General features: G+C 50.3%; 46 protein-coding genes and 1 tRNA gene. 20 read left to right on the top strand and 27 right to left on the bottom strand.

Annotation, left to right across the window (positions count from 1 at the left end; all coding sequences use genetic code 11):
- Positions 1-153: 153 nt before the first annotated feature.
- Positions 154-930, bottom strand: coding sequence for an HNH endonuclease family protein (locus NV375_RS07975; protein ID WP_258807634.1), 777 nt, complete (start codon positions 928-930; stop codon positions 154-156).
- 128 nt (positions 931-1058) lie between these two features.
- Between NV375_RS07975 and NV375_RS07970 the strand changes: the two genes are divergently transcribed.
- Positions 1059-1325 carry a helix-turn-helix transcriptional regulator gene (locus NV375_RS07970; protein ID WP_092836282.1) on the top strand — a complete coding sequence of 89 codons (267 nt, stop codon included), beginning with the start codon at positions 1059-1061 and terminating at the stop codon, positions 1323-1325.
- Positions 1326-1727: 402 nt separating this feature from the next.
- On the opposite strand, the gene NV375_RS07965 is transcribed toward NV375_RS07970, so the two are convergent.
- From NV375_RS07965 to NV375_RS07950, 4 genes are all read right to left on the bottom strand, one after another.
- Entirely contained in the window at positions 1728-2420 is a 693-nt protein-coding gene (locus tag NV375_RS07965) for a hypothetical protein (protein ID WP_258807633.1), read from the bottom strand.
- A gap of 448 nt (positions 2421-2868) precedes the next feature.
- Entirely contained in the window at positions 2869-3198 is a 330-nt protein-coding gene (locus NV375_RS07960; protein WP_258807632.1) for a hypothetical protein, read from the bottom strand.
- Entirely contained in the window at positions 3188-4375 is a 1188-nt protein-coding gene (locus NV375_RS07955; protein ID WP_258807631.1) for a site-specific integrase, read from the bottom strand. Before NV375_RS07955 ends, NV375_RS07960 begins: the two co-directional genes overlap by 11 nt.
- On the bottom strand, positions 4368-4601 hold the full coding sequence (locus NV375_RS07950) for a hypothetical protein (protein ID WP_258807630.1): 234 nt from the start codon (positions 4599-4601) through the stop codon (positions 4368-4370). Before NV375_RS07950 ends, NV375_RS07955 begins: the two co-directional genes overlap by 8 nt.
- Positions 4602-4756: 155 nt before the next feature.
- Here NV375_RS07950 and NV375_RS07945 point away from each other — a divergent pair, with 155 nt between their 5' ends.
- Complete coding sequence (locus tag NV375_RS07945; RefSeq protein WP_258807629.1) at positions 4757-4960, top strand: helix-turn-helix transcriptional regulator; 204 nt, start codon at positions 4757-4759, stop codon at positions 4958-4960.
- Between the two features lie 202 nt (positions 4961-5162).
- Entirely contained in the window at positions 5163-5897 is a 735-nt protein-coding gene (locus NV375_RS07940) for a hypothetical protein (protein WP_258807628.1), read from the top strand.
- Between the two features lie 204 nt (positions 5898-6101).
- Here NV375_RS07940 and NV375_RS07935 read toward each other — a convergent pair.
- The 9 genes from NV375_RS07935 to NV375_RS07895 all read right to left on the bottom strand — a co-directional run bounded on the left by NV375_RS07935 (position 6102) and on the right by NV375_RS07895 (position 15556).
- A tRNA-Arg gene (locus tag NV375_RS07935) sits at positions 6102-6178 on the bottom strand.
- A 105-nt stretch (positions 6179-6283) separates the two neighbouring features.
- Positions 6284-7840 carry a serine hydrolase gene (locus tag NV375_RS07930; protein ID WP_258807627.1) on the bottom strand — a complete coding sequence of 519 codons (1557 nt, stop codon included), beginning with the start codon at positions 7838-7840 and terminating at the stop codon, positions 6284-6286.
- 46 nt (positions 7841-7886) lie between these two features.
- A complete protein-coding gene (locus NV375_RS07925) occupies positions 7887-8960 on the bottom strand; it encodes a hypothetical protein (RefSeq protein WP_258807626.1) in 1074 nt (357 codons plus the stop codon).
- Positions 8961-9150: 190 nt separating this feature from the next.
- Positions 9151-10293: a diguanylate cyclase gene (locus NV375_RS07920; RefSeq protein WP_258807965.1), complete on the bottom strand. Its 1143-nt coding sequence runs from the start codon at positions 10291-10293 to the stop codon at positions 9151-9153.
- A gap of 76 nt (positions 10294-10369) precedes the next feature.
- Complete coding sequence (locus NV375_RS07915) at positions 10370-11194, bottom strand: hypothetical protein (protein WP_258807625.1); 825 nt, start codon at positions 11192-11194, stop codon at positions 10370-10372.
- Between the two features lie 51 nt (positions 11195-11245).
- The gene (locus tag NV375_RS07910) at positions 11246-12523 is read right to left on the bottom strand and encodes a sugar MFS transporter (RefSeq protein ID WP_258807624.1); all 1278 of its coding nucleotides are present in this window, start codon (positions 12521-12523) and stop codon (positions 11246-11248) included.
- A gap of 2 nt (positions 12524-12525) precedes the next feature.
- A complete protein-coding gene (gene nagA / locus NV375_RS07905; RefSeq protein ID WP_258807623.1) occupies positions 12526-13650 on the bottom strand; it encodes an N-acetylglucosamine-6-phosphate deacetylase in 1125 nt (374 codons plus the stop codon).
- The gene (gene nagB-II, locus NV375_RS07900) at positions 13650-14645 is read right to left on the bottom strand and encodes a glucosamine-6-phosphate deaminase NagB-II (RefSeq protein ID WP_258807622.1); all 996 of its coding nucleotides are present in this window, start codon (positions 14643-14645) and stop codon (positions 13650-13652) included. The genes nagA and nagB-II overlap by 1 nt, the downstream gene beginning before the upstream one ends.
- A complete protein-coding gene (locus NV375_RS07895; RefSeq protein ID WP_258807621.1) occupies positions 14642-15556 on the bottom strand; it encodes a BadF/BadG/BcrA/BcrD ATPase family protein in 915 nt (304 codons plus the stop codon). Before NV375_RS07895 ends, nagB-II begins: the two co-directional genes overlap by 4 nt.
- A 112-nt stretch (positions 15557-15668) precedes the next feature.
- Here NV375_RS07895 and NV375_RS07890 point away from each other — a divergent pair, with 112 nt between their 5' ends.
- The 4 genes from NV375_RS07890 (at position 15669) to NV375_RS07875 (ending at position 20775) form a co-directional block, all read left to right on the top strand.
- Positions 15669-16952, top strand: coding sequence for a hypothetical protein (locus NV375_RS07890; RefSeq protein ID WP_258807620.1), 1284 nt, complete (start codon positions 15669-15671; stop codon positions 16950-16952).
- A 122-nt stretch (positions 16953-17074) separates the two neighbouring features.
- On the top strand, positions 17075-18643 hold the full coding sequence (locus NV375_RS07885; protein WP_258807619.1) for a sodium:solute symporter: 1569 nt from the start codon (positions 17075-17077) through the stop codon (positions 18641-18643).
- Between the two features lie 9 nt (positions 18644-18652).
- A complete protein-coding gene (murQ, locus tag NV375_RS07880; RefSeq protein ID WP_258807618.1) occupies positions 18653-19585 on the top strand; it encodes an N-acetylmuramic acid 6-phosphate etherase in 933 nt (310 codons plus the stop codon).
- Positions 19582-20775 carry a DUF1343 domain-containing protein gene (locus tag NV375_RS07875; protein ID WP_258807617.1) on the top strand — a complete coding sequence of 398 codons (1194 nt, stop codon included), beginning with the start codon at positions 19582-19584 and terminating at the stop codon, positions 20773-20775. The genes murQ and NV375_RS07875 overlap by 4 nt, the downstream gene beginning before the upstream one ends.
- On the opposite strand, the gene NV375_RS07870 is transcribed toward NV375_RS07875, so the two are convergent.
- Positions 20772-21620: a MurR/RpiR family transcriptional regulator gene (locus NV375_RS07870; protein ID WP_126771986.1), complete on the bottom strand. Its 849-nt coding sequence runs from the start codon at positions 21618-21620 to the stop codon at positions 20772-20774. The two genes, NV375_RS07875 and NV375_RS07870, sit on opposite strands and share 4 nt — an antisense overlap.
- Positions 21621-21739: 119 nt before the next feature.
- On the opposite strand from NV375_RS07870, the gene NV375_RS07865 reads away from it, so the two are divergent.
- On the top strand, positions 21740-24478 hold the full coding sequence (locus NV375_RS07865; protein WP_258807615.1) for an FAD-binding and (Fe-S)-binding domain-containing protein: 2739 nt from the start codon (positions 21740-21742) through the stop codon (positions 24476-24478).
- On the top strand, positions 24475-25632 hold the full coding sequence (locus NV375_RS07860) for a M14 family zinc carboxypeptidase (RefSeq protein WP_258807614.1): 1158 nt from the start codon (positions 24475-24477) through the stop codon (positions 25630-25632). The genes NV375_RS07865 and NV375_RS07860 overlap by 4 nt, the downstream gene beginning before the upstream one ends.
- On the opposite strand, the gene NV375_RS07855 is transcribed toward NV375_RS07860, so the two are convergent.
- Positions 25619-27442, bottom strand: coding sequence for a glycoside hydrolase family 3 protein (locus tag NV375_RS07855; RefSeq protein ID WP_258807613.1), 1824 nt, complete (start codon positions 27440-27442; stop codon positions 25619-25621). The two genes, NV375_RS07860 and NV375_RS07855, sit on opposite strands and share 14 nt — an antisense overlap.
- 455 nt (positions 27443-27897) lie before the next feature.
- Between NV375_RS07855 and NV375_RS07850 the strand changes: the two genes are divergently transcribed.
- The 3 genes from NV375_RS07850 (at position 27898) to pbp4b (ending at position 34859) form a co-directional block, all read left to right on the top strand.
- On the top strand, positions 27898-30774 hold the full coding sequence (locus NV375_RS07850; RefSeq protein WP_258807612.1) for a TonB-dependent receptor domain-containing protein: 2877 nt from the start codon (positions 27898-27900) through the stop codon (positions 30772-30774).
- A 96-nt stretch (positions 30775-30870) separates the two neighbouring features.
- A complete protein-coding gene (locus NV375_RS07845) occupies positions 30871-32379 on the top strand; it encodes a tryptophan halogenase family protein (RefSeq protein WP_258807611.1) in 1509 nt (502 codons plus the stop codon).
- Complete coding sequence (gene pbp4b, locus NV375_RS07840; RefSeq protein ID WP_258807610.1) at positions 32376-34859, top strand: penicillin binding protein PBP4B; 2484 nt, start codon at positions 32376-32378, stop codon at positions 34857-34859. The genes NV375_RS07845 and pbp4b overlap by 4 nt, the downstream gene beginning before the upstream one ends.
- Here the strand turns inward: pbp4b and NV375_RS07835 are convergent.
- Complete coding sequence (locus NV375_RS07835; RefSeq protein WP_258807609.1) at positions 34849-36204, bottom strand: amidohydrolase family protein; 1356 nt, start codon at positions 36202-36204, stop codon at positions 34849-34851. The two genes, pbp4b and NV375_RS07835, sit on opposite strands and share 11 nt — an antisense overlap.
- Positions 36205-36379: 175 nt before the next feature.
- Between NV375_RS07835 and NV375_RS07830 the strand changes: the two genes are divergently transcribed.
- Both NV375_RS07830 and NV375_RS07825 read left to right on the top strand, forming a co-directional pair.
- A complete protein-coding gene (locus NV375_RS07830; RefSeq protein WP_258807608.1) occupies positions 36380-38116 on the top strand; it encodes a lysophospholipid acyltransferase family protein in 1737 nt (578 codons plus the stop codon).
- Positions 38117-38176: 60 nt separating this feature from the next.
- Positions 38177-38992: a prephenate dehydratase domain-containing protein gene (locus NV375_RS07825; protein WP_258807607.1), complete on the top strand. Its 816-nt coding sequence runs from the start codon at positions 38177-38179 to the stop codon at positions 38990-38992.
- Positions 38993-38998: 6 nt separating this feature from the next.
- Here the strand turns inward: NV375_RS07825 and NV375_RS07820 are convergent, their stop codons facing one another.
- The 4 genes from NV375_RS07820 to NV375_RS07805 all read right to left on the bottom strand — a co-directional run bounded on the left by NV375_RS07820 (position 38999) and on the right by NV375_RS07805 (position 42187).
- Entirely contained in the window at positions 38999-39304 is a 306-nt protein-coding gene (locus NV375_RS07820; RefSeq protein WP_258807606.1) for a HigA family addiction module antitoxin, read from the bottom strand.
- A gap of 2 nt (positions 39305-39306) precedes the next feature.
- On the bottom strand, positions 39307-39594 hold the full coding sequence (locus NV375_RS07815; protein ID WP_258807605.1) for a hypothetical protein: 288 nt from the start codon (positions 39592-39594) through the stop codon (positions 39307-39309).
- Between the two features lie 185 nt (positions 39595-39779).
- Positions 39780-40781, bottom strand: a complete 1002-nt coding sequence (gene cydB / locus NV375_RS07810; protein ID WP_258807604.1) for a cytochrome d ubiquinol oxidase subunit II — start codon at positions 40779-40781, stop codon at positions 39780-39782.
- 2 nt (positions 40782-40783) lie between these two features.
- On the bottom strand, positions 40784-42187 hold the full coding sequence (locus NV375_RS07805) for a cytochrome ubiquinol oxidase subunit I (protein WP_258807603.1): 1404 nt from the start codon (positions 42185-42187) through the stop codon (positions 40784-40786).
- 210 nt (positions 42188-42397) lie between these two features.
- Here NV375_RS07805 and NV375_RS07800 point away from each other — a divergent pair, with 210 nt between their 5' ends.
- From NV375_RS07800 to NV375_RS07790, 3 genes are all read left to right on the top strand, one after another.
- On the top strand, positions 42398-42898 hold the full coding sequence (locus NV375_RS07800; protein ID WP_126771966.1) for a TIGR00645 family protein: 501 nt from the start codon (positions 42398-42400) through the stop codon (positions 42896-42898).
- A gap of 114 nt (positions 42899-43012) precedes the next feature.
- Positions 43013-45094, top strand: a complete 2082-nt coding sequence (locus NV375_RS07795) for a S9 family peptidase (protein ID WP_258807602.1) — start codon at positions 43013-43015, stop codon at positions 45092-45094.
- Positions 45095-45103: 9 nt separating this feature from the next.
- Complete coding sequence (locus tag NV375_RS07790; protein WP_258807601.1) at positions 45104-45541, top strand: YqaA family protein; 438 nt, start codon at positions 45104-45106, stop codon at positions 45539-45541.
- On the opposite strand, the gene NV375_RS07785 is transcribed toward NV375_RS07790, so the two are convergent.
- The 5 genes from NV375_RS07785 to NV375_RS07765 form a co-directional block, all read right to left on the bottom strand.
- Positions 45507-46610 carry a dipeptide epimerase gene (locus tag NV375_RS07785; RefSeq protein ID WP_258807600.1) on the bottom strand — a complete coding sequence of 368 codons (1104 nt, stop codon included), beginning with the start codon at positions 46608-46610 and terminating at the stop codon, positions 45507-45509. The genes NV375_RS07790 and NV375_RS07785 overlap by 35 nt on opposite strands.
- 12 nt (positions 46611-46622) lie before the next feature.
- Positions 46623-48065: an SH3 domain-containing protein gene (locus NV375_RS07780; RefSeq protein WP_258807599.1), complete on the bottom strand. Its 1443-nt coding sequence runs from the start codon at positions 48063-48065 to the stop codon at positions 46623-46625.
- Between the two features lie 74 nt (positions 48066-48139).
- Entirely contained in the window at positions 48140-49243 is a 1104-nt protein-coding gene (gene alr / locus NV375_RS07775) for an alanine racemase (RefSeq protein WP_258807598.1), read from the bottom strand.
- 14 nt (positions 49244-49257) lie between these two features.
- Positions 49258-50856 (bottom strand): serine hydrolase, encoded by a 1599-nt coding sequence (locus NV375_RS07770; protein ID WP_258807597.1) that lies wholly within the window; start codon positions 50854-50856, stop codon positions 49258-49260.
- Between the two features lie 15 nt (positions 50857-50871).
- Positions 50872-52248: a Na+/H+ antiporter NhaC family protein gene (locus NV375_RS07765; RefSeq protein WP_258807596.1), complete on the bottom strand. Its 1377-nt coding sequence runs from the start codon at positions 52246-52248 to the stop codon at positions 50872-50874.
- A 119-nt stretch (positions 52249-52367) separates the two neighbouring features.
- Between NV375_RS07765 and NV375_RS07760 the strand changes: the two genes are divergently transcribed.
- From NV375_RS07760 to NV375_RS07750, 3 genes are all read left to right on the top strand, one after another.
- A complete protein-coding gene (locus tag NV375_RS07760) occupies positions 52368-53213 on the top strand; it encodes a MurR/RpiR family transcriptional regulator (protein WP_258807594.1) in 846 nt (281 codons plus the stop codon).
- Positions 53214-53335: 122 nt separating this feature from the next.
- The gene (locus tag NV375_RS07755) at positions 53336-55453 is read left to right on the top strand and encodes a TonB-dependent receptor (protein ID WP_258807593.1); all 2118 of its coding nucleotides are present in this window, start codon (positions 53336-53338) and stop codon (positions 55451-55453) included.
- Entirely contained in the window at positions 55453-56490 is a 1038-nt protein-coding gene (locus tag NV375_RS07750; RefSeq protein ID WP_258807591.1) for a PepSY domain-containing protein, read from the top strand. The genes NV375_RS07755 and NV375_RS07750 overlap by 1 nt, the downstream gene beginning before the upstream one ends.
- Here NV375_RS07750 and dinB read toward each other — a convergent pair.
- The gene (gene dinB / locus NV375_RS07745; RefSeq protein WP_258807590.1) at positions 56487-57569 is read right to left on the bottom strand and encodes a DNA polymerase IV; all 1083 of its coding nucleotides are present in this window, start codon (positions 57567-57569) and stop codon (positions 56487-56489) included. The genes NV375_RS07750 and dinB overlap by 4 nt on opposite strands.
- Positions 57570-57671 lie beyond the last annotated feature (102 nt).

Raw genomic sequence — 57671 nt, 5'->3', positions numbered from 1 at the left:
AAATATGTCTACAGTCCAGATGACGTCACTCGCGGTTTTGATAATTGGGATTGGAATCTTTTACGCGCTTGGGATTTGGGGTATCAAGCGATTGAAGCAGTCGGACAAAGAAACATAGCTCTGCATAAAGTGCAGGCTGAACGACTTAGCACTTCACTCCCTCCCCCCACAGACACGCTTTCGAAGCTCGCGAATGCCATCACGAGCTGATTCATCAAAATCATACTTGAGCATTACGCGTAGATATCGAGTGACGTACTGACAGTGAAATTTTCGATTAGGTGGCAACCAATCGCGAGGGCCTTTTGCGCCTTTCCTCCGATTAAGACTGGCTGCGACTGCAAAAAGATTGATTGAGTCGTTAGCAAACTTTTCTCGCTCTGCATCTGTCCATTTCTCCGCGCCATGCTCCCAAGCCCACGCGAGTGGCACAAGGTGGTCAATATCCATTTTCGATGAGTCAAAAAGTGCGCTCCCCGAGTATGGATCGTTCCAGCGTCCACGAAGCACGCGACAGCCATTTTCTGACATTGTGACTGGTCCAGTCGATAAGTCTTGTAAAAGTTCGTGACGAGTGTTTAAGCAATCACCATCGTCATCTGTCCAGTGTGCAAAAGCGCTCCTTGAGTAGCTTTCTGATGTTGTTGAACTTGCACGCTTAGTAACTGAGCTTTTATTATGTTGGAGATTTCCTTTTGGTAGCCTTCCACCAGCCGCAACGCAGGCTTCGAGTGTTTCGAAAGCAGTGAAGTTTTTCGTTCGCGAGTAATATTGACTTGAGCTGTCGTGACAAATTTTGCTCTTGCTCATTTTGATCTGCTTTGCGAGCAGTTCACCCGAAAACGTCAGTAGGCAACATGACACGAAAATGATGATGGCTGATTTGAGTAAGCGCCCAGTGTACTTCGATTGCATAGCGTTATAGTGCATGTCGTATTCTCGCGTGCGATATCTGATATCTACAGTGTAAGTCATTTCGTAAATCGAGTGTAACGTCTAGTAGCCACCTGAAACATCGCATAACCTAGCTGAAGAGCTTGATATAAGGATGTTTTGACATGACGCCACAGGAAATTAGTAAAGCAATTAACAAGAAGGGTTTTGACCAAGGTGCGATAGCGCACGCACTCAATTGTTCACCAAGCCTGATTTCAAAAATTATTAACAGAAAAGCTATTTCAATGCGAGTTGCCAAGGCAGTAGCTCTTACGATTGAATTACCCTTGCTTGAAGTATTTCCTGAGTATGAGCGTTTAGTACGGCCGGTTTTGACGAGAGAGAAACAGCAAGAATTACTTAAATCTAAGTTGATTGACTTGCTTTAGTAACGCTTTCAAAAGGCGAGACTGATAAGTAATGACCTCCTCAATAAGGTTATTTAGTGTTTTTTATCTGAGTCGTTCTTATCCTTGTTTTGAGCAGATAAAATGATTACCAACCCGATAGCAACGAAGGCTATTGGCGTAATTGTCATGATGATTGCTTGCGTTATAGTCATGCGTCAAGTCCTTTGCGGCTGTGAGTATTACGACCTACGTTTTATCATTAGTATCTTTCTTTCTAGCTACCTAATTTGAGCTATTGTAAGTAACCAAGCAACCGGTTAGAAAGTGAGTAAGAGGAGCAGTAGGGCCCATATTAATGTCATGTTTTGATTCAGTATATCGACTTTTCGAAACAAACCAAATGAACGGCGCTGGCTGATAGGCCAGCACCGTAAACTATTCCTATTTATCTCGCGAGCTAGCTTCACCTTCTTCACTTGCATGTTTTTTATCATGTTCGTAAAGATGTACAAGAATTTCGTCGAAATCCTCACGCATTTTTAGAGTTTTCAGGAAAAAGTGAAAGCTGTTTTTGAGTGCGGCAAGCCCGGTTACTCCGTGCTCTTCCAAAAAATCAAAGAGACGAGGTTGCTCCAGTGTCATTAGTTTATTAATTTCAGAGCTATCCCAATATCCAAGCTTGGCGAGCGGTAACTCAGCGGTTGATGGTATCCCTGTGAGTAGCAATGAGAGTCGAAGGTGCTCGCAGAAATCGATAATATGAAAGCCTGTGGGAGACCAGAACTTGTCCGAGTTGATGCATAGACATTCCCAGCCGAGTTTTCGATGCTCACGTTGGTTAGCGACAAGCTGTGACGTATGTTTTGTCGTATGCATCGATTGACGCAGCGGAGCGCTTTGTATCACTTCGATATAAACACCGCGGTTAATTAGCACAAAATCAACACGCTGCTCTGAGTCGCTAATTGAGTCTCCTACCAGCGCCTGTGTTAAAAATGGAATTTTGTTCAATCGCAAAAAATTAGCGGTGACAAGTTCGCCGATTGAGCTATGACGTTTACCGCTGGCGTCTAAATAATAAGTTGGTATCGCCTGATCTTGTTTTCCATGCTTCCATTCAATCTCGTTAATCATAAGTCTACCTTTAAATAAAAAAATAAAATTCACATCGAATAAACCGGCTCAACTTCACGCTTTAGACGGTTTTCGCAATGCTGCTTTGGTTCGAGCACTTTGTTTTTTTGCCAAATCGTGTGGGGACGCAGGATGGTAAAGCGAAATCATTATGTGCATGAGCTCTGTGAGTTCGAGCATAATCGAGATGATTTCTGATTCGTTTTCTGCGACAGAATTTGTCGCAGGTCTTGTCGATGTCTTTGAAAGTGTCATGACAGAATCGCGACAGATAAGACGTTTATGTCCTGACTTTTTGGAGTGAAGCTGTCCTAAGTGAACTTTGCGTGAGATAGTGCGCTCACATACGTTTGCAAGCGCTGCCGCTTCACGCGTCGTGATAAAGTCCTGACAACCGTCTGGACATGAGTCGTGATACTGTCGAGACATAAGTCCCGACTTGTCTTGATTAGTGCGCATAACGTGTCACCTCCATACGAAGTTGGATGTGATAATCACGCTCAGCCGCTTCTAGAATGCCCTGAAGAATAACCTCTAGCATTTCGAAGTGCTCTTTTGTGAACGGAATCTTCAGAGTATTCGAGATGAAATACACCCATGACTCTAAAGCTTCCAAATTATTACGCTCAAAACCAATTCCGATGATTCTGGTTAGTTGATTGCCCGGCAAAATTTGAAGTTTTGTCATCAAATGACGAGCTGTGAATCCGGCATATTCACGATGCTCTTTCATCACTTGCTCCGCATCATCAGCCATAAACATATCGTTATTCATCATGGCTCACCTCCAACGTCTTCACATCGAAGTTTTGCTTCAACAAACGCTCAAATGCGCTGCCATCCTGGCGGGTCAGGTTTGGCACATAACGCGAGTAGACTCGGAATAACATTTCAGTCGTTGAATGCCCCATCTGCCTAGCGATCCATTCGGGGCTTTCGCCGGAGGCAAGCCAGAGCGTGGCGGCAGTATGTCGAGTCTGATATGCCCGCCGTTTACGCAGCCCCAGATAGCGTAAGAGGGGGTACCAAACACGTTTAGTCACATTGTTATGCGAAAGCGGGGTACCTGCGCGGGTGGTGAAAACGAATTGATTATGACCTGTCGCTTCACGTTGAGACATGAGCGCATCGTATACAAGCTGACTCATATCGATAGCTCGAAAAGAGCCATCCGTTTTTGTGCTCTCGATGCGGCCATTAACGAGGGTGCTGCGGACTAAAACTTGACGCTGTTGAAAGTCCACTGCATCCCACTGTAAGCCATCAATTTCGGCAGTGCGCATGCCAGTGAAAAAACGAACCGTGTAGTAGTTCCTAAAATCAACACGCACATTATCAAGAATGAGCCTCACCTCTTCGAGCGTAAAAGGTTCTACATCCGTACGCGGAACCTTTAACGATTTAATTCCTTGATAGGGTGAGCTAAAATTAAAGCGGTTGGCTGCCTCATTAAGGATCATGTGCAATGGCGTCATGATATGGTTGATCCGCGACGGTGATAGCTGTTTGCCATTTCGAGCTGTAACTTTGGCGAGGGAGGCCCGAAATGACAGGATTTCCGCTTTAGTGATGTGGCCAACTTCCTTTTCTCCAAAATTCGGAATCAAGTACTTATCGATAGTATTCCGAACGGTGTCGCTATGTGATTTACGCCACTGGGTTTCCATTTCACCAAACCATTGCTCAGTAAAGTTGCGGAACGTTGGAGAATTACCGGAACTTTCATTTAAAGCCTGATTTGCAAAAAGCTTGGCTCGGTTGCTGTTTGGAAAATATTTGTGATATTCAAATGAGCCTAGAGTTATTTCGGCTTCTATGCGCTCTAATAGCTGTTGAACCTTTTTCCGATTCCCTTTTGTATTTGATAATGCGGTTTGTTCTCTGCAACGAACATTATTGAACATGAAATCCAAACTAAGTTTGTTACTTTCTTTGCGGACATAAACTCTACCCATGTGCAACACCTCCCCGCGCCATTGGAACGATTAACGATGCAGCGGAAGATTTCCCTATATCTTTCTGAATGGCTTCCCAAAGGTACAAAATTTTCCTTCCCCCAAAAGGGCGAATGTAATGAACACCCTCAATCAGTACTGAGTCTTTTAATTGCTCGCGAATAGTTCGCACATCGTATTTGATCCGAACAGCTAACTCTTCGGTGGTAAGGTATGTATTTTCCATGCTAATCTCCTAGGTATATAGAGGGAGAAAATGACCCTCTAGAGGGACATTAAAGGTGTGAAACGACAGTGTCAAGACTTTTTTGGCCCTAAAGAGGGTCATTGTGGGTTTGATTGGGGTCAAAATGTACCTGTGAAGCCTTATTTGGAGGGGCTATGGTCAAGTGCAATTTTGCAGAGTTACTTGCAACAAAAAAATTAAAAATATCCGATGTGGTGCGCGATACGGGTATTAATCGTAAAACTGCAACACGCTTATTTCATGAAACTAATTCACGAATCGATTACGAAACCCTTGAAAAGGTATGCCGATATTTAGATTGCGAAATTGGCGACTTACTTGTGTTAGAGGATGATTAAATTTACTTTTTAATCGCTTAATATTTGTTCATGTGTAATCAATTGACATAAAAGAGGGATCTCCGATATGGACATCATATTGCTACTATCGAAGATGGTCTTGAACAGCTAGCCAATCAAAAAATAGAGCTAATGGAAAGCTTACTGAATACTTCTAATGATAAGGAAATCACACCAAGTGCGCCGACGTTAAGGACCAGGGATGCCGAAGCAACAGAGTGACAAGTCGAATATCCCCTTTAAGGCTGGGCAATGTGTCGGTCTATTTAAGTTTTTCAGAGAACGTATTCATTTGGAGCAATTTCTCGACGGTTTTCTGTACTGCAATACTCCCGAATATTATCGAAGTAATTCATCAGCAGGAATTGGTGATAGCCAGGAATCGTGCATTCTGAATGTAGATAGTGCTCGGGGGGATCAGCCCATGAATATAGAAATTGATGGGCAAAAGGCAGGAAAAGCGAGCCAAGTCTTTATTAGAATGGGGGAAAAAGACGGATGGTTGCACTGTTGGGCGGCGATAACTTTACCAGCGGATACACAAGAGTTAACGCGACTGCATTCTGATATTACACGTATTCAAAGTGAATTTGGCCCCTTTTATGTTTATATAGAACCAAATCATGTATCAGAGTTTTTACAGAGGATGAAGTCAGTTGATCCGAGAGCTAGATACTCGTTAGTTACTTATTACAAACAGGGGTATGTTGGTCATTCGGTATTTCATAAATCCGTTGAATTTTCCTATCAGCGAGAGTTTAGGTTCTTGTTTGGCGAATGCCCACCTACAGAGATCGAACAAAGAACGTTTCGTGTGCCCCGAGGGTTTCGTGATATCGCGGGAGACTGCTGCGAGATAAGCGTTAAAGCCGCGATTGAATCGACTGGTGAAGATGTGCAATTTAGATTGGTATCATTTCCGACCGTTATTAGATAATCAAAACGATAAAGCTATGCCATTTAAAACACAGTTGAAGATATAAATTTCAGCTTTTTAGTCTGCAATGTGTCGATAATTAGCTAAAGGTCAATTTTAGTATTCTTCTGAAATCAATAACGTAAAACTGACACATAATTGGCACAGATTTGGCACAAAAAAACTCTTGTTAGTGTATATTAACTGTGAGTCGATTGTTATATATGGCGCACCCGACAGGAGTCGAACCTGTGACCTCTGCCTCCGGAGGGCAGCGCTCTATCCAGCTGAGCTACGGGTGCGCATCAGAGTCTTAATGCGGGGGAGCTTGCGAACAAGCAGGCGGGAATTCTAGGGAATATCGCTCTGCTTGTCCAGTTAAAAGCCGTTATCGATGCGGTAGCTGGTTATTCTTTGCGCGTTAAGCGCAGGTTATGAAAGTCAAAGCTGAAGTCAGTAAAGTCGGCCACGGCTTCCATGCGTGCGCCTTGCACGCCGTTGTCGCGGCTCACTTCAAAATCAATAAACGCATCGGCTTCGAGCAATGGCTCGTCCCAGCGTACGACAAAGGTGTCGCCGTTGTAGTGTTCAAGGGTGCCCTTAAGTAACTCGGTGTGAGTAAAGTCCATGCGCAATTCGCCGTCCACCAGCGTCACTTCTATGTCGCCATACCATGGATCGTTGTAGGTGGCGGCATAGCTGGCTAACGACAGTGGGGCGCGCACTTGTTCGGGTGTCTTGAGCACAAATTCAGCTTTGCTGGCCATGAATTCTTGGTGAACAGCTTGCATTTCAGTAAGCCAGTCGCGGTCAGGCAAGTCGAGTAAATCCTCTAAGGCTTCTTCAGTGACCACGGTAAGCGCACCGAAGGCTTGTTGGTTGCTCAACACGACCATGCCAAAGTTGTGCTCTGGAATCAGCGTGGTCAACGAAAGCATGCCCAATATGCCGCCACTGTGTGAAACGTGTTTGACGCCGTAGTAGTCTTTTAAGAACCAACCAAGGCCGACGCCGCGAAATTGGGTAGCGGGATTGCTGTCCGCGGGCAGAGGCGTCGCGACGTTCCACATGGTATTTTGTGTTCCTTGGCTGAACAAACGTTCACCGCTAGGTGCGACGCCGTTGTTCAGCTGAGTAAGTAACCACTTACTTAGTTCGTTGACGCTGCTCGCCATAGCACCAGCAGAGCTGAAGTCTTCCAAATAGTCGAGCGGGAAGCGATGCAAGCCGCCTTCGTACTCGATGGTACCTACGGCAAAGTTGTTGTTCTCGGCTGGAATGTTAGAAAAGCCGACGCGGGTATTGTTCATGCCTAACGGCTCTAAAAAAGTTTGCGTGATGTAGTCGCCGTATGGCATACCGCTTACGCGTGCGATGATTTCACCAGCAGTGACAAACATCAGATTGTTGTAGGCGAATTTCTGGCGCAAACTGCGCTGCACAGGTACATGGGCAAGACCCGCAAAGAGGTCGTCGATGGTTTTGTCGGTATTCGGCCAAATCATCAAGTCGCCCGCGCCCAAACCTAGTCCTGAGCGATGGCTTAACAGGTCGCGAATAGTGAGCTGGCGTGTAATGTCTTCATCGGCCAAACGAAACTCAGGAATGTGGTCGATGACTTTGTCGTCCCACCCCAGCTTACCTTGCTCCACCAGTGTGGCGATGGCTGCGCTGGTAAAAGCCTTGGTGTTCGAGGCAATACCAAACAAGGTGTCAGCGTTAGCGGGCTCATTGGTAGCGATATCGCGCACGCCAAAACCCTCAGCGAGAATGACCTCACCGTCTTTGACCGCGACCACTGCAATGCCGGGTACGTTGAAGGCCTCGAGCACAGCTTCGGCGTTGGCTCGAATGTCTTCGGCACTTTGTGCTTGTGCTGATGGTGTGTAGCCTAGTGAAGTTAGGGTTAATGCAGTGATAACTGCACCGACGGCGAGTTTTGTACGTAAAAAGCTCAGAGTCATGGTAGGTACCTAATCATGAACGAAATTTATCTAAGATTACGGCATTTTAACTGCACTGCAAATCACTTAAGTCCACTGATTTGATGCCATTCTCCCAAAGCCCCAAGTAAAGTTTGGTGGTACCCACTTCATCGACCAACATGAGGCTTTTGACGCCACCACGGCTGGTTGCTTCGCTGAAATCATTGCGGTGCCAAGAAAATCCATTATCGGAGCTGCATTCAACAATAAGATTTTGCGTCGGAGAGCCTTTGTCATAGCCAGCGGTGTAGAGTACCCCAGAATCGGCTAAGACAATGTCGAAGTAAAAGCGATGATTGACGTCACCAAGTGGCAGGGTCCAATTGCCGCCATGGTCTGTGCTGCGAACAATACCGCCTTCACCGCTAAACAGCACGAGTTGCTGATCGGTGGGATGAATTAATCCACCTTTGAATGAAGAAGGGTTCGGCAGTAGGTCGTCCCAGCGCTGCTGCTCTTGGGTGTCTCGGTCGTAGCGCACAAGAAAACCGTTCTCGATTGCGCCTTGGCCGCCATACCAAATGGCATTGCCAATGGGGTCGATGCGGAGCAAATTCAGGCCGGTCGCAAAGGCATCCCAGCGACCAGCCAAGAGTATCCAGTCTTGCGCACTGCGATCGGCCACTGCAAGCGCATCAGCGCCAAGGGCATAAATTTGGTCCGTCGTGCTGTCGTAACGCAAAGCGCGAATAGGGGAAGGCTCTGTACCGCCGAAATTATGGCTCACTGCTTGCCATGTCAGACCTGAATCAGTGGTCACATAGAGCGGTGCAGGCGCTGACTCATCACCGGCAAAGGCGACAAGGTAGTGGCTCTGGCCGATAACGGTGAGGGCGGTTACTGGTTCCGACAAAGGCGAACGCGTTTGCCACTGTTCATCAGCGTCGGCGCGCCATAGTAGGCCCGAAGTTGTCGCCGCCAATTGTGCCTCGCCATCGAATACAAGCGCGTCAACGGTCTGCGAACCGCTAAGCTCGGTGCTGAGTGTAGAACCAACCGGTGGCGGATTACCGCCGTCTGGCGGCGTGTCGTCACTGCCTCCGCCACAGGCAGTTAACGTGAAAATTCCAAGTGCAACGACTATCCATAGGCTTTTCATAAAGGCACTCCTGTTTTTTTTAGCAAGGTGCGCTGATAAAGGGAATTGTGACCATTGAATGAAAAGTTCGAGTTAAGGAGAGCCTCTCGGCTGAGGCTAAGCGTGAGTATAGTAAAGACGCGCGTAAAAATGCTAAGGAAAAAGCGAAAGACGATAATGGTGATAATCGCCGGCAGCGTTATTCATCGTTTTAAGCGAACTTAAATTGGTTCCGGCCGCTGGCTTTAGCCTCGTAGAGCGCGGAGTCAGCGGCATTTAATAGGTCGCTGAGCTCACGTCGGCTTGAAATGCTGAATATACCGCCAATGCTGACGGTGAGCTCGATGGCGTGATCCTCATAAGCGAAGACTTGCTGCGAAATCCGCTGGCACAAGCGATAACTGAGCAATTCAGCTTGATTGCGATCGACGTCACTTAGCGCCAACGCAAATTCCTCGCCGCCAATGCGCGCGGCCACATCGTTATCACGCACACTTTCCCGAATAATTTTAGCCACCTCTTGTAAGCAAGCGTCACCCGCAGCATGACCGAAGTTGTCGTTGATTTCTTTAAAGTGATCTAAGTCGAGCATAAGTACACAGAACGGCCTGCGCAGTACGCGATTTTTTGCGAGTAACATACTCCCCCGTTCGAAGAACGCACGGCGATTGTAGAGTTGTGTAAGCTCGTCAAAGTTAACGATCTCGAGTAGTCTACGTTCGCTCATGGCAAAGGCGAAGACTGGGAATAGCGTTACGGTACCTGTGGTGAGCAGCAGATGAGTGATGAGAATGAGCTTCAGAATCGGCTCCACGGTAACGTATTGAGTGGCGCCTAAGTTTTGAAATAGCATGCCTGCCATACCTAGCATCAATCCGCCATGCAGCAAAAAAAGTAAAAACAAGACATTACGAGAAAGCGCCGGCGCTTGTCGTATAGTGAGCATATAGGCCGCGGCAAACAAGTAAATTGCGGCCGTAATAACCGCAGTTAACGTTTGGGCATGCAAAGGTGACGTGTAAAGGTAGACGAGGGGCAGCGCACTGTAGCTCATCACGAGTGCGACGAGCTTTAATGAAACCGGGCCCTGGATTTGATATTGGCGCAGCCCATGCAAGGCTAACAATGGTGCAAAAATGATACACAAGTCGGCCATAAAGACCGTCAACCAGGGTTGGTCATCAACAATCGCGCGCATACTGGTAAGCATAACCGCGATCGCAAATACAGCGCAGGCTAATGACCATGTCAGAAAGCTCTTTTGCGAACGCCGCACCTGATAAATAATAAACATTACCCCAGCTAACAAGACGTTGAGGGCAATGGTTGTAATAATCAGGGTTGGAAGATGCATTTCCACGGGCGCACGGACTCTTTTTTTACTTCTTATAATGAGCAAGAATAGCCCGAAAGACCCGATTTAACAAAGCCTACCACGGAATAAATTGGTAAAACGCTTGCTCCATTTCTGAAAGGTTTTTGAAGTTGAGTCGTTTGGCAATTTGTTCAGGATCTTCATGTTGGGCCAGCGCAAGCCAATCTTGTAACTGTAAATCTACAGCTAACGTCGTCAAAAATTCAGCAAAATAGGCCGATTGTCGGTAAAAATCTCCGAAGTTATCGTCTTTGATTGTCAGTTTTAAAACCGTTTGATCACCGTTCTTGCCGTTCTGCTTGGCCTTTTGTGCTGCGAGAGCGGCGTTAATTTGGGCTTGCATGCGTTCATAAACGGGGTGCGTCTGGACTAAGTACTTGGCCAGTGGAATGAACTCAAAATCAGTTGCGCGTCGTTGCGTGGCCAGATCCCCTTGTTCACAACGCACGGCGACCAGTTCGTCAAACCAGTCGTTGAATTTGCTGTGGCCATAACTTGGCAGGTAGCCTTGCTTCGTTTGATCAAGTCCTTGCGCTTTGGCTAACTCGATAAGCCACAGATGGCAAGCTTCGTGCGCAACCACTGATGCCATCGTTTCGTTACCACGCTGTTTCTTCGCAAGCAGGTCATCAGCCAAAACTAAATCTGCGGGTCCTTGGTAGGTGTCGCTTTCAGAGCTGCTGCGATTCACGACAATGGTTAACGGTGGTAGTGCCGAAGGTTCGATAGTCAGTAACGTTGCGAGTCGCTGCACCGCAGTTTCCAGTGCTGGGCGGTAATCGTTTTCGCTGGTGCCTTGCAGGACGAATTGAGTTGAGGAAGCATGGGCAGTCAGCGCCATTGTAGCGAAAATTGTTAAGGCGAAAGTACGAAATAGCATGGTGGGTGCTCCGTTTTCTTTTCAAAGACGAGAGCACCCAACAAAAAGTTGTTACCAACTGCGTTTTTTGTGACCTTTGATGCCGTACCAGCCGATGATTAAGTAGCCCACCAGTAATAGGGCGTAGGCACCTTTATTGCCAAGGCCTTCAGCGAGTCCGCCGTAGACGAGCGGTAGAATGGCACCGCCAGCAATACCCATAATGAGAATCGCGGAACCACGCGCGGTGAACTTACCTAAATCGGCTAAAGCTAATGGCCAAATGGCTGGCCATACCATTGCGTTGGCAAAGCCAAGTAGCGCTAAAAATGCGACTGAATCTGGGACCAACGGCACGCCACTCCAACCCCAAAGGACGCTGGCGATGGTGGTGCTGCTATCGGAGCTAATCAGTAGTAAGCCGGTAAAGATCAAGCCTAGCAGCGCTGATCCTGTGAGCGCGCCTTGTTGACTTAGCCAGCGCGGAATCAGCACCAACCCAAGTACATAACCCACCACCATAGCGGTCATTACGTATGAGGTCAGGCTTGAATAGTTAGCGAGACCCAACTTCGACCCGTACATGCCAATCGTGTCGCCGGCAATAACCTCAACGCCAACATAGAAGAACAAAGCGACCGCACCTAAGACCAGTTGTGGATACTTGAGCACCGACTCATGTACCGCTGCGCCAGAGGGTGCTTCTTCTTTAATCTTCGGCAGACGCACCATAAAGAAAGCAACGGCTAACACAAACATGGCCACCGCCATGCCAACGTAAGGTGGAATGATTTTGGCAGCCATGGCACTCACTTGGGTGGCGCGTTCTGCCGCACTGAGTTCGGCAACGCTGGCCGCACTCACGTTAGGGAAGTCGGCCAACACTAACCAAGTGAAAAAGAGTGGAGCAATGACGCCCGCAGCTTTGTTCAAAATACCCATGATCGCAATTCGTGCCGCCGCGGACTCGTGCGGACCAATGCGCACGATGTAAGGGTTCGAGGCCGTTTGTAGAATAGTAAGCCCGGAACCGACAACAAACTGTGCAAGCAAGAAAATGCTGAAGTAATGCGTTTGCGCGGCGGGTACGAATAGTAACAAACCACAACCAATCAGTGCTAAACCAACCACCATGCCATTTTTATAGCCGGTACGGTCGAGTACCCACGACATGGGGAGGGCCATGACCACGTACGCAATGTAAAAACAGAAGGCGATCAGTAGGGCTTGGAATTCATTGAGATCCGAGATGATTTGCAAAAACGGAATCAACGCTCCGTTCAACCAAGTTACGAAGCCGAAAATGAAAAACAGTAAGCCAATCACAAGCATTGGAATAAAAGTGGCCATAGTTAAGCGTCCTGTTGCGTGGGTTCACCGAGCAACCACAGTTGCGCGATGTTTAAGTGTTCGTCGAGTAGCATGAAATTAGCTTGTTGACCTGGTGCAATATGGCCTACTTCATGAGCAATACCGAGCATTTTTGCGGGAGTGCTGCTAGCCATTGCAATTGCGTCAGCGAGAGGTACTCCGCACATGTTCACCGTGTTTCTTACCGCGTCGATCATGGTTAAACAAGAACCTGCAAGGGTGCCATCTGGCGTCGTTAGCTTGTCACCGTCACGCTGAATTTTGGTGTCAAAGAACGGTACTTCGGTAGCGTCAGTGGCGGCTAACGCCATGGCATCGGTGACCAGCATCATTTGTTCCTTACCCTTGGCGCGAAAAGCAACTTGGCAAGCTTGCGGGTCGACGTGATAACCATCAACGATGATGCCTGCATACGCGTCGCGAGCAAGGCACACGCCAACCATGCCTGGAGCACGTGAGTGGAGCTGTGACATCGCGTTGTACAAGTGGGTAAAGCCCACAGCTCCGGCATCGAGTGCTTGGTTGACTTGTTCGGCACTGGCGTCGGAATGACCTAAGAAAACTTTGATCCCTGCTGCAGTTAGCTTTTGAATGACGCTCACCGGAGCCGTTTCTGGGGCTAGCGTTACCATCACTAGGCCAAGTTCTGGGTCGGTGAGAATTTCTAATTCTGCCGCGCTCGGCTCGCGAATATAGTGCTCACTATGCACGCCCTTGCGTTTTACGCTTAACCACGGGCCTTCAAAATGCACCCCGATAATCCCCGGAATGCCTTGCTGTTTGGCATCTTTGATGGCTTGTGCGGCGTCGACCATTGCCTCGATGCTATCGGTAATCAGCGTCGGCAACATGCCCGTCGTGCCATGCTGCAAATGCGCAGCCATGATGTGCTGCAGGGCTTTAGGAGTGCGCTCTTGGTTAAAGAGTACACCGCCACCACCGTTAACCTGAACGTCGATGAAACCCGGCACAAGGCGTCCGTGGTAGGTCGGAAAGTCATGCGCGGTAGGCGCATCCTGAAGCGTCTTGACGCGGCCATGTTCAAGGGTGATGAGTTGGTTGTGCGCCCAACCGTTAGGCGTTAAAACGTAGTCGCAAACAAACATTAGTGTGTTTCCGTTACTTTTTTCAGGCCAGGTGGCGCATCAGGATTAAGCCCGAGTTGCCGCGCGGCATGTTCGATATCAAGATAAAAGCGCTGCATAACCGCAAGTGGCTGTAAGCGCCGGTGCACCGACTCTGGCGCTGGCATCTGCACGATGTGCGCCCCACGCTTTTGGATATCAGCCAATTGACGTTGATGCATGTCGCTACCTTCGTCATAGATATGGACATTAAAAACGCTAAGGTGCTTTTCGACCAGTGTTACCGGGCCATGCAAGAATTCCGCGCTACTGAAAGCTTCAGCATGAATGCCCAAAACTTCCTTTAGCTTCAAAGCAATTTCACGGGCAATAGCATAGCCAAAGCCCCGTCCAAGCACGACGCAATGGCGCAAGTTCTGCAATTGCTCGGCATGCAAGCAGGCGGGTGCCTTTTGCGTTGCGTGCAGTTGCTGCGGCAAATTCGTTAGTGCTTGTTTGAGTTCGTCGTTTTGCTGCCAATAAGCGCAAATCTGTGCGAGCGCACTAAGACTCGCTAAGTAACTTTTGGTCGCGGCTACGGCGAGCTCGGGTCCGGCATGCAAAGGCAGCACGGTGTCGGCTAATTGCGCTAAAGGTGAGTCGGTAACGTTGACGATGGCGACAAGTTTGGCGCCGCCAGCTTTCGCCCGTTTGGCTTGCTCAACAATATCGGGACTCTGCCCTGACTGTGAAATACAAATAGCGAGGCAGCCGTTAAGCTTCAGTTGACTGTTATAAACACCGGCGACGGAAGGTGCTGCGGCGAACACCGGAACACCTGCTTCAACTTCAAATAAATACTTGGCGAATACGCCAGCATGATCCGAAGTGCCACGGCCAATCATCATGATGCCAGTTGGCGGCTGTTGTCTTAGCTCTGCGCCAAGTTGCTCGCAAATTGCGGTATTGGCGTGCAGTTGTGCCTTAATGACCTCAGGGGTGGCTTGCGCTTCGATGTGCATACGACTTTCGGTCATAACTTCGCTCCTTCTGTGAACGCGCCGTGTTGATACAGTAAGATTGCGCCCCACTCAGGGCCGTGTGTGCTGGCGGTGAGGCTGGCTTGAATGTCTGCTTCAAGCTGGTGCTGGAGCGCATTGGCAACGCCACCGGCGAGCACCAGTTGTCCATCGCTCTGTGCTATGGCTTTGCGGGCGATGGCGCTGAGATAGCTACTGCCTTGTTGTACCATGGCTTGGGCAATGGGGTCTTGTTGATTGGCGAGCTCGAGCACAATAGGGCAGAGTTCACCAAATACGCCAGGGTTGGCTTGATTGAGCTTGTCGACCAGCTCGGTCGCGCTGTGTGCTTGATAATGATTGCAAACGGCCGTGGCGAGCGCGCCTTTTTGCTGTATGCCGTCGATCGCTTCGAGGGTGTGAATGACAGCTTGCTTACCCAGCCATGCTCCGCTGCCTTTGTCACCAAGTAAGAAGCCATGTCCGCCGTATTGGATAAGTTCGCCGTCCTTCAGCGCTGCGGCACATGAGCCAGTGCCAATGACCAGGACTGCACCGTTAGCACCGTCGTGAGCGCCATAAAGGGCAGAGTGCAGGTCTGAAGTGAAGTAAAAGCTATGAAATGGGTGCTGCCATTGCTTTAGAACGTTGCTTGCTGACGGCAAGTTGGCACCAGCAAAGCCGCCGCACACCAGTGTTTGTTGCAGCGCTTCAGGGGGTAAGTTGGCATGCTTAAGAGCTGCGCTAACTGATTCGAGAATGGATTGCCGCGCTACGTCGCCGTTGCGCGCAATGTTGGCCGATCCAGCGACGCCAGCGCCAAGTAAATTCCCTGAGGGGTCATAGAGTTCGGCGCGGCACTTTGTCCCACCACCATCGACACCGGCGTAAAAAAGCGGTGCTTGCTCTGACGTATTCTTCTGCGACATAAACTATCTTTCTTTAAGAGTTCGTGTTTTGTTATAGCAGACATACTGCCATACTTTGCCACCTGATTTGTAATACTTTATTCTTGTTTTGGGAATAATAAGGAATTGAACGATGAAAAATTCAACAAAATACGTCTTTGGGATCTGTGCGCTATTGCCTTTAGTGGCATGTACCGCAGAAGAACCAAGCGGACTATCGTATTACGAGCAGATCATGGGGGCGGCCCCGCTTCAGCCTGAGCATGCTGAACCACGGTGGCAAGCCTGTGCTCCTAAGGTAGCGGCGACCGATGAGCGTTATGCAACAACTGTTGAAACGGGAACCGATGCGGGCTGGGTAACGCGCAGCGCGCATGACTGGGACTATTTTGACGCCAATGCGAGTGACGGCAAGATTTTGGTCATCGACTATGCGCAGAAAGCGGGTGAATTAGCGTTTCGTTACTTAGCAAACGATGAAACACACGATGACTTGTATGAGCCTTGGAGCTCATCAAAAATTATGGCCTATTCTGGTGCCATGTCGTTGTTGAGTGACAACTTTGCGCAACCGGATACAGTCGTCGGCGCGGTTAAACTAGCCGACTTAATTACCAGCGTGCATAGTTATGAGGTTTCGGGTGCCGCCGATGGCAACTCGAACGCCATCGCGTATTATTTTGCCGATGTCGCCGGCCGCGATTATTTGACCGCATTATTTCACGATGCGTGGCTGAACATTGGTCAGCCCGAGGTGAAATTTCGTGGTGCCTATGGCCCCTCGGCTTTTGCCCCGAGTGATAGCTATTGGCGCACACCGTCACGTTCGGTGAGCGCGAAAATCGTTGCGCGCGACAGTGATCCCGGCGCTTTGAGTTATCGCTGCGAAGATTGCGGTTTAACTGGTAATAAACCGATGACCACTTTAGCTTCGGCTGAATTTTTAAAACGCTTAGCCACCCATAAACGCGTGCCGGAAACGCGCATGCCAGGGTTAAGCGATGATGCCGTCATGATGTTGTTCTATGGTCCAGGGCACAGTGAAAATAGTGCCAATGCCGGTGGTATGATGGCGGGAGCTAGCCTGACGCCGCACCGCGCGATCGCGCAAGCGCTGCAGGCAGAATACCCCGAACTTGAAGGCTTAAGTGTGCAAGACACGCTCGATGCAGCGACGAATGGCAATTGGCGCATTTTCCATAAACTTGGCGCAGGCCCCAGTGAAACCCGCGGTACCAGTGAAGTCGTTGCCTTAGCGCATATCTGCTTACCGCTCGCCGACGGTACTCGAGAGTTCACTGTCGCGGCGCAAGCCAGCGTAAACGACAATACCGAAGCTAACGTCGGCCATGCCGGCGCCAAACTCGAAACGCTGCTGCGCCGCACCGTGCAGCAACTCATCAGCGATCGCCCCTAAAACGTTTGCGCTTGTAAAGGGAGGGAGCCCCTCCCTTTTTATTCCAAATTTATATTCCGTATATACATTCATGATGGAATAATTTATTTTAGGGGCATAATGATTCGAAAAAGCGAAGGACGATGCTAGGTCAATATTCTTTAGCCGACGTCATGGTGTTCGTGGCGTACGGGTTAGTGTTACTGGGCAGCGGCTGGCTGTTCAATCGCAAGAGCCAATCGACGCAGGAGTACTTTCTTGGCGGCAATAAAATGTCGATGTGGGTGGTGGCGATTTCGGTACTCGCAACGTCGCAGTCGGCAGCGACGTTTTTAGGCGGGCCGGATCAAGGTTACCGCGGCGATCTTACCTATTTAGCAACCAATATCGGGGCGTTCATTGCGGTAGGGTTCGTGGCGATATTCCTGATCCCGAAGTTCTATGAACAGCGGGTTTATACGGTCTACGAGCTGCTCGAGCAACGCTTCGGCGAACGCGCTAAACGTGAAGCCGGAATGATGTATCTGTTCGGCCGCGTGTTTGCTAGTGGCGCTCGACTGTATATGGCGGCAATTGCGGTTGCCATGATCTTGTTTGGCAATATCGACGCCGAAAGTGTTATTACGGCGACGCTCCTGCTTACCTTTATTGGACTCATCTATACTGTTTACGGCGGTATTCGCACGGTTATCTATTCAGACGTACTGCAAGCCGTTGTTTATGTTAGTGCTGCCATCGCCGTTATCATTGTGCTCTACAATGCCATCCCGGTGAGTTTTGGCGAGCTTATTCAAGCACTGCAACAGCCAGCACCGGGCGAGTCATCGAAGCTCACGCTCATCGACACGAACGTCGACTTTAGTAGCTCAGGCGTATTCAACATTTGGTCGGTACTTACCGGTTTTGTGCTCTTGAATATTGCCGCGTTTGGCCTCGACCAAGACATGACGCAACGCGTGCTCACCTGTAAGGACGCGAAGGAAGGTAGTAAAGCCATTCTCATGTCCGTCGTGATGGTGATCCCAGTGATGCTGCTGTTTATCATTATTGGTTTGCTGCTGTTTATTTACTACCAGCGTCCGGACATTATGGCGAGCGGGCAAACAGATGGCCCTGTGCCAACATTTGCCGGCGAAGCGGTGACCATATTTATGTATTACGTGCTGACCGAAATCCCTGCAGGGGTAAGAGGTCTGGTGACCATCGGTATTATCGCGGCAGCGCTATCGACGTTGAATTCAGGCCTGAACTCAATGTCGAGCGTGGTGATTCAGGATATCTATCGCCCGTGGCAACAACGCAAGGGCAAACAACACAACGACGCGCACTATGTTAAGGCCGGCCGTATAGGTATGACGGTGGTTGCAGCTGCACTCGGCTTGATGGCTTGCCTGTGCTATTACTGGCAGCAATACACGGACACCCCACTGCTACAATTTGCATTAAGTGTAATGGTGTTTTCTTACAGTGGGCTGTTGGGCGTGTATTTTGTCACCTTATTTAGCAAGCGTGGCAGTCGCCGCTCAGTGACGACAGCTCTTGTTGTAGGGTTTTTAGTGCCACTGTTAATGCAACCCTATACGCAGCAGCTCCTGTTGCCGGCAGAGTGGGTGACCGATATTGGCTTCACCTGGCAATTGATGATCGGTACCGCAATTTCTACGCTGATTTGTTTGGCCGGAAGTCAAACAAACGAAGCTCCAAGCAAGTGAAGAGTGACCATGGAAGACGTAAACAAAACTGAAGATTTACTGGCACAATTAAACGGTATCGTTTCCGAGGGACGAAACCCGGACACGTTAGATATTGACCTACTTTCAAGTGAGGCAATACTTCGCAAAATTAACCATGAAGATGCGCAGGTTGCGCCTGCAGTGGCCACGCAAATTCCGCAGATTGCGCAAGCGGTCGATGCCATCGTCGACAAACTGCAAAGCGGTGGCAGGTTATTTTACATAGGCGCGGGCACCAGCGGTCGCCTCGGGATCCTCGATGCGGTGGAGTGTCGTCCAACCTTCAGCGTACCGGATGACTTAGTACAAGGGCTTATAGCTGGCGGTGAACATGCGATTCAATTTGCTGTAGAGGGTGCAGAAGACGACCGCGCAGCGGGCGTCAACGATGTGAAGGCTGTGAATTTAACGGCCAACGATGTGCTGGTTGGACTTTCGGCTAGTGGCCGCACGCCTTATGTGGTTGCTGCGCTTGAGTATGCCAATAGCATCGGCTGTGTAACGGCGTCGGTGACCTGTAACCCAAATTCGCCGTTGATGACCACTGCAAAAATCGGCATCTGTCCAGTGGTTGGCCCTGAAGCGCTGACGGGCTCGACGCGAATGAAGTCGGGAACAGCACAAAAACTAGTACTCAATATGCTCAGCACGGCGAGCATGATTCGTCTTGGCAAAACTTATGAAAACTTGATGGTGGACGTTAACGCGAGCAATGAAAAGCTCCGTGCTCGCGCCATCCGAATCGTCATGCAGGCCACGAACTGTGAACGGGAAATCGCCGAAAAAGCACTAAAAGATGCCGATAATCGCGCAAAATTGGCAATTTTAATGATTCTTACTGGGTTATCGGCGGACCGTGCCGAAAGCCTGCTTGCCAAACAGCACGGGTTCTTACGTCGGGCCGTGGAGTCGAAACAATGAAAGCATGGCTAGGCCTCTTTGCCGCAACTGCACTTTTTTTGAATGCCTGTAGCGACGCGACGACACCCAAAACGTCAATTGCTATCACCGTAGGCGCGGAACAAGCGGAACGCTATGTGCCGCAACTTGACGGTAAAAAAGTCGCTTTGGTGGTGAATCAAACCTCACGAGCGCACGACCAACACTTGGTCGACTACCTGCTCGCGCAAGGCATCGACGTGACGAAGGTGCTCGCGCCGGAACATGGGTTTCGCGGCGATGTGGGAGCCGGTGAAACGATTAACGATGCGGTTGACCCAGCCACTGGATTACCGATTTTGTCGATCTACGGTAAAACCAAAAAGCCTAGTGCCGAAATGCTCTCCGGCGTGGATACCATTATCTTTGATATCCAAGACGTTGGAGCGCGTTTCTATACCTACATCAGTACCATGCATTACGTGATGGAAGCGGCCGCAGAGCAAGGCATTGAGATGCTAGTGCTCGACCGCCCGAATCCCAACGGCGCATATATTGACGGACCGGTGCTCGAAAAAGAGTTTCAATCGTTCGTCGGCATGCACGAAATTCCGTTGCTGCACGGAATGACGGTGGCGGAATTAGCACAAATGATCAAAGGTGAAGGCTGGATCAATAATGCTGATCAATTAAAGCTAACAGTGGTTCCGGTGGCGAATTATGCGCGTGATATGACCTACCACTTGCCTATTGCACCAAGCCCAAATCTGCCAAACGCCCAAGCCATTCAACTTTACCCATCGTTGTGCTTATTTGAGCCTACGGCGGTGAGCATTGGTCGTGGTACCGAATTTCCGTTTCAGGTGCTAGGGCATAACGAAGTTGCCTTGGGCGAGTTTCAGTTTAGCCCGCGCAGTATGCCGAACAGTGCGCCGCAGCCAAAGCTCGAAGGACAACAGCTGCGGGGACAAGATTTAAGAACGAGTGCGATCAAAGGTTTTGACTTGGCACCATTGCTGGATGCTTATGCTGCCTTCATAGCAGCAGGAAAAGCAGATGATTTTTTCACCTCAGCGGCTTTTTTCGACAAACTTAGTGGCACTGACGAATTACGTAAGGCCATTGTCGCTGGGCAAAGCGAAGCAGAAATAAGAGCGAGCTGGCAGGCTGACCTAACGCGTTTTAAGCAGCAACGTCAGCCGTATTTGTTGTACCCAGATAGCAACAACTAGCTTTTGCGTAGACGCTGAAAGGCCTGATTGGTGCGTGACAAGGTGTCGCGCCCTAACTCAGAAGCTTGAATCAAGGCGATGAACAGCAGGTCGATGACCAAGTTCTGCGCCGTGCGGGCATGAATGGAGGATAAGCGCGTGGGTTCGCTTTCCGCCACGGAATACAAATTGACGTCGGCGAGTTGGGTGATCGGTGTTTTACCGTAGCGCGTAATGCTGATGACGCTACTACCGTGCCGCCGCGCTTCTTTAACCACACGGGTGACTTCGTGAGTGCTGCCAGATTCACTGATGGCTACTACAACGTCACCAACATTAAAGGTCGCCGCATTGGCCAATTGAATATGACTGTCGGAATCGGCAATCGCATGCAGGCCAAGTTTCTGTAATTTGTACGACAAGTCTTTAGCTACCAACGCAGAGCCGCCAATCCCGGCAATGAGAATGCGCTGGGCATCAAGTAATTTGCGCACTGCTTGGGCAAAGGCTGCTTTTTCATTGAGATTACGCGTTTCACTCAAGACGTTGATTTTGCCAGCCAAGAGCTTGTCGGCCATGTCATTAAAATCGTCTTCGAGGGTAATTTCACCGTGTAATCGCGCACTTTGATGGGCCTTTTTGTTCAGCGCATCGATAACCGACAATTTAAACGCTGGGTAACCGCGGTAGCCCAGCTTTTGGGCGAATTTCACCACACTGGATTGGCTAACGCCAACGGTGCTGGCCAATTGTTGCGACGACAGATCGCGTAACGCACTGGGCGATTCGAGGGTAAACGCAGCAAGTTTCGATTCACTGGCAGACAGTGAACTTTGTACAGCTTTAATCTTTGCAAATGCGGACATCGTGTCCCACCTTTAGGTTTCGAGCGTTAGCGACGAAAAGCTAACGGAATTTTTTATTCAAATATAAACTAGTTACACTGAATATCAAAACGCACCGTGAAACTCATGCAGGAGCGCCCGTGACCGCAACACTCGATAACTTTCAACGTCAACTCAGCAAGGTGATTCCAGCGCCCCGCTTGCTTACCAAGCTTAGCCAGCGAATCGCGTTTAGCACTGATGCGAGCTTTTATCATAAAGTGCCGAAGTTGGTCGTGCAGATTGCCACACGCGAAGAGATGCAGGCGTTACTGCGTTTGGCGCAACAGTATGAGGTCGCAGTGACGTTTCGTGCGGCCGGTACCAGCTTGTCCGGGCAGGCCATAAGTGACTCGGTGTTGGTGCTGCTAACGCGCGATTGGCAGCACGGTGAAGTACTCGAGCAAGGGGCAAAGATAAAGCTGCAGCCCGGCGTGATTGGTGCCCATGCCAACCAAAAACTGGCTGCCTACGGCCGTAAGATTGGACCCGATCCGGCATCCATCAATACTTGTCAGATTGGTGGTATCGCGGCAAACAATGCTTCGGGTATGTGCTGTGGCGTCAAACACAACAGCTACCATACCCTCGATAGCATTAGCTTTGTGCTGGCCGATGGCACCCACGTGGACACGGGAAATGCGGCGTCCGTTGCGGCGTTCCGCAAAAGTCATAAAAAGCTTTTGCAAGCTCTAGAAGAGCTTGCCGAGCAGGTGCGGGCAAACCCCCAGTTAAGTGACACTATCGCCACCCAATTTCGGTTAAAGAATACGATGGGGTATGGTCTTAATGCGTTGCTCGACTACCATGATGGGCTCGACATTTTGGCCCACTTGCTGATTGGCTCCGAAGGTACTTTAGGTTTTATCGCTGATATTACCTACCGCACCGTGGCGGTGCCGCAAGCGAGTGCCACCGGACTTTACTTATTCCCCGACAGTCATGCCGCCTGTGCGGTCATTCCCGCGCTCAAAGCGATCGGCGTTGAAGCCGTTGAACTCATGGACGATCGCTCGCTGCAATCGGTGCAACCCCTGCTGGCTAAATTGACCCCAGTGACACCGCCACAGGGTGCGGTTGCGCTGTTAATCGAGATCGGGCGAGATGACCACCAGACGTTGCAGCAAGCGCTTCAACAGCTGGAACAGCGTCTAACGAGCTTCCAAGCCTTGTGTCCAATGAGCACTGATAAAACCACAGGGCAAGCGCTATGGCAGATTCGTAAAGGGTTATTCCCAGCGGTGGGCGCCGTCCGCGAGCGTGGCACGACAGTGATTATCGAAGACGTGGCGGTACCTTTAGAGGCTTTGCCAGATGCGGTGATTGCTTTGCAAGACCTGTTTGATCAACATGGTTATCACGAGGCGATTATTTTTGGTCATGCACTAGATGGCAATGTGCATTTTGTTTTCACCCAAGGTTTCGAAACGCCGCAAGAGAAAGCGCAGTATGCGGCCTTTATGGACGCTGTCGCAAAACTTATCACCGAGCGCTTTGCTGGCACGCTTAAAGCGGAACATGGTACGGGCCGCAATATGGCACCTTACCTTTATGCTCAGTGGGGCGGTGATGGTTTAGCCGTGATGCAACGCATTAAGGCTTTGGTCGATCCGCAAGGTATTCTGAACCCAGGGGTGATTCTCAATGATGACCCACAAGCACATCTGCAGGATCTGAAATTAATGCCGCCGGTGAACGCCACCGTCGACGCTTGTATTGAATGTGGCTTTTGCGAACCGCAGTGTCCGTCGTTGCACTACACGCTAAGCCCGCGGCAACGGATTGCGTTGATGCGGCGTAACGCCAATCGCTCTGCAGCCGAGCAGCATGCGATCAACAACGATTTTCAGCATTTGGGTATTGACTCTTGTGCGGCAACTGGACTTTGTGCGACGGCGTGTCCGGTGGGCATAAATACTGGCGCTTGGGTGCAAGAGCTCCGTGCTGAACAGGCACAACATCAGCGGACGGCGAACTGGATAGCGGGTCATCAACAAGGCGTCGAGAGCATTGCACGCTTTGCCTTAACCGCCGCACGACCGTTGAGTAAGTTGCAACAAAAACGTCCTGAGTTACCGCCAGCAGCTCAACAGTTAATGACCACATCGGCGACCGCTGTTCACGCAGACAAGGTGATTTACTTCACCACCTGTCCAAATCGCGTATTTGCGACCGCCGGACAGGAGCCCTTGGCGCAAGTTGTCCAGCGTTTATGTGCCAAGGCGGGGATTCATTTGCAAGTCGTCGAGCCCAAAGGTCATTGTTGCGGGCAACCCTACCTGAGTAAAGGTTACCCAAGCCAAGCGGAAGACAAGCAGCAGGCGTTACGTGATTATCTGTGGCAACTGACCGAGCAGGGGCGCTATCCGGTGGTTTTTGACGCCAGTCCCTGTGCTTTGCAGGTGCACGATCTCGAGGGCATTCAATGCTACGAACTGGCGGCGTTTTTACAGCAATGCGTTGCCAGCAAGTTACACATGACACCATTGACAGAGCCTTTAATGCTGCATGTCACTTGTAGTAGCCGTCATCTTGATCAAGGGCAATCGCTACGTGCTCTGGCAGTACAGTGCAGCACGCAAGTCATTGAACCCGAGCAGATCCAATGCTGCGGCTTCGCGGGTGATAAAGGCTTTAGCCAACCTGAGTTGAATGCAAGCGCACTGGCGCCATTAGCTGAACAAGTCCCTGCGCACTGTAAACATGCGGTGAGTAACAGCCGTACGTGCGAAATTGGCTTGAGTCACCATGCTGGAAAAGCTGAGCTGTCCTACCGTCACATAGCTTACCTCCTCGATGAACTCAGTAGTGCTAACGAGCAGACCAAGGAACTTGTATGAACCACCCGAATCAAATTTTTGCCGAGTTTGAACAACGCTGGCAGACGACCCATTGGCCAACATTGAATAAACGTCAGTTGGTTTATGCTGATATTAAGCCAGTGCTCGATAAGCTTGCGGTCGCAACTGCGCTCGAACATAAGGTCATCGGGACGTCGTACTTAGGTACTCCCATACGGCGCTTTACACTTGGCCAAGGACCGCTGGTGGTGCTGGCATGGACGCAAATGCATGGTAATGAATCCACCGCAACCGCGGCCGTGCTCGATTGGCTCCAGCTTCTTTTACAGCATTGCCCGGCGGATCTTCCCGATGATTGGCAAGAGCTTATCACTTTGCACGTTGTCCCTATGCTGAATCCTGATGGTGCGGCTGCGGGCACCCGTGAAACAGCGCAGGGCATCGACATGAATCGTGATGCACTGGCGCAGCAAACGCCTGAAGGTCGATTGCTCTGGCAGCAAGTACAGCAGCTTAAGCCCACGGTGGCCTTCAATTTACACGATCAAAATCCATACTACGCAGCAGGTGAAGGTGGAGACCCAGCGACAATCGCGTTTTTAGCTCCTGCTTACCATCCGGATAAGCATGTGGATGGTCCGCGCCTGAGAGCCAAACAGCTGATTGCTCACATGCGACAAATATTGTCGCACTGGCTGCCGCAGGGAATTGGTCGCTATGACGATACCTACTCGCAACGTTCATTTGGTGATGCCATCGCCGGTACTGGGGCGAGTACGATCTTGATTGAAAGTGGTGAACATCGTCACGACCCGAATCGGCAAGTTGCGCGTAAACTTAATGTTATGGCGCTGCAAGCGGGGCTCTCAGCGCTCCTGAGTGGTGTTTATCAAGACTATGGCTTAGCAGATTACTACGCCATTCCAGACAACGTAAGTGATGGCTTCGTTGACGTGAAAATGACCAACCTGACGATTGATGATGGCGAGCACCCAAGCTATCAGGTAGATGTCTGTCTGAATCGCTGTAACGTATCACCAAGTTATGTCATTGAGTTTGTCGGCGATAGCCGCGGTCAGCAGGGCTTGGAAGAAATCGATGGCAGCGGTGTGAAGTGGCAACAGCTGCCCCAGTTGGGCGCTGTTGCCGATACGTTACTTGCTCTTGTTCGGCAGCAGGTTACTCCACGGTGACCGGTAAGTTTCCGCGCGCTTGACGCCCGAGTAATACCTCTACCAAAGCGGTAAAACTGGCGCTGCGTACCTTACCGGCGGTGTTCATCGCCGCGTTATAGTCGTACGTCGCTAATGCGGCGTCGGCGACTGTACGGAAGTCACTGGCAACGTATGGCGTGCGTAAAGCCACAAAAACAGTCGGTTGTTGGCGCGCATGGGTGAACGCCATAAGCTCCTGCAACCAGGCATGCTGCTCGGCCTTACTCGGACGTTCGCGCCAACTCGCTAAATCATCCATTCCGCCCATTTCGGCTAAGCTGTGGTGGGGCGTAATATCACCGACGATGACCGCAGCATCAGCCCGCCACTCTAACCAAGGTTGTCCGGCGGGTAGCTCCGCTAAACTTAAGCAGTCACTACTGATTGTCGGGCGTTGCTCGGCAAGAGCAGAGGTGAACGCTTGGCAACGTAAGGTATCAGGCATAACTGCATACCAGTGCTCGGCCGTAAGAGGCAAAACGCCGTGGTCATAAATTTTAGTTGTCGCGTCGTACGCAAGCGCCTGCTCAACTTGTATGTTCTGCGCCAAAGGTAGCTGCTTAAGGCTTTCTAAGCGTTCTGCTAAAGTCCGAGAGACTTGCTCTGTTAAGTCGTAATCTGCTTTTAACTGGGCAATGCGCTGCGCTGAGTTGGCGAGCGCTTGAGTGTCAATCTCACCTGCGGCCACGGCTTGTTCTAACCCAGCAAAATACTGCCAAAATCCGTCAATGTCGTCAGGTGTGCGAATGGTGTAAGGCATTAACGCAATATCTGCACCAGCTTTAAAAGTCGCAATGGTAGCTTCAAGCGGCGCGTAATAATGCGCAATACCTGCCATATCTAATGCGTCGGTCACAATCACGCCGTTAAAGCCCAGCTCTTCTCGCAGTACGCCGGTCAGGATCTTATGTGACATGGTGGCGGGGACAATGGTCGCTTCGCCGTTGGTCGCTGTGAACTTAGTGTCGTCCAGTGCAGGATATTGAATATGCGCCGTCATCACCATCGCTGGCGGAGTGTCGCTATTGATGATTTGTTTAAACGGCAGCAAATCGACCGCATCGATGGTGGCACGCTCATGTTCAACGCGTGGTAACCCGGTGTGACTGTCAACGTGCGTATCACCGTGGCCAGGAAAGTGCTTGAGGGCGCTCATGATGCCATGGCTTTGCAGGGTCGCGACGGTCGCCTGACCGAGTGCTGCTACCTGATCTGGATCTTCGCCGTAACTGCGAACATTGATCACTGGATTAGCGGGGTTAACGTTGACATCAACTGTTGGCGCAAAATTGAGATTAAAACCGAGCAAGCTGAGTTCTTTCGCAATGCCTGCAGCAACCTGTTCAGCATAACCTGTACCTTGTGCGGCGTAGGTTGCGCCAAGCGCCATGTTGCCGCCGAAGCGCGTTGAAATGGCGGGAGGTAGTCGTGCGACACGCCCACCTTCCTGATCCACGGCAATAAACAAAGGTGGCAACCCCGCCTCCCGCACAACTTCCTGCATCTGTGCAATAAGCGTCGTCATCTGCTGACCTTCCACTAAGTTGTCGGCAAACAGAATAACGCCGCCAATGTGGCCTTCGCGGAGCACGTTGGCTAAAGCATCTGGCAGCTCCGTGACAGCGGTTTTGCATTCGTCACTGGCCGTACCGTCGTTACAGAAGTAACGGAAGTCGAGCATGAGCTTCTGGCCAAGTTGCAGCCTTACTTGCTCAGCGGTAGTAGGTTCTTGAGGGGTGCAGGCCGCTAAGAAAATCAGGCTTAACAGCAGGGCAAAATTGCGAATCATGGCTATACTCTTTGCATAAAGTTGCACGGGAAAGATGAAGGTATCCTACGTGAGCTCAGTCAAAAAATAAATTATTCCATGAAAAACTTCATCACTTATTCTTTCAGGAGTAATAAAGAGAAGCGTTGTTAGATTTTCTCGGCATAAATTCTTTACGAACTCAAATTTTAAGGATTGTCACATTCCGCAACAAATTCGCCTTAAGTGATTAAGTTTAGGTAATTAAAGAGGAATTTTAGCGCATGAATAAGTCGTTTGAACGCTACGACTAAAAAATGCACAGAAAATTGCTTGGAATAATTTATTATTTACATTATAAGAATATGTGATACTTTCAATATATTGATGGTTCTACCATCTGTTGTAGTAATTCTTTGTCGATGACGGCAAAGGGTATAACAAGAAGACGTACTGACGATACGTACCAGATTCTTACAACGAGCGGAGATTGCAAAGTGAAACTCAATAAAATAGCACTCGTGCTGGGGTTGACGACAAGTATGAGCGGCCTCGCTTATGCTCAAGATGTCGATCAAGAAGAGAACACACAGCAAAACGAAGAAGCAGAAAAAGTCGAACGAATCCAGGTGACTGGTTCGAGCATCAAACGTACAGCGATGGAAGGCGATCTACCGCTAACCATTATTTCGCGTGAAGAGATAGATGCCCAGGGTATTACCACAGCTGAACAACTTATGTTGCAGTTGAATGTCGCTTCAAACTCTAACGATAACTTGGCGAGTAACACCGGTATCGTAAGTGGTGAAGAACGTGGTAATAACGGTGCTTCAAGCGCAAACTTACGTCAACAAGGTGCTGGTTCTACCTTGGTTCTATTGAATGGTCGCCGTACGGCTACGCATGGTTTGAAAGGCCGTTCAGTTGACTTGAACTCAATTCCATTTTCAGCCATCGAGCGCGTAGAGATTTTACGTGACGGTGCGTCAGCGGTTTACGGTACTGATGCCATCGGTGGTGTTATCAACTTCATTTTGAAGAAAGATTTCCAAGGCGCACAAATCGGCGCTTTTGCTGATCACACTGAAGCAGGCGGCGGTAATATCTATCGCTTCAACGTGTTGGCTGGTACGGGCGATCTTTATTCAGACGGTTACAACGTCATGGCGTCGTTGTCGTACCGTACAGCAGAACTTCTGCGCGGGGTTGATCGCGACTTCACAAGTACGTTCCAACCTGAGAGCGGCTTGTCTCCGGATACTCGTGGTACGCCATTTGCGTCTCTTAATGATCGTTGGAGCGGGAACGATCCAACGCACCCAAATTACAACCTCATTGGGGAAGGATTAATTAATCCGGAAACAGGCTTAGAAAATGACGTTTTAAACGTTTTAGCGTTACCAGGTATGCCAGGCTGTGACGTCTATCCAAACATGGATGACGACGGTGCTGCTTTGTGGAATCGTGCGCGTAACGAAGGTGTAAGCTGCTCATGGGACTATCCACGAGCGTCAGCATTACAGCAACCGATTGATAGCATTGACTTTGTCAGCCGCGGTACGATGACTTTAGGCGACAGCGCTGAAGGTTTTGTGGAGTTCATGGGCTCTGAGGTCACTTCACAGAAAGTGTTTGAGCCGAACCAAATTACCCCTTGGTCGATTGGTACCGAAGGTTGGTACCCAAGTACTGGTGAATCTTACGATTACATCGTTGATGCATTAAGTGACTACTACGGTGCCGACCAACTGAATATTGGTGCACCTATCGCATACCGCTGGCGTTGTATGGACTGTGGTCCACGTGAAATCGAAACCACAACAACGGCAATGAAAATTCAATTCGGTGTTGAAGGCCAAATCGGTTTTTGGGACTACAAAGTTGGTTTAGGTCACGCAACCAACGAATCTGAATCACAACTTGGTGGCGGTTATCATTACACCGAATTGCTCGCGCAAGGTATTGGTAGTGGTGCAATTAACCCATTCCTTCTTCCTGGTCAGTCGCAATCTGATGCAGGTATGGCGGCACTAGCTGCGGCTTCTGCAGAAGGTGTTGTGCTTTACGGTGGTAAAACCACGTTGACGCAGTTTGATGCATCAATTACCGGTGATTCTGGCTTTAATCTAGGACTCGGCGGTGACAACATTTATGTTGCCGGTGGTGTCGATATTCGCCAAGAAGGTTATGAGTTCAACGGTGACCGTCGTGCGGCAGAAAATCGCCCAGATATCTATGGTGCACCTTTCGATAACGCCAACGCACTCGATGACGTTGACCGTACCGTTAAAGCGGTTTATGCCGAAGCATTGGTTCCGGTTGTACAAAACTTTGAGGTTAACTTAGCGGCACGTTATGACCACTACGATGGATTCGGTGGTACAACTAACCCTAAAGTGGGCTTTGTCTACACGCCAACCGAATCACTATTGGTTCGTGGTGCATACAGCACAGGCTTCCGTACACCTTCATTCAACCAGTTATTTAATGGTGTGACTGAAGAGCCGTACACGGGTCAAGATCTTGCAGATCCTCGCGACTGCCCGAATGGCGAAGTTAACCAAGACGATCCAAACTGTGATACACCAATCCAGCCTACGCGCTTGTATGGTGGTAAAGAAGATCTTGGTCCAGAAGAGTCTAAGCAATCGAGCTTCGGTATCGTTTATGCCCCAACTGATAACCTATCAATGAACATTGATTGGTGGAAAATTATTATTGACGGCACCATTCAGATCCCTGGCTTCCGTGACCTGCTCGAGAACTATGAGTTGTTCGAAAGTAACTTCATCCGTGATAGTGAAGGTAACTTGGTAACCATCGATTCGCGTTACATTAACGCCGGTGAGCGTCAGACCAGCGGTATTGAAGTTGGCTTACAGGCTAACGGTGAGTTAAACGAAGGCTTGTGGAGTGTGAACTTCAACGGTAGCTACTTGATTGAAGATAAGAAAAAGCTACTTGATAATGCGCCTTGGGGTGACAACCTTGTAGGCACACACTCGCGTGGTAATATCCCACTGCGTTGGAAGCACACTGCAACCTTTAACTATACGAAAGGTGACCTGAGCCACAGCTTGACGCAAATTTATCGTCACAGCTATGACGATGAGACGCCACCAGGAGTACGTTCAGGTGAAGCAGATCCGTTGTACTACGACGGTGAAGTGGGTAGCTACCTGATCTATAACTACAGCGTACGTTATATGGCGTTGGAAGATTGGGACGTGACCTTCGGTATCAAGAACCTGTTTGACCGCGATCCACCGTTCACTGCCCACCAGAACGATTACTCGCCTGGTGCAGCGTTCGACCCTCGTGTGGCCGACCCACGTGGTCGTTCATACACCCTACAGTTGACTTACAACTTCTAAGTTCAACTTAGAACGTAAGTTGTAGGAAAGAAGAACTGCGGTCAGCCTCGGCTGGCCGCAGCTATTTTGGCCTTCAGTAGCTAGGTGAATGCGTCCATGATTCAGCCTTATCACATCGTCATTCTTGGAGGCGGTTCGGCCGGATGGATGACCGCCGCTGCACTTTCCAAAGTACTTGATCGCAAGCATTATAAAATCACGCTTGTCGAGTCTTCCGCGATAGGCACAGTCTCGGTAGGCGAAGCCACGATCCCAGGCATTCGCGAATTTAATCAACTGTTACAAATCGACGAGAATGAATTTTTACGTGAGACGCAAGGCAGTTTTAAGTTAGGCATTGCGTTTGAGAATTGGCAGAATATTGGTGATGAATACATGCACCCGTTTGGTCCCTATGGGATCACGCTCAACGGCGTGCCATTTCACCACTACTATCTGCGCCACGAACGTGAAGTAGGGGCAGGCGATGCTATGCCACTGCATGAGCTGAACCTTGAATGGAGCGCTGCTTTAGCTCACAAGTTCACGCGACCGATTGCAGATAAACGCAGTCCGCTAGGGCATATCAAATATGCCTATCATTTCGATGCTCATGCTTACGCACGCTATTTGAAAAAGTACGCGACGACAAGAGGTGTCGTCGCTCTTGAAGATCGGATGCAGACCGCCAAGCAGCATCCCAACGGCGCTATTGCCTCGTTAATGTTAGAAAAACAAGGCGAGCTTGCTGGCGACTTTTTTATTGATTGCAGCGGGTTTAAAGCACTTCTAATCAGTGAAACCCTTGGCGTAAGTTACCACGACTGGCGCAAGTGGATGCCCTGTGACAGTGCCGTAGCATTGCCGGGTGAACACGACGCAGCGGCTATTTTGCCGTACACCCGCTCGATTGCCCACCACGAAGGCTGGCGCTGGAAAATACCGTTACAACACCGTACCGGTGAGGGCTGGGTGTATTCTAGCCGCTTCACTGATAGTGACAAAGCCGAACGCGAATTCCGTGAAACCATTGGCAACTTTAACAGTAATGCGAACCACTTGCGCTGGATTAACGGCCGTCGTGATGAAGCATGGAAACACAATGTTTGTGCTATTGGTTTATCCGCGGGTTTCATTGAACCGCTAGAGTCGACCGGATTGCAGCTTACGCAATCTGGGATTATGCGCTTGATTAGTTTGTTGCCGGGGCAGGGGAATATGACTGAGCGAGCCAAGGCTTTCAATCGCTATACTGCAGAAGAAATTACCAATATTCGCGATTTCGTAATGTGTCACTACAAACTTACGGACCGCGATGATTCGGAATTTTGGCGTTATTGCCGCAATATGGAAATACCTGACTCATTACGGGAACGGCTCGACTTGTATCGCGAAAACGCAAGTATCTTTCGCAACAGTAATAACGAGCTTTTTAATGAGATTAGCTGGTTTTCGATGTTCCACGGACAGGGTTTAACGCCTGCACAGGTTCATCCGATTGCCGAACAAATGCCAGCCGCGACGATGCAACAGCATCTAGCAACCGTACAACGTATTTTTAAACAGTCGGTAGCGCAGTTACCGAGCCATGCAGATTTTATTCGGAAACATTGCCAAGCATCATGAAGTCGTTATCGAACTCAGTAAAACTAGGCCTTATTGCCACCGTATCAGCGCTTGCGCTTAACAGTTGTAGCAGCACTGATTATGAACAAATGCCGTCGGCGAACCAAAGCCATCGGGTGAAGTCTCTGGTGCTGCACTATACGGCCATCGATTATGAAAAAAGCGTACGGGTTTTAGTAGAACCCAAGGGGCTTAGTTCGCACTACCTTGTGCCTGAGCGCGGTGACCCAAGCTATCCGGAAGACGAGATCAATGTCTATCAGTTGGTTGATGAGCGCGAGCGAGCGTGGCATGCAGGGGATTCGTATTGGCAAGGTCGGACGGAACTCAATGACACGTCGATTGGCATCGAGATTGTCAACGTGCCGCAATGTCAGTGGGACACCAGTCAGCAGGCAACACGTGCCGAGCATGGCGAAAATCGCTTGTGTACATTCCCTGACTATGATCCTGCACAGATTGAAGCGGTGATTGAACTGTCGCAGGAAATTCTTGCGCGACACCCAGATATTCATCCTACTGCGGTGGTGGGCCATTCCGATATTGCGTTTATGCGCAAAAACGACCCAGGTCCGCGTTTTCCGTGGTACCAGCTTTACCAGCAGGGCGTTGGCGCTTGGTATGAGCAAGACACCTTAGCGCGCTATTGGCGGCAATTTAACCAGCAGCCCGTTCGTATTGGCTTGTTACAGGCGGCATTAAGAGCGTACGGTTACGGCGTGACTGAAACCGGTGTGTTTGATGAACAAACGCGCAGCGCCTTGTCAGCCTTTCAGATGCATTTTTTGCCGTGGAGTGTGAACGCCAAGAACGACAGTCAAACCACTGCCGCTGTTTTTGCGTTGCTGGAGCGCTACTTCCCTGAGCAACTCGAACCGTTGTGGCAACGCTACCAAACCGAGAATGTGGCGGAGAATGCGGCGGAGAATGCGGCGGAGAGTGCGAAGGTCGCAAAGGTAAAACAAGGGCAAATCGATGCCGTTTTCCCAGAGCCAGAAGTACAACGTTCGAGTCGCGAATGGGTCAACGATAAATTGCGTTTTAAAGCTTACGCTGGACGCAGCGAAATCACTCTGTCGGCAGAGCAAGACGTGACGGCCGAAATTCAAATTAATGGTGAAACGTTAAACTTAGCGACACCGCTACAAGGTGATAAAACCTATAATTATTCACTGCAGCGCCGCACCGAAGACGGACTCAACACCTTGTACGTGAAGTCGTTGCAGCCTGAAGGCGCGCAGCTACGGGTGCAGATCCCTTATCCGACATTGATAGACGCCACCGCTGAGTATCGCAATGCCTTCCGAAAAGTCGACGAACTGATTGAACAAGACATTGCCGACGGATTTCCCGGCGCCGTATTGGTGGTCGTCAAAGATGGCAAGATCATTAAACAAACGGCCTATGGCTATGCTAAGCGTTACGATGAAAATGGCGAACCGTTAGCAGCACCAACACCAATGACGCTGAACACGGGTTTTGATGTCGCCTCGAATACCAAGTCCTTTGCGACCGCGATGGCGATGATGCATTTGGTCGAGCGTGGTTTGCTCGACGTGAACGCACCTATCTATCACTATTTGCCGGAATACCGTGGACAAGGGCGTGAAGCACGCCGCGTCCGTGATTTATTGAATCATCAGTCGGGTTACGGTCCGCAAGTGCATTTCTTTGATCCAGAGAATAAGCTCGGCAAACTGTTTTACTCACGCGACAAAGAAAAAACGCAACGCCTTATCGCCACCAAAGTGCCGTTTAAAGTGGGCAATGGCATACAGGCGACCTACAGCGATACCGGCTTTAAATTATTAGGTACCATCGTTGAGCGTATTGCGGGCATGCCTCTGGATCAGTACGTGGAACAGCATATTTACGCACCACTTGATCTGCACAACACCCTGTTTACGCCTTTGCGCAAGGGCCGCCTGCCAAGTGAGTTCGCTGCAACTGAATTGAATGGTAACAGCCGCGGCGGACGTGTTGAATTCCCAGGGATACGTACCTACACCTTGCAAGGCGAAGTGCATGACGAGAAGGCGTTTTATTCAATGGAAGGTGTTGCTGGCCACGCAGGTCTGTTTTCTACCGGCCCCGATCTCGCGGTGTTGGTGCAGACACTGTTAAACGGCGGTGGCTACGGCAATGTGCACTTGTTTGAAGAGAGTGTACTCGACATCTTCACGGCACCCCACGCCCGCGACCGCAGCTTTGGCTTAGGCTGGCGCCGCGCTGCCGATGGCGAAACGCGTTGGCACTTTGGGCCGTATGCGAGCCATCAAGCCTTCGGCCATACCGGCTGGACCGGCACTGCGACAGTTATCGATCCAGCGCTTGATCTCGGTATTATTTTGCTGACCAATGCACGCCATACGCCGATCGTCGAAGAAGGTGATGGCTATGAATTTTTGGGTAAGCAGTTCGAAACCGGTAATTACGGCAGCGTGATTACCGGCGTCTACGAGGCAGTGCTTAATCATTAGTTGCTGCATAAGCCGCGCGAATCTCGTTCAGCTTTGCATCAATGCTGGCGCGGTCAAGCCATTGGCCGCGCACCATTACGCCTGTGGGTTCGCGCAAGGCCTTTGCCGATGCTAACGGGTTGTCACGCAGCAACATAAAGTCCGCCTGGTAGCCTGGTGCGACGTGGCCCACCTTTAAATCATGGCTGTTGTCGAAATACTCAGCGGCCGCCGCAGTTGCGGTGTAGTAAATCGCTTCCAATGACATGCCTGCATCTTGCATGTAACGAATTTCATGGTGAATTGAAAAGCCGGGCACGCTAAAGAGCTGTGGTGCGTCGGTGCCGAACACAATGCTAGCGCCACCGTCGTACAGAGCTCTTAACAGTCGTTGGCGGTTTTCTTGCTGTACGGTTGCATGTTCTGTATTAAAGTAGCTCGAGGCTTGGTTTGGATAGTAACTGAGCCAGCCCTCTCGTACCGGTTCAGGAACCAAATCGAGCTCTGGGTATGTGGCAAGCGCATCAGCGTCACCGGCACCAATGAGCGTAGCCCACAGCGCTTGAGTGGGAACCACAGTCATGCCGCTTGTTACCGTCATGTCGACCAGTTGAGATAACTCTTTTTCCGTCACTGGGCGATCAATGGCATCGACAAAGCGCAGGTAGCCGTCGAGATGGTCGATGGTGCGCTGTCCCTCAGCCATTGCCACATTAACGCCAACCTCGGCTGGCACATGGCCAGCAAAATCAATGCCTGCCTCACGTGCTGCGGCAGCAACTGCACGGTATTCTTCGAGTTCCAACCCCGGATGAATCTTCAGTAAGTCCCAACCTTCAGCGACATGTTCCTGTACCCGCTGTGCGGCTTGTTCGGGTGACTCGACGGTGTTGCCGTTAAAGCTTGGCCCGGCGAGAACTAAGGTGGGCCCCATACGCTGACCCAAGGCGATGTCTTCTTTTAGTTGTAGCTGGTTGGTATAGCCGAGCATGCCACGCACAGTGGTAACACCATTGGCGATATACAAATACAGCATGTCGTTGGCATAGCGCGCGGGCATGTCGCCAAAGCTGACCGCTGCCGGCACGTGGCCATGCATTTCGGTGAAGCCAGCAATAACGTAACCGTTATTCCCGTCGATAACTTTTGCTGTTTCCGAAACGGCTAAATCAGCGTCAACGGCGACAATGTTGCCATCACGAATGGCAATCGATTGCTGCGGGATAATCTGCGCTTGTTGGTCTTTCCACACAATCACGTTTACGTTGCGGACGACTGTGTCAGCGTTAACGGTCGACAAGCTATGGGCGCAAGCGCTGGTGAACAGCAAAACAAAACCAGCGGCAAAGCGACGTAATGATGACATAAGTAAGTTCCTGTAAAACGACTTAATAGAAACTCAGCTTAGGCTAAAACGGATCTTTTTTCGTCACTATTATCGAAAGGCTTGTCACAAAATATTCATCACCCTAACACATAACTGTCATCGACCTTCGGCAAGCTAGCGTTGTTTTCACAGCGCCCTGCGCAACAAGGTAGCCATGTTAAATGTTGACCAACTGATCCAACAAAAACTGCCTCCGATGCTGCATCACCCAGCGGTTGCCCCTTGGTTGAAGCGCCCCGTCAGTAAGCTCCTGAAGCGTCTATTACATGCCGATGAACTGCGTAAATTCACCGTTGAATATGGACACTTACGTGGTCGTGACTTTGTGGAGCAGGTGCTGGATTATTTTGAGTTTCGCTACACTGTTGCGGATCGTGAACGCGAGCATATTCCTAGCCACGGTAAAGTCGTTATCATTGCCAACCACCCGATTGGTTCACTCGATGGCGTGGCGCTACTTAAACTGGTGGCCGAAGTGCGGCCTGACGTTAAAGTCATCGCTAACGATATGTTGTGGAGCCTTGAGCCACTGCGCCCGATGCTACTGCCTATTACCAATATGGGTGGGCGCGCGGGGCGGCAGCAAATTAAAGCAATACATGAGCATCTTGCCGAAGACAAAGCGGTGATCGTGTTCCCCGCTGGCGAAGTTTCACGCTTACGTCCGCAGGGGGTACGTGATACCCGTTGGGAAAGCGGCTTTTTGCGTATCGCTGACAAAGCACAAGCGCCTATTCTGCCGATCCATGTCGATGGCCGTAATTCTTGGAGCTTTTACGCTTCGTCGATGATGTACAAGCCACTGTCGACGTTGTTACTGGTGGAAGAAATGTTTCGGCAGCGTGCGGGCGTGCTGCATTTTCGTATTGGTCGTTGTATTGCCTATCGCCATCACCACCGCACCGATCTCACCTTGAAAAACCGTGTGCATATGCTGCGCAAACACTTGTATCGTGTTGGTAGCGGCAAGTCAGGTATGTTCCCAACCGAGCAAGGCATTGCGCTCGCTGAACCACGTTTGGCGTTGCGTGATGCCTTGCACGACTGCGACTACTTGGTAACAACACCAGATGGCAAAGATCTGTACTTCACTGACTATCGGACAGATTGTCCACTCATGCGCGAACTAGGCCGCGTGCGCGAGCTAACCTTTCGTGCCATCGGCGAGGGTACGGGGCAGCGCCGCGATTTGGATCGTTACGACGTGCAGTTTAGTCATTTATTGCTATGGGATGCCCACGCGATGGAAATCGCTGGCAGCTACCGTTTGGCGCCAGTGGCGCGCATGACGACTCCGCAAAGCTATGAGAGCTTGTACACCGCGAGTCTGTTTCAATTTAAGCCGACCATGGAGCGCTATCTTGTACAGGGTATGGAATTGGGGCGCAGTTTTATTCAGCCGCAATACCGCAATCGCTACAGCTTGGACTACTTGTGGCAGGGCATCGGTGCCTATGTGCAAAAGCATCCTAGGGTGCGTTATTTGTTTGGACCAGTAAGCTTATCAGGTGAGTTTCCGCGCGCCGCTCAAGCCATGATCGTGTGGTTTTATCAACAATGGTTTCCGCCGTTGCAAGAGGTGGCTACCCCCAACCAGCCGTTCATTTACACCCCCCAAGAAGAACAGTGGTTAGCTGCGCTTTTCGAGCACCGTGACTATGCGCAGGACCGGCAAACACTGAAAGCACAGCTGCAGCATCTAGACGTTAAACTCCCACCTCTGTTTAAACAGTACAGTGAACTTTGCGAACCCGGCGGCGTACAGTTTGCTTGCTTTAGTGTCGATCCGGCCTTTAATAACAGCATCGATGCATTACTTATTGTGGACTTGCACCAACTTAAACCGCGTCGTAAGCAGCGTTACTTGCAAAACGCGGTGTCGCAGCACTAGCAATCGTGAGCGTTCCTGTTTACCTTAAGAGGTAGTTTTCAGCGAACCTCGAGATTGTAAATGCGCATTGCTACATTGGGCCCCGCCGGTACCTTTTCCGAACTTGCCGCCTGTGAATTTGGCCGGCAGTTAAACGATTATACGTTAGCGTTCTACCCAGCTTTAGCGCGCGTTTTGAAAGCGTTACCGCAAGACGCTGATCTCGCTGTGGTGCCCATCGAAAACATTGTCGAAGGCATGGTATCACCGGTGATAGACACCTTTGTAAAGCGGCCGTTGGAGATTGTCGGTGAGTTGAGTATTCCGGTGCGCTTTTCACTGGTAGCGAACCATCCGCAGCCCGAAAAAATCTACGCACAGTTTGTCGCACAAGGGCAGTGCAGCGATTGTTTGAGCCGTTACAACGTGCCGATTATGAATACCGCTAGCAACAGCGAAGCGCTGCAATTGCTGCAGCAAAGTCGCGAACCGGCGGCAGCCGTGGTGCCGGAGCACTGTCTGGGCGAGCACAGCTTCATGCATGTTGAGCACGACATTACCGACTATGCGCACAACGAAACGCGCTTTGTTGCTGTGCGCGAACCGCGCGGCGAACATGAAGCGCCGCAAGCAGACGTGAACTACAAAACCTCACTACTGATCATTGACGATACCGATCATCCAGGTCTATTGGTTGAACACCTGCAAGTATTTGCCGCCTACCGCGTGAACCTTACCTCTCTGGTTTCGCGTCCGACCGGGCAGAAATTCGGGCAATACCACTTCTACATCGAATGCGAAGGTCATCGCGACGACAGCGCGATTCGCGCCGCGCTAACGCTGATTCAGCTACGCAATAAGGTGCTCGTCTTGGGGAGTTATCCGGCCGCTGGCTAAACCTTGCTAAACCGGCAGTAAAGGTTCAGCCTCGACCTTCCGTGACTGCTGTTGTGCCTGCTGTAGACTGAACTGAGCTTGGCGCGTGAGCCAGTATTCTGCGGAGACACCTGTCGCAACCTCAAGCTTCTGCGCTAGCGTTACGGTTACCGTATCGTGACCGTTTAAGAAACGCGATAGTTGCGATCGGTTCATATGCATTTTTTTCGCAGCATCAGTAACACTAATATTATAGCGTTGTAAGAAACGCCGTTTAAATAATTGCCCCGGGTGACTTATTGGTAAATTAGCTGAAGCTTTGTAATTTTGCATCGTTACAACTCCACGTAATAATCAACTTCAAAAACATCAGTGTCTTGGTAATTGAAAGAGATAGAACCGCATGGCTCCACACCGTTAACGGTCACACTAACGCTGTAAAATGAACCGTAGAAGCGAACGTGCCACACCCTTTGAAAGTCTTCGAATGAGAAGTTTAGATCGTTCAAGTCGAAAAGAATATCCGCGACTTCGATTAATGCTAGCCCTTCAAACTCGATAGCTGATGAATCACCTTCCTCGAAAAAGATCCGTAGCTTATTCGACTTAAATGATCGAATCATAGAGGCCTCCATGCCTGTTACTGTTTTAGTAACAGCTTAGATTCGTTTGAGAGACCTGTCAAAGATTATGACTTAATTTCAGAGGAGCACCCAGCGAATGAGCAATCCGACGGTAGTGACGGCGGCAACGCCAAGAAGCCAAAGCAAGAGGAACCAGCCGAGGCGTTGCCAGGTTTGTTTTGCCATTAGTCGTGATACCCCGAATCAGCACGTACTTTGCCGCGGAACACCCAGTAGGTGTAGCCGGTATAGGCAAAGATGATCGGTAATAAGATGGCAGCGCCGACCAGTAGAAACACCAAACTGTTGTCAGGGGCTGCGGCTTCCCACAAGGTGATTTCTCGCGGCACCAAGTACGGGAAGATACTCACAGCGAAGCCACTGTAAGCAATTAGAAATAGGCCGAGTGACCACAGGTACGGGCGGCCTTGCTGTTTTTTTGTGAGTGAGTTCAGCAGACCGATGGTGAGTACGACCAACAATACAGGCAGAACCCATAAGCCAATAGAGGTGGGAAAGCTGAACCAGCGCTCATAAATGTAAGCGTCTTGCCAAGGTAAAAACAAGCTCACGAACACGATACAGGCGAATAGACCGACACCAGCTTTGTAGGCGAGCGGATAAGCGCGTTCTTGCAGCGAACCTTCGGTTTTCATGACCAGCCAAGTGGCGCCCAGTAGTAGGTAGCCAACCACCACGGCAAAGCCACAAAACACGGTAAACCACGTGAGCCAATCGAACCAGCCCCCAACATAGGCGCGGTCGACGACTTTTACGCCTTGCAGCATGGCGCCGAGCATAATGCCTTGGCTCATGGCCGCGACAAATGAGCCGACAATGAAGGACCAATCCCAAAGTTTCTTACCGCGCTTAGTCTTGAAGCGGTATTCGAAAGCGACGCCGCGGAAAATGAGGCCAAGTAACATGGCAATAACGGGCATGTATAAAGCGGGCATAAGCACGGCATAGGCTAACGGGAACACCGCCAGCAAACCGCCGCCACCGAGCACCAACCACGTTTCATTACCGTCCCAAACGGGGGCAACGGTGTTCATCATAATGTCGCGCTCTTCTTCTTTTTTAAACCAAGGGAAGAGCATGGCAACACCCAAGTCAAAGCCATCTAGGGCAACGTAAGCGAAGACCGCAACCGAAATCAGAACAGCCCAAATAAGTGCGTAATCCATACTTAGTCCTCCTCGTGCATTAGGCGTTCAGCCGCCATGCCGCCGGGTTTGACCTTAGCGTAGTCAGGAATATGAACCTGTGCTGGATCTGCGGCCATTTTGCGTAAAATATAGAAAGTACCAGCACCAAACACTAAAAAGTACACCACAATAAAGGCCAAGAGGCTGCCACCAACGCCTTCAGCGGCAATCGGTGAAGCGGCATCTTCGGTGCGTAGTAAGCCTTGTATCACCCATGGTTGGCGGCCAACTTCGGTGACAATCCAGCCAGCGACGACGGCAATAAAGCCCGAGGGTGCCATGGCAATAGCAGCTTTATGCAGCCATGATGTTTCATAGAGCTTGCCGCGCGCGCGCTGCACGCCTGCCCAAAGGCCGATCACGACCATAAGCAAGCCAAGCCCTACCATGATACGGAACGCCCAAAATACTACGGGTACAGGCGGCCATTCATCGCGAGGGAAAGCATCCAAACCGGTGACTTCCGCGTTCACGTCGTGCTTGAGAATCAAACTGGCTAAACCTGGAATTTTAACTGCGTAGTCGACCTCGGCAGTTTCCATGTTGGGCATACCAAATAGATACAACGGTGCCTGAGTCTCAGATTTAAAGTGACCCTCCATGGCCGCAACTTTTGCCGGTTGATGTTGTTGGGTATTCAAACCGTGTAAGTCACCGACAAAGACTTGCAATGGGGCAACCAGTAGCGCCATCCACATGGCCATAGAGAACATCTTGCGCGCTGCGGCGTTGCTGCGGTCCTTGAGCAAGTGCCACGCACCGACACCGCCGACTACAAATGCGGTGGTTAGGTAGGCGGCAAGTAACATGTGGGCAAGGCGATAGGGGAAGCTGGGGTTGAATACCACCGCGAACCAATCTTTCACAATGAACTGACCGACGTCGTTCATGGCGAAGCCAGCAGGGGTTTGCATCCAACTGTTGACCGACAAAATCCAGAAGGCACTAATAGCGGTGCCAATGGCGACCATAAGGGTGGCGAAAAAGTGTAGCTTTTCACCGACGCGGTTCATGCCGAACAACATCACCCCTAGAAAACCAGCTTCAAGGAAGAAGGCAGTGAGCACCTCGTAGCCCATCAATGGGCCAATGACTGGACCGGCTTTATCGGAAAACACGGACCAATTGGTGCCAAATTGATAGCTCATCACAATCCCGGAGACCACACCCATACCGAAGGCCACGGCAAAAATCTTCACCCAATAACGGAAGAGCTTTTGGTAAACCGGGTTGCGAGTTTTTAGGAATAAACCTTCAAGCACGGCAAGGTAACTGGCAATACCAATGGTGAAGGCAGGAAAGATAATGTGAAACGCAACGGTAAACGCGAACTGAAAGCGCGCCAAAAACAGTGCATCAGCATCGGAGAAAAGACTTTCGACCATGCGACAACCCCTACATAATTTAGGAACTACTTAATTGTAGGAGGTCTGCTAGAAATTTATAGGTAAAAACCATACTTTTTGCAGGACAATAATTGATGCGTTGCCATACCTTAAGTATGGCAGCCGTAATATTAGATCTCGTCAGCCGTTGAGCAAGGCGTTACACTAGTATCCTTTGATTGATTGATTGAGCTTAGCTTTGGAGTTTGCATGGAGCGTTTGGTCGAAAATCTGATGTACAGTCTGCGCTGGTTGCTGGCACCGATTTATTTGGGCCTGAGTTTGGCGGTGATGCTACTGGGTGTGAAGTTCTTTCAGGAACTCTTTCATGCGATTCCGCTTATTTTCACGATGCCCGAAGTGGATCTGATTTTGCTCACGCTAACCTTGATCGACATCGCCTTGGTTGGCGGCTTGCTGGTCATGGTCATGCTCAGTGGTTACGAAAACTTCGTTTCAACGCTCGACATTGATGGTGGGACCGAGAAGTTGGCTTGGTTAGGCAAGATTGATTCGGGTGGCCTGAAGAATAAAGTGGCGGCTTCCATAGTGGCCATTTCATCAATTCACTTGTTGAAGGTGTTTATGAACGCCGACAATGTGGATGTCGAAAAAATCAAATGGTATGTGATTATTCACCTGACTTTTGTGGGCTCGGCGTTCGCGATGGGCTACCTCGATAAGCTCACACGTAAGAAAGGTGACGACTAATCTCTTAATTCGTCACCTTGGTCGTTAATCGTTGCCTAAAGCGCTGATTGTTCGGTAGGCTCATGACCTATCCTATACGAACAAAAGCAAATCAACAGGCAACGAGAGCGACCTATGAACGCAAAACTTTTCTTTTCTTTGAGCTTGCTCGCCAGCAGTATGGCGAGCTCGCCTGCTTTGGCACAAGAGCAAGCGGTAACTGCAGATCACACTGTTGCGGTAACCAGTAAACTTCAGGCGGAAGACATCTTCGCCTTAGAATTTGCCAATGATGTGCAAATTTCGCCGGACGGCCGTTATGTGGCTTACGTGCGCAATAGCTTCGATATCATGACCGACGGCACGCGTCGCAGCCTATGGTTGGTGGATACCCAATCGGGTCAACACACACCATTGTTTGCCGATCAACACAGTTACGGCAATCCAAGTTGGTCACCCGATGGCAAGCGCTTGGCCTTTACCTCAAACCGTTCAGGGCGCAATCAAATCCACGTTTTCTGGGTCGAGGAACAGCGCACGGCAGCCGTGACCGAGGTTCAGCAAAGCCCAAGTCAATTGGCTTGGTCACGTGACGGCAAGCAACTTGCCTTTATGATGGCGGTGCCGGAACCGAAAAGTGATTTCGCCAAAAGTGTGAAGTCAGTAAAGAAACCCGAGAAGGCCAAGTGGGGTAAAGCGCCGATTATTGTCGAACGGACTTTGTACCAGCGTGACGGCCGCGGTGTGATGCCGTCGTCGTATAGCCAAGTATTTGTTGTACCAAGCGAGGGCGGTAGCGCGCGTCAGGTCACCACTGGACCGTTTCAGCATCGTGGCCCGCTGACGTGGCTCGCCGATAATTCAGCTATCGTTTTCAGTGCGAACCGCACTAAAGACTGGGAGTATCAGTCGCGCGAGAGCGACCTGTGGCAAGTTAGTCTCGCTGATAACAGCCTAACCCAGCTCACCGATTGGCCGGGAGACGAATATGCCAGTACATTGTCGGCGGACGGCGACCAGTTAGCGTTCTTACATGGCGGCAATGTGGCAGAACCTTATCGCAATGCGAGTTTGCATCGCATGGTGTTGCGCTCGGGAGCGGTGGAGGCCATCGTCGAGGACTTTGACCGTGCGCTTGATAGCCCACAGTGGGTGGGCAGTGAGCAGTTGACCGTGCAATACGCCGACCGTGGGCGTATCAAGGTCGCCGATGTAAGTTTAGACGGCGAGCTGACGACCCGCGTGAATGATGTTGGCGGTGTTTACGCCAGCCGTCCGTATACCATGGGCATGTATTCGGTGGCATCGACGACGGGCGCAATCGCCTATACCCAAGCCTCAGCGTATGACCTCGCCAATGTTGCGGTGCAAACTGAGGGAACAGCGCGTAGCTTGACCGCTTTAAATGATGATGTGCTGGCGCATCGCGACTTAGGCGAAGTGCGCGAAATCAATTACCAATCGTCGTTTGATGGCACTGACATCCAAGGCTGGTACATCTTACCGCCGGGCTACGAGCAAGGTAAGCGTTATCCAACGATGGTTGAAATTCACGGTGGACCACACCTGTCTTACGGGCCGTTCTTCGCCGCTGAACATCAACGCTATGCTGCTGAAGGCTATGTAGTGTTGTATGTGAATTATCGCGGTAGCACGTCTTATGGCAAAGACTTTGCCATGTTACTCGACGGCCACTATTCTTCTGAGCGTGACTTCGCCGACCATATGTCAGGCATCGATAAACTCATCGATATGGGTATTGCCGACCCCAACAACTTGTTCATTGCTGGCGGCTCTGCGGGTGGTATCGCCACTGCCTATGCGGTGGGTCTGACGGATCGTTTTAACGCAGCAGCGGCGACTAATCCGGTCATTAACTGGGTGAGTAAGACGCTGACTGCGGACAGCTCTATTGGGCAGATCCAGAATCAGTTTCCTGCGCTGCCGTGGGAAGATCTTGAGCATTACTGGAAACGTTCGCCATTGTCGCTGGTCGGTAACGTCAAAACACCGGTGCTTTTATTCACAGGCGAGAAAGACCGCCGCACGCCAATGGCCGAGACTGAGCAGTTCTACCAAGCACTGCAGTTACAAAAAGTGCCTACAGTGATGGTGCGCGTACCTGATGCGTATCATGGCGTCACGGCCAAACCATCGCGCATTATTGCCAAGATCGAGCACACGTTGGCTTGGTTTAAGCGTTATCAGAAAGACTAAGGCGCAGTCATGTACCTAAGTTTGTTTACGGTGGCCTTTCTTGCGGCCACCTTGCTGCCCGCGCAATCAGAAATTCTGGTGGTGACGGCGCAGCAACTTGGGTACAACCCTTGGCTTATTTGGCTGGTGGCGTCGCTGGGAAATACGTTAGGTAGCGTGGTGAATTATGGTTTAGGCCGGTATTTGCTGCATTACCAAGATCGGCGTTGGTTTCCGTTTAAAGGTAAAGCACTAGAGCGCGGGCACTGGTGGTTTGAGCGCTATGGCAAGTGGTCATTATTACTTGCGTGGGCGCCGTTTATTGGCGATACACTAACGTTTATTGCGGGGATGTTGCGGCTGCGATTTTGGCAGTTTTTAGTGATTGTGTGGATAAGTAAAGCAGGGCGCTATGCCCTGCTTTTGGGGGCGCTTAGCTTTCTAGGTTTATCGGCTCAAGACCCTTAACCGATTGCACACCTAAGCCGGGCGCATCGCTAATCGAAATCTCTGACTCTTTAAATTTCACGCTACCTTCCACCGGATCAAAGGCACACAGCGATGGGCCATCAAGGTCGATCTTCGTGATCACGTTTGATTTTGCCACTGCTAAGTGAACGGCCGCTGAAACACTAATGCTTGATTCCAGCATACAGCCAATCATGCATTGCATGTCATAGACTGAGCAGATGTCGGCAATCTTGATTGCGTTGGAAATGCCGCCGGTTTTCATGAGCTTAATATTGATAATGTCGGCCGCACGCATTTTGATGAGCTCAATGACTTCACGTGGACCAAAGCTACTTTCATCGGCCATTACCGGCGTGTTGACGCGTTCGGTAATGAATTTCATGCCGTCGATATCGCGTGCTTTCACCGGCTGCTCGACCAACTCTAAGCGCACGCCTGCGTCTTCTAGCTTATTCAACGCGTAGACCGCTTCTTTCGCAGTCCAACCTTGGTTCGCATCAAGACGTAGAAGGGCTTTGCCTTCCACCGCAGCGTAAATCGCTTTGACGCGTTCAATGTCGACACCAATATCTTTGCCAACTTTGATTTTCAAGGTTTCAAAACCGCGATCGATGGCTTCCAGCGAATCGGCGACCATTTTATCGATGTAGTCGACGCTAATGGTAATGTCGGTAGAAATGGTTGGCACGCCGCCACCTAACATCTTATACAAAGGCGCGTCGTAGAGTTGACCCCAAAGGTCATACACCGCCATTTCAACCGCCGCTTTCGCACTGTAATTGCGAATAATGCCGTTTTGAATCAAGCCGACGATGTGGTTGAGTTCAGACACATCTTGTCCGACGATTTTCGGTTTAATGATGCGGTCGATAGCTTCAATGATGGAGCCATGTGTATCGCCGGTAATCACCGCCGTCGCTGGCGCTTCGCCATAACCCACATGCCCCGTGTCGGTGTGGACCATGACGACAATGTCTTCAATCGATTCGACCGTGCGTAGTGCCGTTTTAAAAGGCGTTTTCAGCGGCACGCGTAACTTCGCAAGTTTGATATCAGTAATTTTCATAAGTTGTCCTGTTTAGCGTACCGACTTGATCGCGTAGATGCGGTCAAGATAGGTGTCATTTTTGCCAAAACCTAGTGTGGTCAAAGGTGTGACCGAAACGCCGTTGAGCGTGCCTTCGTAGTAGTCGCCATTGCTATCAGTGTAGCTTAGACCGTGTACGTCATGGATCACGTAGTGCTCGCCATTGAGCTTGCCAAGGTACATGACCACGTGACCTGGCAGATAAATCAAGTCACCAACGTGGGCGTTGTCGAGACGCTCCAGTTTTTCAGCGTTACTGCTGCTGTCGTCATACACCACATTTTGACCGTAATCGCCGTAACCTTGCTGACTCGAGTTACGAGGCATATCGATACCCATGCTGCGATAGACCTCGAGCACGAAGCCAGTACAGTCTCGGGCGTTGTAATCATGGCCCCAACCGTAACGTTCACCTAAGAATTTAAAGGCTTGGGTGATCACGTTGGCTTCGGTATAGGGCAGGTAGCCCACGTTCACGTCGTTATGGCGTGGAATTAATGCCGGCGTAAAAGCTAAGTCGCCATTGGCATCTCGAATCGGCATTTCGACGGTGTAACTGGCAAACGGGTTCTGGCCGTGCACGTTATGACCGGTTTGCTCAGCGCTGAGTAATGGTAAGCGTGTACTCATGTCGAGCTGAACTTCTGACACTGCTGGCATGCTCGGCGTATAGTTAGTATGCACCTTGGCTTCCGTTACCACTGCAAACGGTTCTTTTTCGGCGAATGCCAAAACTTCTTCGCGCGGTCCAATGGCAACGTGCTTGGCTTGAATCCAAGCTAAGTAGTGATACGACTGCGCCAAATACCATTCACCGTCGCTGCTCGTATGTAAGATTGCCAGTGGCATACCTGGGAACACGCCAGTTTCTTGAAAGCGATCGATATCGGTATCGAGATCTTCGCTGTACAGTTTATCGAGCGTCGGAAAGGTGCGCATTGGAGTGCGCCGGACGACTAAACCAAAGCGCACTGGGTTTGTTTCGGCAATACCGGCAAAGTTACTCGCGTCGCGATAAGCTTGCAGTTCATCGGCAGTTGCTTGGCGACCATCGGCGTAGTGCCGTGGGTAGCTTGGCAAGCCACTGATGCTATCAATTTTTGTGGTTAACTCGGCTGCGGTATACGCGTCAGGCAGTTCGTTTAAATACACCATCTCGTCTTGTAGGCGATACGAACGTGCGTTGAAGTCTGCGATTTCGTCGGGCGTCATGACTAGCGCATGCGGTTGTTCGACACGTTGCAGCCAAAATTCAGCTTCTAAATAGCGCTGCTCGACACCAATGACGTCGGTGGAGTAATTGGGTAACTGCTGTGTTGGTGCAGCTGCGACCGCCGCCGAAGCCTCGGGCGTTGAGCTGGCAGTCGCTTGCTCTGCTTGGCTGCAAGCCAGCAAAAGCGGACTGATGGCGAATGCGAGTGCAAGTTTTTTCACAGTAACTCCCTAGCGAGCGTGTTGAATCTCATGGAAGGAATATTATTCCTAGATACGGTCTATTTTGGCATAAATTATTTATAGTGGCGAGGAACTCTTTCACCTACCCGTGTTAATAGCTCATAAGTGATGGTACCGATAGCTTCTGCGACCGTCTTAACGTCCAAATTGGGGCCCCATAATTCTGCTTCGTCACCAATATTAACCTGCTCAAGATCCGTTACATCAACCGTGATCATATCCATCGACACAGTGCCTGCTAATGGCACTTGCTGGCCATTAAGCCATACCGGTGTGCCATTTGGGGCTTGGCGTGGATAGCCATCGGCATAGCCTATTGCCAGCGTTGCAATACGGCTGTCGCGTTCCGCGACCCAAGTACTGCCGTAGCCAACCGCGGCGCCTTTTGGAACCTCGCGAATCGCCATCACCGGTGCAATTAAGCGCATGACAGGTAATAGCTCAGCTGGTTCTGAGCTATCTGTTGGGTCAACGCCATAGAGCATAATACCGGTACGGCACCATGTTGATGTTTCGTCACCTAAATCCAGTACACTACTTATCAAGGCTGCGGTGTTAGCGGCACTCAAAGCACGAGTTGGGGTGGTGCGCGCGCAGACTTCTTTGAAACGGTCAAGCTGTGCTTGGTTTAATGGATGCCCCTGAACATCCGCATTGGCGAAGTGAGTCATCAACGTCACACTAGCCACTTGTGGGCAGGCTTCAAGCTGCTGGCTTAAGTGCTCGATTTCATCGGGCTTAAAGCCTAGCCGGTGCATCCCTGTATCGGCTTTAAGCCATAAAGCTAAGGGCTTGACCAAACGAGCCTGCAAAATAGCGTCAAGCTGCGCTTGATGATGCACTACAGGGTGAAGGTTGTAATGTGCACAAACCGGAAGCTCGGCCTCGGAAAAACAGCCTTCAAGGAGCACGATGGGTTGTGTAAAGCCAGCATCCCGTAGTTTCAACGCTTCATCGATAAAAGCAACACCGTAAGCATCCACGCTACCATTAATGGCGTGCGCCACTTCGACGGCGCCATGGCCGTAACCATTGGCTTTTATCACCCCCAACAACTTACAATGGCCCGCATGTTTGCGAGCCATTGCAGCATTATGACGCAGCGCGTCGGTATCGATTTCGGCCCGTGTCGGGCGAAAATGTAAGCCATTACTCATGCAGTTTGCACTTCCTACTCAGACTGAGGCTGTTTGCTAAAATTCAGATCTTCGAAATCGAAGCTCCAATCCGCGTCGGGATCAATCGGTGCCATGCTCATGCCCTCAATATCACCACGTAAGGAGCTGGTGAAACGCACAAAGGCGTCGGCATGGTGCGTGCGGTCGTCCCATCGTGCCGCAAAGGTATCGCCTTTAACATGAAAAAGCTCGCCGGCCATACGCTCGGAACGATGTGACGTCCAACGCAGTTTATTGTCCTGCCAAGTGACACTGACGTGACCAAACCAAGGGTCGACATATTCACCGACCACCCGAGCAGCTTGCTCGACAGTTACCGGGCTGGTTTCGGGTTCTTCGAAGCTCGCGGCACGGCGCTGGCTGACTTGCTCGCGCCACTCTTGCACTGCTGCTAACCAATCGCGTTCAGGTGCATCGGTATAGGCTTTGATTAAGGTTTGCATCATCGCGGTGCGGGCATCGCTGTGCGAGCGGTTTAACAACACTAAGAAAGCGGTGTCGAGTTCAGGGAAAAACGACAGATAAGCATTCATGCCATGCAAGGTGCCGGTGTGGTGAATGCGTAGCAGGCCATCCACGTCGTGCATACGCCAGCCTAAACCGTAAGCAGCAAAATGCGTATTATCCCACTCATAAGCGCGTGAACCAACGTTCATGATGGTCTGTGGCGACCACATTTCGGCATGTTGCTGCGCACTTATCAGTTGCTTTTGCTCGCCATTTTCGGTGACGTAAGCTCCGCGCGCATTATGCATTTTCATCCATTTGGTCATCGCCTGAAGCGAGCAACGAATACCACCGGCAGGCGCGGAAGTTAAATAATCATCGGCAAAATCGCGGCGTACGACTGTTGGCTCTTCGTTTAGCCAGCCGTGTGGTTGTGCGATATGCTTTTTATACTCGTCTGGCACGGGTCCGGCAAAGCAATACTCCATGCCGAGCGGACGCATCAGATGTTCTTCTACAAAGGTTTCCCAACGTTGCCCAGTCACGCGTTCAGTAAGTTCACCGGCAATCACATAAAGAATATTGTCGTAGGCGTACTTGGTACGAAAACCGCCTTCCATAGGCAGGTAACGCAAGCCGTTCAGTATATCTTCGCGCGTAAAATCGTTCGGTGTCGGCCAAAACATTAAATCGCCGGCGCCAAGGCCGAGCCCGCTTTTGTGAATCAACAAGTCGCGAATGGTGAAGTTGCGTGTGATCCACGGATCTTGCACGCGAAACTCGGGAATGTGATCAATCACTGGGTCGTCCCAGTTAATCTTGCCTTGATCGACGAGCAACGCGAGCGCTGCGGTAGTGAAGTTTTTCGTAACCGAGGCGATTTTAAACAACGTCTTTTCGGTCACGGGTGCTGATTCATTGACTTCTTGTACACCGTAACTTTCGGCGAACACGACCTGATCGCCCTCAACAATACCAACAACCATGCCGGGTACCGTATAGGCATCCATGACACGTGCCGCAGTGTCGTTGATTTTTTCCGGCGTGATCTTGCTTGGCTCGGCGGCAACGGTGCCGCCGAGTGCAAGGCTAGCGCTGAGCGCTAGACTGCTGATTAAAGTTCGTTTAGTGCTAAGAACTGACATACCGGTAGCTCCTTATTAAATCATGACTAAACTAGTGACCACGTAGAGTACTAGAGTGATAGAGCCTGCGGTAAGTGCGTAAGGCAACTGCGTGCGTACGTGCTCAAGCAGATCACAGCCTGACGCCAGCGCCGACACTGCGGTGGTATCTGAAATGGGCGAGCAATGGTCACCAAAGACACCACCACCAAGTACTGCTGCAAGCAGCAACGGGGCAGGCAGGTCAAGCGCTAGGATCATCGGCGCCGCAATTGGAATCAGAATTGCGAAGGTTCCCCACGAGGTCCCCGTAGTAAACGAAATCAGCGCGCCAGCAATAAACAACATCGGCGCAATCAAGAACAGCGGCAAGAATTCGCCAACTAAGCCAGCCAAAAAGACGCCAGTACCGAGCTCACGTAAGCTTGCGCCGAGTGCCAATGACAGCAGCACAATCGACACCAGAGGTAGCAATTCGCTCATGCCTTTAAAGCCGATATCGACCAGTTGCTTGTGGCTGTTGCGGCGACTGGCAATCAACATAAAATAGGCCACTACACATGCCAATACGGTTGCATAGAGTACCGATTTGGAACCGTCACCTTGAGTAATGTCACCGCCACCGGTACCGAACATAAAGGCCACCATGCCCACGACCATGACGGTAAGTGGGACCAACATAAAGCGCGCTTTGCTATTGCTCGGCACATGCTCTGGAATATCTTTATGTTCTTCAGGCTGTTGTTCTTCAAGTTTACGCATTGGGCCATGTACGCGCCCGCTGAAGGCAGTGTAGAACACAATAATTAGCGTCACGAGTGCATAAAAGTTGAAAGGAATAGTGCTCCACAAGGTGCTAACGCTTGAACCTGGTAGATCTTGTTGATCCAGCATGCCGAGAATGTATGCACCCCAACCATTGAGTAGTATCAAAATACAAATGGGGGCACTGGTACTATCGATAATGTAGGCGAGACGCGCCTTGCTCATGCCGAGCTTTTCAAACAAACCTCGCGATAGAATACCGGCGGTTAAGACACTAAGATTCGATTCAATAAAGACGAAAATGCCGGTGAAAACGGTCATTAAGCTTGCCGATCGTTTGGTGCGGCCTAGGCCTTTGGCAAGCAGCGCTTCCACCGTAGCGGCAACACCGCCCGACTCCCGAATGTAAGCCAACAATGCGCCGACCATAAGACTAAAGATCAAGATGCGGGTATTGCCCGCCGAGCCAAACACCGAAATAATGCGTTCAATCGTGGCCACAAACGTGTAGATTAACGGTTCACCGCCTTGCCAGGTTAAAAGTAGTTCGGAGGTAACAATGGCGAGCAAAAGAGCGACAATAACCTCTTTGCGCCAGAACACCACGATAATCGCTACCAATGGGGGTAGCACGGACATCCAGCTCATAAAAGCAACCTTGGTTTTGTAGTTGTAGGTGGATTTTTGCCGACCATATTGCCAACCAGTAATAAATTATTCAATATGGTCTACTCACTTTCATAGATTATGAAGATAAGCGTGCGCCTATGTCTTGTTTACTGAAAATCCGCGCCATGCGTGACGATATGTCACTTATAGAACGCAAATTAGCTGATTTTATTCTCGATAACACGCACTTATTACGCGACTACTCGTCGCAACAATTGGCCGATGCCATAGGTGTTAGCCAATCGAGTGTGGTTAAGTTTAGTCAAAAGCTCGGTTATCGGGGCTATCCTGATCTGAAATTTGCCGTGAATGAAGCTGTTGTTTCAGCATCGAGTCAGCAGCGTAGCGTGGCAAGCCATCCTTCACAAGAGCGTTCGATTGCGAGTTCATTTCGCGAGCTGCGCGATGCAACCTATGCTGTGTTGCAAGGCGTTGCGGATTTAAACGAAATTGAAAAGTTACAACAGGCGCTAAAGTTGTTAATCGCTGCGGACACGATTCAAGTGGCCGGGTTTGGTAAATCGGCGATTGTGGCTAAAGATTTTGTTTTGCGGCTGATGCAAATGGGCAAGGTTACGTTAAGCAGCACCGATCCAGCTTTACAGATTCAAATGGCAACAACCTTAAGTGAAGGCAATGTGCTTTTTGTTGTGAGTGATGGCGGGCAGAATAGCGATATTCTAAAAATTGTACGGCAAGCGAAAAGTAAAGGCGCAAAGGTGATTTCACTGACGCGCTATGGCAACAACCCTACCAGTATTTTGGCGGATATTCCCTTATTCGCTTTAGGCGGCGATACGCACGTGCGGACTGACAGTTTACTCATGCAACTTGGTATGCAGCATTTGTGTCATGTTCTCTATGTACAGATGTGCCAAGCACTTAAAGTCGACAGCTTGTTAGAAGAAAGCATGAACTCGCACAATTTACTCGATACAAAATAGCTCTAACCCAAAAGTAAATACAAACTATTCCCATTTAGGTATTGATCTATAAATGCGAATCGTTATCATTGGCGCACTTTCTTTTTTAAGTTTCAAAATGAGCGCCGATAGGATTCGTGACCATGCAAAAATCTTTAGTGAGTCTTACTATTGCCACTGTGTTGGCAAGCCCTTTGTTCGTTCCGCAAGCTCAAGCTCAATCAAATGATGAGCCGGTTCAAGCAGAAGAGCGGATCAAAATTACTGCCACCCGAACTGAGCAGACGGCCGCAAGCGTGCCGGCAACAGTGACGGTTATCGACGGCGAAGATCTGCGTCAGCAACTTGCTAGTGCCGACTCACTTTCAGACGTTCTGGGCAATCTTGTTCCGGCATTTTCACCGTCACGACAAAAACTCACCAGTTCTGGTGAGACGCTGCGCGGACGTGAACCGCTTTATCTTATCGATGGAGTCCCACAATCGAACCCTCTACGTAACGGCGCGCGAGCGGCTTACACAATTGACCCGTTAATGATCGAGCGAGTGGAAATTATTCACGGTGCAAGTGCGATTCAGGGGCTTGGCGCTAGCGGTGGCATTATCAATATTATCACCAAATCAGCCACTCAAGGTGCTGAGCACGAAGTTACTGCAGGCTTTTCCGCGCCCACCAGTGAGACGAGTGAAGGATTAGGCTATCGGGCAGGTTACTTGGTCCGCGCTGCCTCGGGCGACGTATCGGCGGTGGCTGGTGTGCAGTTGCGCAGCACCGGCATGTACGTTGATGGTAACGGTGAGTTCATCGGTGTTGATACCGCACAAGGCGACACCATGGATTCAGAAAGCTATGACGTGTTCGCTAAGTTAGGCTATCGCATCGATGACATGCAGAATGTTGAAGTGATGGTGAACCATTTCGACATGGAAGGAAACGGAGACTACTCGTCAATCAATGGTGACCGCGCTGCTGGCTTGCCAGCTATCTCAGTGGAAGAGCCAACCGAGGGCGACGCCCCGCGCAACAAGGTCACTACGGCAACCTTAACTTATCGTCACGTCAATCTGTTTGGCGCTGACGTCAATTGGCAGTTATTCTCACAAGACTTCTCTGCTCTTTACGGTGGTGGTACCTACGGCACCTTCCAAGATCCTGCCTACGGCGAAAACCTATTTGACCAGTCACGGAATGACTCGGAGAAGTATGGCTCACGTTTGACCATGAATTGGGTTAATGTTGCCGATTCACCTATCGATGTTACCGCTGGTTTGGATTACTTGAATGACACGACCTTCCAAGAGCTTGCCCAAACAGGACGCAAGTGGGTACCAGAAACCAGCTTTGAGAACTGGGCGCCTTTTACTCAGTTACGCTATCAAGCAGACGGTTTAACTTTAAGCGCAGGCTTGCGTTATGAATACGGCAAACTAAAAGTGGATGACTTTACCACTCTTGCCAGCTATGGCAGCGTCTTTGTCGAAGGTGGCGAGCCATCGTTTAATGAATTACTGCCAAATGCCGGTGTGGTTTACGAGTTAACCAACGACTGGCGCGTTTTTGCTAGTTATTCGGAAGGCTTCAGCATGCCTGACGTGGGTCGTGTTTTACGCGGCATTAGCGAACCTGGTCTGAGTGTCAACAGTTTCTTGGATTTACAGCCGGTGATCGCTAATAACCGCGAAGTGGGTGTGGAGTACCGCAGCTCGGCAATGACCTTCAGTGCCAGCTACTTTATGTCAGATTCAGATTTGGGCGCGCGTTTGCAGGCGGATGCTGAAGGCTTTTACAGCGTGAAGCGTGAGCGTACGGAAATCGACGGTTATGAGCTAAGTGCAAGCTATGCTTACTCGCCAGAAACTAGTTTTGGTGTAAACTATGCCAAAACCAATGGTGAGTACGACAGTGATGGCGATGATCGTGTTGATGCGGAACTCGGTGGCCGCAATATTGCGCCAGAGCGCGCCAATCTATTTTGGGAGCAGCAGTGGGGCGCATTAGTCAGCAGTCGTGTGCAATATAATATGTTGTTCGATCGCGACATTTACAGTGGTGCACAGGCCATCAATAACTTCGATGGTTACGAAACGCTGGACGCCCAAGTATTAATTGAGACACTCGATTACGGCCAGTTTACTGTTGGCGTCGAGAACTTGTTGGACGAGTTCTACTTCACTTACTATGCCCAAACGGTAGGGCCTGACTCACGCAACTTCGCAGGTCGTGGCCGTACAGTAAGTGTGAACTGGAACTACCAATTCTAATGTGGCGTCATGGTTTTGGCCGAGTGCATAAATGGCTCGGCCTTACTCTTGCTCTATGGATGGTGCTGGTCGCTCTGACCGGCACCTTACTGTTATATAAGACCGAGCTTTTGCAGTTGCAGTATCCGCAACTACGTACGACGACGATGCCTTCCGTTGCCGAAGCGGCGGCTATCTATGAACGCTTTTCTGCAGGGCATGCTTTTCTTCCCCGTGCCGACAAACCTTGGATTGAAGTCGTTGATGTAGAGGGCACTACGTTTTATTTCGACAGTGCTGGTAATGAGCTCCTCGCAAGGCCCATGCTTGGCGACTGGGTATCGTGGATGGTCGAGTTTCATCATCATTTATTACTGCATGATCTTGGCAAAGACATTATGGGCGTGCTCGGCTTGTTAAGTCTTGTCTTGATGGTTGCTGGTGTGGTGCGCTGGTGGCCGCGGCATTGGAGCTGGCGTGTTTTAAGCGTACGTTTTGCGCGACCAAGGCAACGGCAATTCATTGCGACCTTGTGGCAATTGCACCGCAGCAGCGGTGTCATCTTTATCGTACCGATTGCGGTGTTATTGATTACTGGTACTGCGATTATGTACGCCGCAGCTGTAAGCGCCGGCTTGGATCGACTTTTGCCTCAAGTAGAGCCTTCGCAAGTTCAACCGTTACCTCCAGAAACAGCAACAAATTGGCACGAACGTCTGCACATAGCTGTACAGTATTGGCCTGATCAAACGCCGCGCTTGGTGTATTTAACGCCCACCGAGCAAGGCCATTATCGCATGCGGCTTCAGCACGATGGCGAATGGCACCCGAATGGTCGAAGTTATTTAGTATTTGCCGACCAAGGCCGGCTCATCAGCGCAGATGACGTACGTGGCAAATCACTCGGCTTTCAACTATCGCAAATGGTTTACCCGCTGCATGTGGCCGCCGTGGGTGGAAACCTTTGGCTAAGCGCCACTCTACTCGGTGGCTTAGTGTTAATACTCTTACCGATTACCGGATTTTGGTTCTGGTGGCGCAGGCGTTTGCATCGTTAGTCGAGTTCTAGCTCGAGCTGCAGTTGTTCGTCGGGATCGGGAAGGGTGATGCTAATGCCAATTAAACGTACGCCCCGATGCTGGCGGCGCTCCCATGCCTCACGCAACAATTGATAGAACAAGCTAGGCGAGGCGGTTTTGGCTGTTTTAGAGACGGTAGTTTGCTGAAAGTCACTGAATTTGAGCTTTACCGTTTGAGTCTTAATCGGCACGTCCTGCCAACGTGATTGGCCGGTACGTTTTTGTAGTTGTGGTAAAAGGACTTGGTCGAGAAAGCTTTCCACTTGGCGCAAATGCTGGAAGTCATGCCTTAGGGTTTCTTCGCAACCGATACTTTTTCGGGTGCGCTCGGTCACCACTGGTCTGGGGTCGTGACCGCTGCAACGTTGATACAAAAGCCAACCGGCTTTTTCGCCTAGTAAACGTTGTAAGCGATTGATATCTGCTTGCTGAATATCCTTACCTAAATAAAAACCTGCATTTTGTAAGCGCTCCAGACTTTTGGGCCCGACACCAGGAATACGTTTCAGGCTTAACTCACCAATGTAAGCGACAACTTGATCTGGAGGTACAACAAACTGTCCGTCCGGCTTGCGTTCTTCACTGGCGATCTTCGCCACCATTTTCTGACAGCTAATTCCAGCCGACGCGGTGAGTCCCATGTCGCGTAATCGCTTGCGTATTGCTTCCATGGTTAAGGAAGCACTCCCTTGGAAGGTTTGATTATCGGTTAAGTCGAGATAGAACTCATCAATCGACGCTGGTTCCACAATTGCGGTAACCTCACGTAAAACGGCGAGAATTTGTTTTGATAATTCGCGGTAGTAGCGATGATCAGGTGGGACAAAGTGCAAGTGTGGACATAAGCGGCGCGCATGTGCGCCTGACATGGCGCTACGTACACCAAACTCTCGTGCTAAATAATTGGCCGTAGCAACGACTCCGCGCTCGCTCCCACCGCCGACCGCAAACGGTTTGTTGCGTAGGCTCGGATCACGCAGAACCTCGGCACTGGCGAAGAAAGCGTCGAGATCTAATAGCGCAATTTTCCGCGTAATAGTATTTGCTGGAGAAGACATGCAACGAAATGTTTAACCTTGGACGGAATCTGGCTATAATCGCAACAACTTTGTGAGCGTGCAAGCTCATCGATATGCAACAGGAGTCCACTGTGAACGTAT

This window comes from Pseudidiomarina sp. CB1 (assembly GCF_024752025.1).
Lineage (GTDB): Bacteria > Pseudomonadota > Gammaproteobacteria > Enterobacterales > Alteromonadaceae > Pseudidiomarina.
Note: the sequence above shows the minus strand (reverse complement) of the source record. Positions and strands in the feature narration are given on the sequence as shown.

Bases quoted from the DNA above. Each gene is read 5' to 3' on its own strand.
- NV375_RS07975 (WP_258807634.1), bottom strand. From the start codon at position 930: ATGCACTATAACGCTATGCAATCGAAGTACACTGGGCGCTTACTCAAA.
- NV375_RS07970 (WP_092836282.1), top strand. From the start codon at position 1,059: ATGACGCCACAGGAAATTAGTAAAGCAATTAACAAGAAGGGTTTTGAC.
- NV375_RS07965 (WP_258807633.1), bottom strand. From the start codon at position 2,420: ATGATTAACGAGATTGAATGGAAGCATGGAAAACAAGATCAGGCGATA.
- NV375_RS07960 (WP_258807632.1), bottom strand. From the start codon at position 3,198: ATGATGAATAACGATATGTTTATGGCTGATGATGCGGAGCAAGTGATG.
- NV375_RS07955 (WP_258807631.1), bottom strand. From the start codon at position 4,375: ATGGGTAGAGTTTATGTCCGCAAAGAAAGTAACAAACTTAGTTTGGAT.
- NV375_RS07950 (WP_258807630.1), bottom strand. From the start codon at position 4,601: ATGGAAAATACATACCTTACCACCGAAGAGTTAGCTGTTCGGATCAAA.
- NV375_RS07945 (WP_258807629.1), top strand. From the start codon at position 4,757: ATGGTCAAGTGCAATTTTGCAGAGTTACTTGCAACAAAAAAATTAAAA.
- NV375_RS07940 (WP_258807628.1), top strand. From the start codon at position 5,163: ATGCCGAAGCAACAGAGTGACAAGTCGAATATCCCCTTTAAGGCTGGG.
- NV375_RS07930 (WP_258807627.1), bottom strand. From the start codon at position 7,840: ATGACTCTGAGCTTTTTACGTACAAAACTCGCCGTCGGTGCAGTTATC.
- NV375_RS07925 (WP_258807626.1), bottom strand. From the start codon at position 8,960: ATGAAAAGCCTATGGATAGTCGTTGCACTTGGAATTTTCACGTTAACT.
- NV375_RS07920 (WP_258807965.1), bottom strand. From the start codon at position 10,293: ATGCATCTTCCAACCCTGATTATTACAACCATTGCCCTCAACGTCTTG.
- NV375_RS07915 (WP_258807625.1), bottom strand. From the start codon at position 11,194: ATGCTATTTCGTACTTTCGCCTTAACAATTTTCGCTACAATGGCGCTG.
- NV375_RS07910 (WP_258807624.1), bottom strand. From the start codon at position 12,523: ATGGCCACTTTTATTCCAATGCTTGTGATTGGCTTACTGTTTTTCATT.
- nagA (WP_258807623.1), bottom strand. From the start codon at position 13,650: ATGTTTGTTTGCGACTACGTTTTAACGCCTAACGGTTGGGCGCACAAC.
- nagB-II (WP_258807622.1), bottom strand. From the start codon at position 14,645: ATGACCGAAAGTCGTATGCACATCGAAGCGCAAGCCACCCCTGAGGTC.
- NV375_RS07895 (WP_258807621.1), bottom strand. From the start codon at position 15,556: ATGTCGCAGAAGAATACGTCAGAGCAAGCACCGCTTTTTTACGCCGGT.
- NV375_RS07890 (WP_258807620.1), top strand. From the start codon at position 15,669: ATGAAAAATTCAACAAAATACGTCTTTGGGATCTGTGCGCTATTGCCT.
- NV375_RS07885 (WP_258807619.1), top strand. From the start codon at position 17,075: ATGCTAGGTCAATATTCTTTAGCCGACGTCATGGTGTTCGTGGCGTAC.
- murQ (WP_258807618.1), top strand. From the start codon at position 18,653: ATGGAAGACGTAAACAAAACTGAAGATTTACTGGCACAATTAAACGGT.
- NV375_RS07875 (WP_258807617.1), top strand. From the start codon at position 19,582: ATGAAAGCATGGCTAGGCCTCTTTGCCGCAACTGCACTTTTTTTGAAT.
- NV375_RS07870 (WP_126771986.1), bottom strand. From the start codon at position 21,620: ATGTCCGCATTTGCAAAGATTAAAGCTGTACAAAGTTCACTGTCTGCC.
- NV375_RS07860 (WP_258807614.1), top strand. From the start codon at position 24,475: ATGAACCACCCGAATCAAATTTTTGCCGAGTTTGAACAACGCTGGCAG.
- NV375_RS07855 (WP_258807613.1), bottom strand. From the start codon at position 27,442: ATGATTCGCAATTTTGCCCTGCTGTTAAGCCTGATTTTCTTAGCGGCC.
- NV375_RS07845 (WP_258807611.1), top strand. From the start codon at position 30,871: ATGATTCAGCCTTATCACATCGTCATTCTTGGAGGCGGTTCGGCCGGA.
- pbp4b (WP_258807610.1), top strand. From the start codon at position 32,376: ATGAAGTCGTTATCGAACTCAGTAAAACTAGGCCTTATTGCCACCGTA.
- NV375_RS07835 (WP_258807609.1), bottom strand. From the start codon at position 36,204: ATGTCATCATTACGTCGCTTTGCCGCTGGTTTTGTTTTGCTGTTCACC.
- NV375_RS07830 (WP_258807608.1), top strand. From the start codon at position 36,380: ATGTTAAATGTTGACCAACTGATCCAACAAAAACTGCCTCCGATGCTG.
- NV375_RS07825 (WP_258807607.1), top strand. From the start codon at position 38,177: ATGCGCATTGCTACATTGGGCCCCGCCGGTACCTTTTCCGAACTTGCC.
- NV375_RS07820 (WP_258807606.1), bottom strand. From the start codon at position 39,304: ATGCAAAATTACAAAGCTTCAGCTAATTTACCAATAAGTCACCCGGGG.
- NV375_RS07815 (WP_258807605.1), bottom strand. From the start codon at position 39,594: ATGATTCGATCATTTAAGTCGAATAAGCTACGGATCTTTTTCGAGGAA.
- cydB (WP_258807604.1), bottom strand. From the start codon at position 40,781: ATGGATTACGCACTTATTTGGGCTGTTCTGATTTCGGTTGCGGTCTTC.
- NV375_RS07805 (WP_258807603.1), bottom strand. From the start codon at position 42,187: ATGGTCGAAAGTCTTTTCTCCGATGCTGATGCACTGTTTTTGGCGCGC.
- NV375_RS07800 (WP_126771966.1), top strand. From the start codon at position 42,398: ATGGAGCGTTTGGTCGAAAATCTGATGTACAGTCTGCGCTGGTTGCTG.
- NV375_RS07795 (WP_258807602.1), top strand. From the start codon at position 43,013: ATGAACGCAAAACTTTTCTTTTCTTTGAGCTTGCTCGCCAGCAGTATG.
- NV375_RS07790 (WP_258807601.1), top strand. From the start codon at position 45,104: ATGTACCTAAGTTTGTTTACGGTGGCCTTTCTTGCGGCCACCTTGCTG.
- NV375_RS07785 (WP_258807600.1), bottom strand. From the start codon at position 46,610: ATGAAAATTACTGATATCAAACTTGCGAAGTTACGCGTGCCGCTGAAA.
- alr (WP_258807598.1), bottom strand. From the start codon at position 49,243: ATGAGTAATGGCTTACATTTTCGCCCGACACGGGCCGAAATCGATACC.
- NV375_RS07770 (WP_258807597.1), bottom strand. From the start codon at position 50,856: ATGTCAGTTCTTAGCACTAAACGAACTTTAATCAGCAGTCTAGCGCTC.
- NV375_RS07765 (WP_258807596.1), bottom strand. From the start codon at position 52,248: ATGAGCTGGATGTCCGTGCTACCCCCATTGGTAGCGATTATCGTGGTG.
- NV375_RS07760 (WP_258807594.1), top strand. From the start codon at position 52,368: ATGTCTTGTTTACTGAAAATCCGCGCCATGCGTGACGATATGTCACTT.
- NV375_RS07755 (WP_258807593.1), top strand. From the start codon at position 53,336: ATGCAAAAATCTTTAGTGAGTCTTACTATTGCCACTGTGTTGGCAAGC.
- NV375_RS07750 (WP_258807591.1), top strand. From the start codon at position 55,453: ATGTGGCGTCATGGTTTTGGCCGAGTGCATAAATGGCTCGGCCTTACT.
- dinB (WP_258807590.1), bottom strand. From the start codon at position 57,569: ATGTCTTCTCCAGCAAATACTATTACGCGGAAAATTGCGCTATTAGAT.